The following is a 57671-nucleotide window of genomic DNA, read 5'->3' on the forward strand; positions in this document are numbered from 1 at the left end:
TGTATTGAAGCGTTTCACAGTATCCTAAAGCGAGAATTCATTTACAGCAAACCTAAGTTTAAAACAAAAGAGGAAGCCGGGCAGAAGCTGTACCGGTACCTTGAATTTTTTTACAACCGAAAACGTTCTAACAGTACGATTGGGTATATGTCCCCGGTGCGTTTTGAGCAGTGCTATTACGAGTGTATAGCTTAGCTTAGAGGTGTCTACTTTCTTGACAGAAGAGCATTTGGGGACTTGCTCCAGGCATGGCGCTGCTTTTGGCGCCAGCAAGTCCCTTTTCGGGACTTGCTCTGAGCTTGCAGCAGCTTTTGCCGCTCAAAACTCTTTATCCCGAATGGTTGATCCTGTACAATGGATGACGGTACATAGAAGGTAAGCGGATTCAAACATAAAGGAGATTGCGGCATGCAGTGGTTGACCTCCCGTTTTTCGGTCCATTCCTTATTTTTCAAAATGCTCATTTATTTTCTGATCGTCATCATCCTGCTTTCCTCCTATAACATCTGGTCAATGACGTTTTATACGCGGAATGTCCACAACGAGATCGTAAAATACAATTTGACGCTGATCCGGAATACCGTGGACAGCTTCGAGAAACAGTATACGACTTGGAAGAGCCTGCTCCTTAGCCTTCAGCACAACGAATTCGTGGGGAATATTAACCGGCAAGCCGACAAAGGCGGCAAACAGGCGATCGATTACCTGCAGGTGGACTTGGTGATGGATCAAATCCGCACGATTGTGACGCAGCCGTTTTATCATTTGCAGAACGTGATGATCTACTATCGAAGCCACTCCTTTCTGCTGGAAAGCGACGGTATGGTGGATGATGACCGGATGTTTAGGCACTATTACGTCAGTGAGCAGTATCCGTACGAGTTTTGGATAAAGGATGCAGACAGGTCAGACGCTTTCCTGCAGGCCCTTCCGAGCAGCGGCTTTACCATTGAGCCCAAGAGCAGCGAGGTTGAACTGCTCCCGCTGGTCAGCCATGTCCCTGGAAGCCGATGGGAAATTATCGCATTGGTCAATATGAACAGCTGGTATGAATCCTATAAAGGCATGTCCGGCTCCCGCTTTCTGCTGCTTGATCAGGACGGAACGCCATTGTTTCAATCCGCCCCATCCTCTATGGATGCCCCGCTGCCTGCATGGAATGGAACATCCGAATGGATTAAGGACAAGGGGAATTACTATTTTTTTGAAAAAGGGGACCGCTCGGGTCTTACGTATGTATCCATCATTCCCCATAATGAGCTGAACCGCAGCATCAGCCGCATGAATTGGATCGCGGTGCTGCTGTTTGCCACGACGCTGCTGATCGGAACGCTGGCATCCTGGTTCTTTACCCGCAACATTAACCGGCCTTTAAAGCAGATGATCACGGGCCTTGGCAAAACCGAACAGCACCTTTATAAAGGCACCATTTCCGAATTCAACGCGATCGCAAGCCATCTGCAGGGATTGCATCATGAACGCAAGCAGATCAAGGCATGGATGGACCATATCAAGCCTCTGCTGACAAGCTATCATTATATGGCTCGCTTCAAAAACATCAACATTGACGCAGCCGCCGCAGCTGAGCTGCCGGTAAGCGAGGGTGCCTTTATGATCGTTGTGTTCCAGCTAAGGTACAGGCATACTCCCTCGGAACTGCTCGATGAAATGCTGACCAAGGCCACCGGCAAAATCAAAGACATTATCAGCCTTCAAGTGCAGGAGGCCTTTCCGTTATCCCATACGCTTCAAATGGACAGCAGAGAGATCTTGTCAATCGTATACACGCAGGAAAGGTCGGAGCGTCTGCTCGCCTGCCTGAACGGTTTGAAGCGGATATTCGATCAAGACCAAGGCACTTACCTGGTTACGATTGCCGTGTCGTCCGTGTTCCAGCATACTTCCCATTTCGATCAGGCCTACACGGAAGCGATGTCGCTGCTGCTTCAAGCGATGCCGGTCGAAGAAACCCAGATTATATGGGAAAAGGCGCCGCGGGAGGACGTGACCGGCTTTACAGCTGAGCAGGAGCATGAATTTTACGTAAACCTGCAAGCAGGCAATGAAGTCAGCTGCCAACAGCTCATCGATCGGGCGTTTGATTCGCTTCATTCCCGGGGCGCGACGGCGGATCAGCTGCATCATTTCGCCCTTGCCGTCCTCAGTCGTATCCGAAAAACGATGGCGCTGCTGAACATCGAATCAAGCCCGCTTCCATCCGATCATCGGCCGCTTGCGCATTGCGTCACTCCCGAACACTACAAACAGGCGCTGCTGAACGAGCTTGCCCGTGCAGCGGAAGCGATTCGACGAAAGCGAGAAGAAAATTACGATATCATTCAGTTTATTGCCCAGTTTATGGAAAACCATATTTCCGAGGAAATATCACTGGAGCTATTGGCGGATAAGCTCAACATGTCGCCGACGTATCTGTCCGGCTATATTAAAGAAAAAACCGGCAGCAACTTCAGCGATCATCTACATGCGATCCGCATCCGGAAAGCGAAGGAGCTTCTCGTAACGACAAATATGCCGGTCCAGGAAGTTGGCGCGCAAATCGGCTATCGTAATGTCACATCCTTTATCCGCATGTTCAAAAAATTAACCGGCCAGCCGCCCGGCGATTACCGGAAAACCCATTGGATCCGGAATTAGCAGGCGGCAGTGCCGGCCGTTTAACCTTTAACGGAGCCGATCAATGCTCCTTTTACGAAATATTTCTGAATGAACGGGTATACCAGCAGGATCGGCACAGTGGACACCATGATGGTGGCAAATTTCAGACCATCCTCCACGACGACGATATCGCCGACCACCGGGCCGTCGGTTCCCGTGAATTGCCCGGATAGCACGATGTTTCTCAAGATGACCTGAAGCGGCTGCATATCGGCATCCCGCAGATAAAGCAGCGGGCCCATAAAATTATTCCACATGCCGACGGCGTAATACAATCCGATCGTCGCCAGCACCGGCTTGGAAAGCGGCAGCACGATCCGGAAGAAAATACCGACCTCGGATAAGCCGTCGATTTTGCCCGACTCCTCCAGCTCTTGCGGCATTCCCATGAAGAAGGTTCTCATGATCAGCAGGTTCCAGGTGCCGACGGCCCCTGGCAGAACCATGCCCCACACCGTATTGACAAAGCCGAGCTCTTTGACCACAAGAAACGTCGGGATCATTCCGCCGTTAAAAAACATCGTGAAGACGATCATCATAAGAATCGGCTTGCCCATAACCATTTTGGTCTTGGACAATGAGTATGCGCCGAGCGCGGTTACCATCAGGGAAATCGCGGTTCCCAGCACGACATAGATGAAGGTGTTTTGGTAACCCTTCAGTACCCTTCCATCTTCAAATACATACCGGTACATATCCAAATTAAAGCCTTTTGGCCACAGCCATACGGTGCCTGACGCAATCGCTGCCGAATCGCTGAGCGAGACGGCCAGCATATAAATGAACGGATACAGACATGCGGTTACTACGCCCAGCAATATCAATGCGTTTAAGACATCGAACCAGTTCCACTTCCATTTCACATTCCATTCCTCCCTCTACCAGATGCTGCTGCCGCTGACCCTTCGGCTGAACCCGTTGGCTGCAATGATGAAGATAAAGCTGATGATTCCGGTAAACAGATCAATTGCCGTGGCGTAACTGTAATTGCCTTGGGTCAAACCGACGCGATAGACATAGGTGGAAATGATGTCAGCGGTTTCATACGTGGCCGGGGTTGCAAGCAAATATACTTTTTCAAAGCCGATCTCGAGAATTTTCCCGATATCCAGAATCAGAATGATGACGATCGCCGGTGCGATTCCGGGAAGCGTTATGTTCAGCGTCTGCTTCCAGCGATTCGCCCCGTCCATGCGTGCGGCTTCGTATAATTGCGGATCAATCGCCGTCAAGGCCGCCAAATAAATAATGGTCCCCCAGCCGATATGCTGCCACACGTCCGTCGTTACATAGATGGTTCTGAACCAGGAGGCCTCCACCAGAAAATTAATGCGTTCAAGACCCAAGGCGCTCAGAAGCTGGTTCACCATCCCTCCGGTAGGCGACAGGAACATGACCGCGATACCCGCCACCACCACATTGGATATGAAATGCGGAAGATAGCTGACGGTCTGGACGAACCGCTTCATGAAGGATCTTCGTACCTCATTGATCAGCAGGGCCAAAATAATGGGTGCAGGAAACCCGAATAACAGCTTATAGAACCCAAGCAGGAACGTGTTTCTCAGCACGGGCCAAAAGTCGGGGGTATGAAAGAACATACTGAAATACTTGAAGCCGACCCAATCGCTCTCGGTGATGCCCTTGAACAAATTGTAATCCATGAAGGCGATCGAGACGCCGAAGATGGGAACGTATTTAAAAATGACGTAATACAGAACGCATGGGAGCAGCAATAACAGCAAATATTTATCCCGTTTCACTTTGCGCAGAAAGCCCGGGCGGCGGGATGCTTGCAACATGAAATCCTCCTTCGTAACGCTTGATCAAGCTAAGCTGGGATGGGAAGCGCATGGCTGCCACGGACCTGGCCGGCACCGGCCGCGGCCACAAACACCACAGCCGGAACGCCGGCCTAGTGGAAGCTGCCCAAGTTAATCCCAACCTTGCGTTTTGCTATTTTCCTTCATTCACGAATTTTTGCGTCCGCTCGTAAGCGCTCTTGTGCACATCCAGCACTTGCTGCACGCCCAGCCGGTTCACCTCGGCCACGTAGGCGTCCCATTCGTCCATCTTTTTCTGTCCCAAAATAAATTTTGCTATTTGCTCTTCATGGTACTTCTTGACGGTTTCTCCCACCATGCTAAGCACTTCATTCTCTTCATTGGTATAGGCCAGCCTCGGCTGCGGTTTCGTTTCATGCTCCGGCGCGATTTTCATAGCTGCCTGCATTTTGGGTGAATACATCGATTCAAATGCGCTCATATCCAGCACCGTATGGGCGCCGATGGTGGCAATGCCCGTCTTCGTACGCAAGTCGCCGAATTCTTTGTAGTCGTCTTTAAACTTACGGACGCCGTTCTGGGTCGTGTAGGTTTCCCCTTCTTTCCCCCAGGTAGCCAGCTCGATTCCTTCCGGCGAGTACAGGAAATCCAAATACTGCAGCAGCGTATCCCGCTCCTTCGAATTGGCCGCTACGGCGAACCCGTCGGTCTGGAGTCCTGCAAACACGTTGTGGGATTTACCGTCCGGCGTTCCGACAGGCGGCAACATGTAATCGAGGCTGAACTCGGATGCCTTGTCGCCCAGCATGAGCGGCAGCTCATCCATAATGCCGATATAATCGCTTGCGATAAACGCTTTATTCTGAAGAAGCAGATCGTTAAACTGCTTGCGCTTATGCGCCATGAAATCCGGTGCGATCAAGCCCTTTGTTCATGTACTCGACCATGATCCGATAATTGTCCTCCGTCGGTCCGTAGCGCCATTCTTCCTTCTCGTAATCGTAATAATAGCTGCTGCTCGTATTAAACGCCGGCGCCATGTTGACCAGTGGGCTTAAACCGTTGAACACGGCGATCGGGAAGCTGTCCGGATACAGCTCTTTCAGTTTTTTGGCAACCGTATAGAGCTCGTCATAAGTCGTAGGCGGGGTCAAATTATGCTTTTTGAAAATATCATCCCGGTACAGCCAGGATCGCCTGGACTGCTGTTCGAGCCCATACAGCGGCATAAAATAGTTTTTTCCCTCCGGAGACAGAATCGCTGCCTTGACCTCCGGGTGATCCTCGAGAAACTTCTTGTAATTCGGCATCTTGTCCAAATGCTCGAAGTAATCGACGAACGCTCCGCTGGCACCATGGGTGTTCGCGGCGTTCAGGCTGTTGACCATCATCAAATCGGGAATTTCTCCGGATGAAATCGCCAGATTCATCGTCGTTGTATAATCGCTCATGACAGGCTGAACTTTAAACGAGATGCCGGTTGCTTCCTTCAAATATTGATAAATCGGCCAATTTTCTTTATAGGGCCAGTTCGTATGGGAGAAGGTCATCATGTCCAGCGTAATCTCCTTCGTCCCGAGCGCTCCTGCATTTCCCTCCTTTCCTGCTTCACCTTTCGCGCAGCCGCTCAGCAATGCGCCGGTCAGGACCGCAGCGAGAGCGACCCTCCCCCATTTCCGGTTCCAGAATTTCATGTAACCCTCTCCTTCATTTCATATGATCTGCCACGCTCGCCCCCCGCCACCATTTCAGCTTGAAGCTTGGGGCGTTCGTTTACGAGCTTGATTCTATCCGCTGCTTCTCTATTCTGGCTACTTACATTCTTTCCTCTTGCTGCCCGAACCTGCGATTCTGAAAAAGTGGCAATGATCTGAAATCCGGTCAACTCATCGTCGGCAGCCCGCTTCACGACTGGATTCTTTAGACCAATCCGCCTTCATCGAGGAGCTTCTGAATTGACATGTGCCAGGTAAACTTTTACAATACGGACTATACTCGATTGACGAAAATGAGGAAGCACCCTTTTCGTGTGTGCATGATGACCGCATATTGTCATTTACCTAATACGCGAAAGTGAGGTGCTTCTTATTTATGTATGGAAAGCTGCACAGCGCCTGCCTGCACGGCATCGACGGCGTCGTTATTCAGGTGGAAGTCGATCTGGCCAACGGACTTCCGCAAACCAGCATTATCGGACTTCCGGATTCCTCCATCCGTGAATCGGTGGAACGGGTCCGTGCCGCCATCAAAAACTGCGGGTTCGAATATCCTTTGAAGCGGATCACGATTAATCTCGCTCCGGCTGATCTTCGTAAAGAAGGCTCCTCCTTTGACCTGGCCGTCGCCCTCGGCATATTAATCACTAGTGAACAGCTGGAGTTCAAGGATGCCGCCTCGCTCTTAATCATCGGCGAGCTGGCGCTGGACGGAGCGCTTCGGCCGATAACCGGCGTGCTGCCGATGGTAGAGCAGGCGAAGCGGGACGGCTTCCGCGGCGTTCTCTTGCCGATGGAGAACGTGCAAGAAGCCTCCTTAATCGGCGGCATCGAGGTGTACGGCTTGCCGCATTTGAAGGAGCTCGCCGGGGATGATGGGCCAATGCGGTCAAACCCTTCCGGCGCCTCGAAGCTCCCGAGCGCAGCCGTTTCGCTCTCGCGGCTCCGGTATACCGGGCGTTTAGAACACTCGAACGAGGCGGCTGACCGGAGCCGGGAGGAGCCGCTGGAGGATTACAAGGATGTGCTCGGCCACCAGCATATCAAGCGGGCGCTCACCATCGCGGCGGCAGGCATGCATAATATTATGCTGATCGGGCCGCCCGGCACCGGAAAGACGATGCTCATGAAGCGTCTGCCAACCATCCTTCCTCCGCTAGCGGAGGAGGAAGCCCTGACGACTACGAAAATTTTCAGCGCTGCCGGTAAGCTGAAGAAGACTGAGGGCCTCATGACGAAGCGACCGTTTCGCTCTCCCCATCATACGATATCCGCCGCCGGGCTTATTGGAGGCGGAACGATCCCAAAGCCCGGCGAGGTCAGTCTTGCCCACAAAGGCATTCTGTTCCTCGATGAGCTGCCCGAGTTCTCCCGGCATGTGCTGGAGGTTCTCCGCCAGCCGCTCGAGGATCGGGAGGTGACGATCAGCCGGGCGCGGGCCGTATTTACCTTTCCCGCGCATTTTATGCTCGCTTGCTCGATGAATCCGTGTCCGTGCGGCTATTACGGCAGCGACCATCCGGCACAGCAATGCACCTGCAGCGTGGCGAGGATCGCCCAATACCGCGCGCGGATATCCGGCCCCTTAATGGACCGGATCGATCTGCAGGTTGACGTGCCAAGGCCCAAAGAATGGCCGGGAAGCACGCCGCCGCTGTCCTCGAAGGCGATGCGCGACCAGGTTTATGCCGCCCAGACCATTCAGCTGGAGCGATACCGCCGCCTTCCGATCCGCTGGAACAGCGAATTGTTCGGCAGCTATTTAAGAACCCACGCTGCACTCGATAAAGCTTCAGCGGAGCTTCTCCAAGTAACGCTCGATTCCCTGGGGCTCAGCATGCGGGCATATGACCGGATATTGAAGCTGGCACGGACGATTGCGGATCTGGAGGCTTCCGCCGACATCCAGAGCCGCCATGTTGCCGAAGCCATTCAATACCGCCAGCTGGATCGGCAGTACATCGTTACGGAGGAGCCTCTATAAATCTGATAGGTTCAAAGCATAGTAGCTGTTGGCGATACTTCAACTCATATACATAAAGAACTCTCATGGCTGAATGTGCCTTGGAATCTTGCTTATCTATGGAGGGATTATGAAGAGAAAATGGTCAATCATGTTATTCCTATTCTTATTAGTTCTGGTTGGATGCTCTTCTTCCGCTGGAAGTTTCCCGTCGAATAACATGATTAAAATAAAAAAAGAGGTATACATTGCAAGCAATGACACAATTCCTAAGGATGAAATAGCCGATCACATAGGTGAGATTGAGGTATCCTCTACAGATGTAAGGGATCATGATGATGATCATATAATAAGCTCCAACTCCTATGAAGCAGGAACTAGACTATTCAAAATTAAAGATAAGAACCATATGGATATGATTGCAGTAGAAGAGTCTGAAGAACAATATGTGATCGCTTATAATACCAAGTATAAAAAGAGTAAGTAAAGAAAAAATGCCCCCTTAAGGATAATTTCCTTTTGTGTGGCATTTTTCACTCTCTTTGTGCCAATTGATCCTTGTCGAGTCAAGGAGATCCTATTGACAGTGTATTCTATTATAGCATTATCGGCCTTCCAGACTCCTCCATTGTGAAACGTGGAACGAGTTCGGACTGCGATCAAAAACTGATGGGTCGGATTATCTCCTGAATTAATCACGATTTAATCTCGCACCGGCAGGTCTTCGCAAGGAGATCCCCTCCTCTGAACAGGCCTTCGCCCTCGCAAAGGGCTGCCAAAAATATTCCGAATATCTAGGGTGAGTTGAACTACATATGGAAAGTGAAGCAATATCAATACCATTAACGAAGATTAGTCATATTATGAGAGAATTCTCAATCTCCCTAGTTAGTTGAAGAACATAGTAAGACCCTGCGAATGTTAAAGTGCAGGGTCTTAACTCTTTTAATTATTTTTTCATTGCATATTAATCAGCTTTTTTATCCATTTAATCGTAATTTCGTCTTGTACCTCTGGATTCATATCTGCAGGAAACTGTAAATATTGTTCTTCCTCTGGCAACTTATGCAGTTGACTCTGAATAGTAGCATCAGCCGTGCTGTCATTGTAATATTCCGGGAAGCGAAATTCTTGTCCTTGAAGTGACTGATAAACATGAAAACTGTACTTAATCCCATTCACTTCGCAAAAAGCATGTCCTTGAACTTTCGGATCACACCAGACATGCGTACCCTTCAATTTTTGCAAGGAAAGCATAAACCCATTCTTCTGCGCTTCCGTTAAATGAAAATCTTCCAAATAATACTTCATTGACACTCGATTAAAATTCGTATCGATAATCTGGTAGTTCAGAATTAACTCAGCGCCTCTTTTAAGAACAGGATTGAAATAATCCTCCTGAATCCTCCCCCTATACTTAAACAGTCGGCTCTGGACCAAGTAGTCGATATTGCTATGGTCTAAATTCCGACCAAATGTTAATAAAAATCTTCTCTTTTCCACTTTTATTCCGAACCCCATTTTGGAAGTGAATTATGATACAGGTCAACATTTCCCTTATGATCTTTCCAATCATCTTTAGTATGATAATGCCACCGAGTATGATTTCTAGATTGGGAAGTATAAACATCTAGCCTCAAGTATTCCTTACTATTTTTTCCGTATAAAGAGATTATATGTTCACCTTGTCTAATCCCGTTGGCTTCTGTAGCAGATTCTGGCCCGACGTTTCTAGAATAACCATTAATTTCGTACTCTCTTTTAATTCCTGGTTCTATCTTCGGCCATACTACCTCATCAAATTGTCTACCTATTTGCTGAACGATTTTTTTCCCCATCTTCTTCTTTACTGCTGCTTTTATTATAGCAGAAACAACAGCCCAAACAATGGGCCAAACAGCTGGCGAAATTTCACTCTGAATATTGGAGTCTGACAAATGACTTATTGTAGATGTCTGGCTACTTGCTATATCTGCAAATGCAAGTATCATGGCAAATTCTCTGCTATATTCATTATATTGATCAATTTTCGCTCTTAAGTTATCGTCTGCCTCGATTGCTTCCTCTATACTGGTAGAGTTCTCTTGGATGAATAATAGAAGTTCTTGAATCTCGCTTTCAGTTAGGTTTAATTCATCTTGGATTTGCTGAAGTTCATTATGTGTTGGGAGGGCAGATACTGTAATTGCAGCGAATGCTGTATTTAACAACATTACCAAAACTAAAACCGATGCTATTTTCTTGATACTACGCCAAAAACTCAAATAAACCATCTCCTTATATATATTGTTTGTCACCACCTAGAAAATTACTATATATTCTATTTATTTACAAATGATGAAAGTTCTATTTTATTATATTGTTCTTTAATGAATATTAAATGGTATTTTTGGTATATTAAAATAGTTTCACTTCCAATATTTACATATAGGTTTAGCTAGCTAATTTCAGTCACTTTTCCAGATCAACTTGTTGATCACGATTACCAGTGATCTGCCTGAGGAAGTTATTCCCTATCATGTTAAACACAACCGCTATTACATCTTGAGTATCCGCGCTTCAGGCCGGCTACCGTCAACCTTACCATTCTATGTCTTCTCAACCATCCTCATATCACGAAACAACAGACTTTGAAACTCCCACGTGATACTTTCCAAACAGTGTACCCTGTCACGATCCCAGTGACATCCCGGGTAATATAGACTTCAGCTTGTTCAGGATGACTCGATGACTTCGTCCAACATATCGCTGATCATTTAATTCCTGCTTAGAGATTGACCGGAGTCCGTACCTTTGCCGAGCCCTACTGCATCTTCACAAAAGTGCCCGTACCTTTCCCCGACAACCGCCTCAGCTACCTGAGACCGAGTTGTCCGAATATTCTCCCGCAGTTTCCCGATCACTTGTCTTATTTCTTGAGGATTCTGCACGAAACGATTTACCCCATTGATGGTAAAAATCGTTTGGAGTAGTATGAAGCTATGAGTACACCTAATATAACCAAATTTTATATCCCCACGCCTCGGCCGCATGCGGTTTTCCGGCGGCGATTGACCGAGAGGCTCAGCAAGGGGTGTTACCGCAAGTTAACCTTGATCTCTGCACCCGCGGGCTATGGCAAAACGACGTTAGTCAGCGAATGGCTCAACAGCTGCGGGCGGGCGGCTGCATGGATATCGCTCGAAGAAGGGGACAGCGAACTTACACGCTTTTTGACCTGTTGGATTACTTCATTACAGACACTTAAGGAGAATATAGGGGAAGGCATACTTGCTGTGCTTCAAACTCCCCAACCGCCGCCGACCGAGTGGATCCTGACCGCTCTTCTTCATGAAATCTCTGCGATTTCATCTCCGTTCATCCTTGTTCTAGACGATTATCACGCAGTGAAATCGGAAGCGGTCGATGCTGCTTTGCTCTTCATGCTGAACCATTTTCCCTCACAAATGCATCTTGTCATAACCACCCGCGAAGACCCAAACATCCCGCTGGCTCGATTTCGGGTTCGGGACCAATTGAACGAGCTGCGTGCAGCCGATTTAAGATTTACGTTCTCCGAATCCGAGGATTTTTTGAACAATGGCATGAGCCTTGAATTATCCGGGGATCAAATAGCCTCATTGGAATCGCGTACCGAAGGCTGGATAGCCGGTCTGCATCTGGCAGCGCTTTCCATCCAGGGAGATCGTGACGCCGTTCGGCTCATTCCGTCTTTTAACGGCCGCCATCATTTCGTCCTCGATTATCTGGTAGAAGAAGTCCTGGATCGGCAGCCGATGGCCGTTCAAGCCTTTTTGCTGCGGACATCCATCCTCGAGCGGCTCTGCGGGTCTTTATGTGACGATGTCATGTTCGAGGAGTCGGTTTCCAGTAATGAAACATTATTGGAGCTTGAGCTTAAGAATCTGTTCGTCGTGCCGTTGGATCATGAACGACAATGGTATCGCTATCATCATTTGTTTGCCGATTTACTCCGCAAAAGGCTGCAGGAAAGTCTTTATGATAGCCATATTGCTGAATTGCATAGACGAGCGAGTGCCTGGTACGAACACAATGGCTACGAAATCGAAGCATTCCGCCACGCCGTGGAATCCAACGACATGGATCGCGCCGCATTGCTGCTCGAAGGCAATGGAATGCCGCTGCATCTTCGCGGGGCTGCGAGCATTTCCTTGAACTGGCTGGCGTCATTGCCTGCTGCCGAATTGAACGCCAGACCTGCATTGTGGGTGATGTATGGTTCAGCGTTGCTGATCACGGGCAAGCTGACAGGCGTTGAGCACAAGCTGGCTGCAGCAGAGGCGGCTTTGGCAGGTGCTGAAGAAGACGTCCGTGTCAGGGATCTGATCGGAGTGATTGCCGCCACTCGAGCGACATTGGCATCATTGGTGTTGGCCGGCAGCCCTTCCGATGCGGTCAACAAATTAAGGAAAGCCGAAACGGCGATGCAAATTACACGGCCAGACGATAAGACGAATGATCTTGTCGAGCTGATTGCACCCGCAAGGGATGCCGGGGTAAGTGAACATCAAGAAATCGACCATCCAATCGACCAAGTAATTGTTCAGGCACGCCGTGCACTCTCTTATCTGCGACCGGATAATCTTCCCGTGCGGACGGCAGCCGCTTGGATGCTGGGCGTCGCCAGCCAGCGGCGCGGAGTTTATTCCGACGCTCGTGACGCCTATAACGAAGTCATATCGAACAGCCGAATGATGGGGCATCAGCTGATGGCAGTAATCGCCATCACGGGACTAGGGCAAATCGAGGAAGCTGAACATCGAACCCGCACAGCGGCGGAATATTACGAAGAGGCTCTGCGATTGGGCGGAGATTTGCCACTTCCGGCTCTTCGTGAAGCGCAGCGCGGGCTAGCACGAATGCGCAAAAATGCAGTGACGAGCAGCCTCATTGAGCCGCTCAGTCAGCGGGAGCTCGAAGTGCTTGGGCTCATTGCAAAGGGGCTTTCAAACAAGGAAATCGGCGAGAAACTCTTTTTGGCCTTGGACACGGTCAAAGGGCATAATCGCAGGATTTTTGAAAAACTCCAGGTGCAAAGACGAACGGAAGCGATCGCGCGAGCCGCTGAATTGAATCTGCTCCCGAACCACCGAGAACCACACTAAAGTGTCTACAGGCACCACTCCCCTTGGAGCTATACTGCATATAAAATGAGCCAGGGGGAGATCAACATGAAAAGAATGGCAAAGGTTGCAGGGGCTTTGTTTCTAGTATCAACGTGTGCTTACATGATCGGGAGCGGAATTTTGGATCCTGTGCTGCATCGCCCGGATTTTCTTACACATCTGTATTCCGACCGAATAAATGTGGTGATGGGTTCGTTGTTGGAATTGATCAACGCCATAGCGGTTATGGGGATTGCCATGCTTCTGTACCCCATTTTAAAGAAGCATAACGAACCGTTTGCGCTCGGATACTTCGGATCCCGAATCGTTGAGTCTGTGCTGCTGATCATAAGTACAGTCGCGCCGCTTATACTTATTGCACTGAGTCATCATTCCATTTCGGCAGGTACGGCCATGCATCCTTACTTTGAAACGATAGGCAATGTATTGCTAGAAGCGCATTCTATGCTCTTTCAAATAGCCATGATCGTACTGAGCTTGGGCAGCTTGCTGCTTTGTGATGTCCTCTATCGATCAAAGCTGGTGCCGCGGTTTTTGTCAGTCATCGGTTTCATCGGGTATGCCGCCTTGTTGGTCAGCAGCTGTCTGGCGATCATCGGTCAAGACATCGGACCCGTTCTGTACGTTCCAGGGGCCATATTTGAAATCATTTTTCCCATTTGGATCATGATTAAAGGATTTCGTCTTCATGCGGCGCATTAGTAATGAAGGGGATTGCGAAGAAAAAGAACATGGAGCTCGAATAGGATTTTGACTCAGAGACGAGTGCTTTGAACAAACAAGCAAGGATCGAAATCCCGCTCATCTAGAGTCGTGGACCCCGCCGGTGAAGATTCAACTCCGTAAACATGACAAAGAAGTCATGCTTGGAATAAAGTCCCCTGCACTACCGGGAGGTTTTGCAGGGCCTTACTCTTTTATTATTTACTTCATGCTAATCAGTCTGTTAATCCATCTGATCGTTATTTCATCCTTGACCTCTCGACTCCAATCGGAAAGGAACTGTAAATATTGTTCTTCTTCAGGCATTTTATGCAGTTGACGATGCACAATAGGATCAGCTTTTTCATCATCACTGTAATATTGGGGAAACCGGTATTCTTGTCCTTCCAGTGATCGATAGACATAAAAGCTGTACTCGATTCCCTCCACTACACAAAAGGCATGGCCTTGTACTCTCGGATCGCACCAGACATGGGTCCCCTTTAGCTTTTTCAAAGTAAGCAGGAACCCGTTCTTCTGCGCTTCCGTAACATGATAGTCATCCAAATAATATTTAGATGAGATTCGGTCAAAGTTCGTATCGACGATCTGGTAGTTGAGAATCACGTCGGCCCCCTTATGAAGAATGGGGTTAAAATAATCCTTCTGGATCCCGCCCTTATACTTGGATAATCGGCTCTTTACCAAGTAGTCGATATTACTGTGATCCAAATTCCGGCCAAAGGTTAATAGAAATCGCCTCTTTTCCACTTTTACTCCAATCCCCATTTTTGGAATCAAATTATACAACCTATCATTTTTACCCACTTTGTGATTACGGCTTTAAGTATAACAGGACCAATCATCTAAACAATAGGTCAAATTGCAGGTGAAAGGTCGCTTTGGATTCACATTAACGATAGCGGGAGCATGAAAAAGGTCCATTCCATTTGCAGCTTTCACCCTAAAAAAGGGCAATGGCTGAGCCGCATATCGGATCATTCCTATGCTCTCCATGCTCTCCGAGGCTTCTCCAGGAAAACGCTGATCCATTCCAGAGGTTGAAGGCTGTTGGATACAGTACGTAGATTTGAGCAAGCCAAAAAGGTGATCGGGTTTCCCCACCCACCACCTTCTCTTTCATTATCTCGTTCGGCCACAGTCCCTTAAAACGCATCCGGAATATGCTCCAGCGCATCTACCGTCATATCGTCACGAAGCAGGATCGAAATGACATCAAAACGAACCGGGGAGTCATGCAGCCTTTTGGAATGGACATACTGCTGTGCGGTATTTCGAACCTGCACAATTTTACGGGCATTCACGGACTCGGACGGCATTCCAAAGCCCGGCGCTCCACTTCGGCTGCGCACTTCAATAAAGATAAGCGCACCTTTCCATTCGGCAACGATATCCAGTTCGCCGAATCGGCATCGCCAGTTCCGGTCCAGCACCCGATAGCCCTTTCCCTGCAGCCAGATAGCCGCGGCTTCCTCGGCGGCTGCTCCCTTTTGCCTTCGGTTGTCCTTTCCCGCCTGCGGCATTATGGCATTCCCCCTTCCCCGGCTTGTCGATCCGCCCGATATACATAGGTCAGCACTTCCGCCACCAGCTGATACAGCTCCGGCGGAATCTGTTGATCCAAATCCAGCTTCGACAAAATTTCAACCAACGCCGCGTCTTCCTGTACCGGCACGCCATGCTCTTTTGCCTTCTCAAGGATCGATTCTGCCAGCTTGCCCTGTCCTTTGGCTACGACAACCGGCGCATCGCTCTCTCCGGGCGTATATTTAAGGGCGACGGCTTTCTTTCTAGCCGTGATAAGCCCATTTTGCTGCTCGTTCATATCCGCATGTCCACCCCTTTATAGGTCTGCGGCGTATAATCCGCAGCGGTGCCCTGCACCGCCTGTTCGCCGATCTGCTGCGGTCCTTCCGGCATCGGCTCGGTCTTGACGCTCAGCAGCTGATAGCCGATCGAAGCGATGCCCGAGGCAAGCTCCTGCCTCATGGCCTGGAACAGCTCTGCGGTCCATTCCTGATTATTCCGGAAGCTCAAGCTGACGATCCGGTCAACAACCTGCACATCGATCAAGGTATGACCCAGATGCTTCATATCCAGATCAAACAGCAGCCGGCAGTTGGTTGCATCCAGTTCTCCTTTGCGCCCCCTGCGCGACTGGATATGGACGGATGCGGTCTGCTCGCCACCCGGCCCGTGCAGGGGAATGAACATCGTGACTTGCGCAAACGGAGCCGTCCTGTCCGTATTCAGCAGAAGCTGCTGCCCCGTCAAATGCTGTACGATTTGTTGGGCCGCTTCTTTGAGTGCAGGCGGGGCATCCGGACTAGCGATCACCTGCAGCAGCACCCCTTTCAGCGAATCCTGCAGAGCCGCTGGCGATTCGCCGGCCGCTCCGGCTGGAGCGATCCCGGATGCGGGCGCCTGCAGCTGCGGAGATGCCTGTACCCTATTAGAGGCCGGCCCCTGACCGTTCACGCCTGACGCCGGGGCTTGCGATGCGGCCGGGTGGCTTGCGGGAGCCAAGACGAGGCCGCCGCTGTCCGGCCGGGCTGCCGAGGGCGATGCTGCCGCGCCAGCAGCAGCAGGTGCCTGCCCGCCTGGAGCAGCGGCAGCAAGCCCCCCGGTGCCGGGGGCTTGCCCGGCCGCGGCGCCTGCGGCGGCTTGCCCCGCTGGGCCTGCCGGTGCACCGCCGGCATTGGCGGCGGCAGGGCCGGCCGCCCCGGCGGACCCGCCTGCGGCCGGGCCGCCGCTTCCGGGCAGCGCTACCGCCTGCTGCCCGCCGGGCTGTGCGGCGCTCGCTGCGCGCGCCGCCTCTCCCGCGGGGCTGCTGCCTGCCCCGCGCAGGGCCTGCTGCTCGTGCTCCGCACCGAGCAGCTTCAACAGCCGCCCCACCCATGGCTCCGCGCCAGGGGTGGGCGGCTTTGGCGAAGGGCCTGCGGCCCCTTCGCCCGGCGCCGCCGTTGCCGCAGGCGCGGCGGCATGGCCTGCGGCCGGCGCGGCCGCGGGCTGCGCCGCGTGAGCCGGCAGCTGCGCAAGCTCGCCGCGCAGCTGGTGCAGCAGGCTCTGCAGCTTCGTCAGCAGAGCCTGCGGGCCGGCAGCCTGCGTTTGCCCGGCTGGCACTCCGCTGCCCGCCGCTGCACTGCCCTGGGCGGCCCCGGCTTGCGCGCTCGGCGCTGGTTCCGGCCCTTGGGTATGGCTTGGCATTGCTGCAGGTGAAGCCGCCGGGAAGCCGCTTCCTGCTCCGGCCGCCCCTCCGGCTGCGGTCCCCCCCTGCAGCGCATGCGCAAGCTGCCCTTCGAGGCTTTGCAGCAGCTGATGCAGCTGCGGGCCGAACACCGCCTGATGCAGTCCTCTCACACTCTCCGCGGTAACCGGCAGTCCACGGTGGAACGCAATCGCCGCCGATTCCGCCCATTCCGCGGCGGGCACTTGGGGAGGCTTAGCCATCATGGCTTCTTTAAACGAAGCGATATGCTCCTTGGTCAATGGGACTCCCGCTTGCTGCATGCTGCGGATCATTTCCCGGTTCTCTTTCGTATCCGGGAGTCCGGCGAATTCCAATACCTCCGACATTGACGATGGCGACAACGGCTGGCCGGGCATTTGAGATAACGGTTTAAGAACCGCGGTTCCCCCTTCACCCGGCGGCTGGACCTGAAGCAGCGCCGTTTCGCCGGCACGCAGCGGAGTCTCCAGCTTGGCCTTCACCTGCACCCCTTGAATTTGTACGACGGCTTCCTGCCCGTCATCCGATACATTCATTACAACTCCGCGAACGACCTGACCCGGTTTCAGCTCCAGCGCCTTGACGTCTCCCGGCTTCTGCTCTCCCAGCAGCCCGCGTATCAACGATCCGATGTTCACGATGCTTCCTCCAAACGTTCCTTTTCCTATTTATATCGGCAGCAGCCCGCCTTTTGACAAGGGCGGGCTGCTAGCGGGATAAAGTTAGAACAGCGATAATTGCTCGATCTCCATATTTTTCAGAAAGCTTCTTCGGTGCATCGGCGTAGGTCCGTGCAGCTGCAGCTGCTCCCGGTGCGTCTTCGTGGCATAACCTTTATGTACGGCAATCCCGTATCCGGGGTACTGTGCCTCCCATTCCCCTTCGCATAACCGATCGCGGGTCACCTTGGCGATGATCGAAGCCGCCGCAATCGACTGGCTGTTCGCATCTCCCTTGATGATCGCCTGCTGCGGGATATCGCAATCGACCCGTTCGGCATCGACAAGCAGGAACTCGGGAGTGACAACAAGCTGATCCAAGGCCATTTTCATCGCGAGCCGGGCGGCCTGCTTAATATTAATACGATCGATCGTCTCGGCATCCACTCTCCCGACGCCTACGGCCAGCGCCTGGTCCATGATCTGTTCATAGAGGGCATCCCGCTTCTTCGCGCTCAGCTTCTTAGAATCATTGATCCCCTCAATCACAAGACCCTCCGGCAAAATAACGGCAGCAGCGACAACATCTCCGAACAAACAGCCGCGCCCGACCTCATCAACACCTGCAATATGTAAATAACGGGGCCAATACTCCCGCTCGTACATCAATAAATCTGTCATTTGCGATAGCTCCTTAGTACTCCTATACAAAGCATGATGGCTTCACTCTAGCTTGAGGATTATTTTCTCGCTTTCTAGCAGTTTCGTACGAGATCGATCTCCCCTTTTACTAGAGTATCATATCCCTAGGCCAGCGTCATCCCATCCGATTGGATCGATCACCTTGGTTCGACTGGTTTTACCATCCTTCCATCTTGACATATCTTCTGATCGTGTCATGATTCAGGCAATGAAGGATAGGAACGATGTATTCATATATTTTTTTGCAAGTACGTGGCTTTTTGGTTCTCTTCGGTGTCTAATTCATTGTAAATCAAGAGGAGGTTCTATAAAATGGCAGGAGCTCAGGACACCAAGTCTGTTTATCCGGATAAGCAGGCTAGCATTACAAGCTTTGAAAGCACGTATAAGCTGTATCGTCAAAGAATCCGCACCTACTTTTCGGTGAAATTGAACCCCATGGCCGCGGATGATTTGACGCAGCAGATCTTTTTGAAGGCTGTCGAAAATTTTCACAACTTTAGAGCCGGCTCTAATGTATTCACATGGATCTTCAAGATTGCCCAGAATACGTTAAAAAACGAATATCGGAGACTGTCGCGAAAAAAAGAAGCTCCATTCGATTTTACGGCTTTCGAATCACAATCGATCTCCCTTGAATTTACGAAATATGTTGATTATCGGATTGATATTGGAGCCGCGTTTAAAGCATGTAATGAGCTCGACCAAGAAAGCATTGCATTACGCTTTTTTGTGGACTGCACGCTGCCTGAAGTCGCCAAGATCGTTGGCATGCGTGAAAGCGCGGTGAAGAACAGATTGTACCGCTCTCTGGAAAAACTAAGGACAGAACTGAAAGAATGGGGGGACATCACCATCATGTCGATTCAAGATTTTATTTCCATTGTCAATAAGGGTGACGGCGAGGGGACGCACCAGCGTCTGAATAAGGTGCATCATGACTTGTTCGTTGAACTCGGGAACCATGTTGAACGAGTCTCGTCGAAATACCATCACGATCCATTGCGAAAAGTAATCATTGAAATATACCCCGATCTGCCAACCTTCCATCGGGCAGTAGGAGAAGCCGATGCGCCGAATTGGTTTATGGACACTTATGAGGGGAATATTCTTAAAATCGTATCTCCGTTGAACCCGGGACCCGAGCATACGTATCAATCTATCTTGAAAAGTACCGTCCACTTGTTCAAATGAATTGAATAACGATACCTGGGACTTCGAAACGATGAAAGGATTTCAGTTCTCCTATAGGTTCGTGGAATTTGTGATTGAGCAATATGGAATCGATACGTTAAACGAAGTGATCCGTAATCCTCATGATTTTAACCGGATCTTCCAATGCTCCGAGCTTGAATTGCACCAGAGGATGGTTGATTATTTAAAAAGGTAATCAGTATACGAACACAAAAAGCCCGGCAATGTACCGGGCTTTTTGCTCTTCTTAGATTCTCGAAACGGGGCATCCATTTCCCCTTGACCGTTTGCCGATCGTTGAACTTCTAACTGTTGCTTCTACTCGACCCCAGTCGGTATATAGCCGGTCTGAAATACTTCCCTACTTTTTCAAGCTCGTTCATTACGTATTTGATTTTTTCTTCATCTTGATGCCAGTTGTCTTTAGAAGTCCCCGTCTTGTCGATCACTGGACTTACATAAAAAACCGTCTCGCTTGGAAATACAAATTGATAGGTTAAAAGCGCTCTTCGAGCATGGTAGTTTTTACAGACCAGTACTACCTTCCTGGGATGAATGCCATGTTGCTGCAATACTTCCAGTGACAAGCGCGCATTTTCAAAGGTGTTCGCTGCTTTATCTTCCTTCAGGATGGATTCTGGAGGAACGCCTAGTGAAACTCCAACATTTCTCAGAAACTCCCATTCCGTTGTTTCGACATGCGGCGTGGAGCCGCCAGAAGGCAGGATACATGGAGCGATGCCCTGATGAAATAACATTGCAGCCCTTTCCATAAGTTGAGGATGGCTGGCACCTGGTATTAAAATAACATCGGATTGGTCCACCTCTGATTCAAAAAACATGAAGTCGCTAATACAGTCGAATGGAAATGGCATCATAGCCCCTCCTGTCATTGGCTGCGTATTTTCCCCGTTTAGATTAACTAGTAAACGTTCGAAACGGCCCTGATTTATATTCATTCCTTACAGGATACCGAAGGGAGGAAACGAACATGTTTTTCTTATTCGACATGGCGTCCTCATGTTCCTTGCTATTTGAGTTACGGCGTCTCCAGCCTCCACGCTTGCCTGCGCTGCCCCGCCGGTTCGCCAAGCTGGAGCTTCGTGCCGTCTTCCGTCACTTCCAGCGCTTGCCCGTTATGGGGAGAAACAATAGCCACGGTTCCGTCCTGATTGGGTTCAAGCCTCCAGCGCTGGTTGTTGAATCCGAGGTAGCTGTAAAGTTGAAGCCGATTTTGGCCCGTGTCCAAATCCAGCGCCTTCCCTTCGAGCGTTCGAATCGAATAGGTCCCGCTCCCTGCCGGAACGAGCACCCACTGCTGATGCTCCGATCCGTCAGGGGCTTGCACCGTAACCGGCTCCCCGTTCTGGGAACGATCTGCATGCAGCGCTTTGGGCATGGCGGCATTTTCAATCTTGGTCACTTCAAGCTCGGCATTCGACATATGGCTGGCATAGAGATGCTGGAAAGCCGCTTGGCCGCCGAACACGTGCACGCCGAAGCGGCCTTCAGCAAATGTGCCGTCCTCCAAGTCCGCGAGCTCCTGGCCATCCACCTCTACCCGGATATGCGGTCCGTTCGCCTCGACTTTAATCCGATACGTTCTTCCCGACTGAAGAAACGACGCCTTTCTTGCGAGCACCTGGCGCTCCTCGAACCTCCCCTCCACCTTGTAAAACAGCCGGATCGCCTTGAGATTCGGATCGAGATTCACATAATATCCGCTGCGACCGTCCCTACTGGCACGGAATAGAAGGGATCCGGCACCCCCGCTGTCTCCAAGCCTTATTTCTCCCTCATACGTAAAATTGCCTGCGGATACGTCCGACATATATGCGGCATCGCCGGTATAGCTGCCCCGGATGCCGTCCTTGGTCAGCACCCATCGGGATGCGGATACGTCCGACATCCAACCGGTAAGGTTCGTATGAAAGACGCCGCTGGTCACATTCACGCGCGTGCCGGACGATACTTTTCCGTTCGGCGTCGAGGCGGTAATGAGGGCAGTTCCCTCTCCTTTCGCCACGATGACCGTGCTCGAATGTCCAGATGACGTTACCTCCGCAACCTTTGGATCGCTCGACGACCAAACGATCCCGTCAGCCCCTTTACCCTGTCCGTTATCAATGGAAGCAAAGAGCGGTTTGGTCTGTCCCAAGGATAGCTCAAGCGTCTCGGTATCCATAACGACCCGCGGCTCTTTCGCCTCATCCTCCCTCCAAATATGCTGCAATGCATGGACTTGAAGCGATACCACCTTCACCTTCCCGCCCTCACTGTAAAAGCTCATGCCTCTGCTGGCCGGATCCGGGAAGATGACATCGGAGAATACGACCCTGCCGTCATTGCCGAACACTTCTACCGAGGATTCATCCACCAATATTCGCAGCTTGATCCGGTTGCCTTCAGGCTTGAGCGGGGCTTCGTGCAGCGTAGAGAACAAGTCTGAGAAATCCGTCATGCCGGATGCGGAGCGGTCTACGAACATCTTGCTGCCGGCTGCGCGGTAACCGACAAGCGTCCTCTGCCCGTCACCTTCACGCAGCCGGAACCCAAATTCGGAGGCGGCTCCGGTTGGCGGCAGCTCCAGCTCCGCCTCGATTTCATAAGCGCCTGATGTGATCCCTTTGAGCAGATTTTCGCCGGAAGTCCCCACCTCGCGGTTGGTGATGTGCAGAACGGGGCTTCGGAGCTGAGCGAGCTCTTCAATCGGAGTCTGATGCATCCGGATTCCCTCCTCCGTCTCCTTAAGCGACACTTGTCTCGGAATGCTCAGCTGCCCCTTCCACCCCGTTGTCGGAAAGCTGAAAGGATAATCCCAGTTGGTCATCCAGGCCAGCATGATCCTTCGCCCGTCCGGCATATCGGAGAAAGACATCGATGCATAGTATTCTTTGCCCCAATCCGTCTTCAGGACAGTGCCTGCCGGATTGTCGTTAATGAATTTGCCTTCGGGCGTCAAGTCACCGATGAAATATTCGGCATCGGAGCCCTGCGTGTTCGGATTGGCACCGGTGCTGATCATCAGCACCCATTTGCGCTTTTTGCTCCCTTCGACCGGAAGCTGAAACAGGTCCGGACATTCCCATACGCCTCCGCGGATGTAAGCTCCGTATCCGAATTGATCGGTCAAGGTCCAATTCAGCAGATTGGTAGAGGTGAACAACCGGATATGGTCGCCGCCCGATACAACCATCACCCAGCGATTATTGGCCTCATCCCGGACGACCTTCGGATCGCGGAAATCCCATCCGCCTGGGTCCTCGCCGGTCTTCCCCGGATTTTCAATGACAACGGGATGCTCTTCCGAGTACTTCCATGTCCGTCCGCGGTCGGTGCTGTATGCTAGGCCGATTTTTTGATTGCCGTTATGCCGGTCCGGATTGTAGGAGGTGTAGTAGGCGATCAGTCCTTTGCCTCCGGAGCTTCCGAACAAACCCGAAGCGTTCGTTGTATCGGCAACCGCGGAGCCGGACCAGACATGACCGAGATCATTCCATGGCAGGGCAATCGGCAGCCGTTTCCAATGAATCAGGTCCCGGCTGACGGCATGCGCCCACTGTCCGCCGTCCTGGTGAAAGAGATGATACTCCCCTTCAAAATATACCAGTCCGTTCGGATCGCTTGCCGAGCCCCGAATCGGACTGTAATGATACTGCGGCCGATACTTCTCGGTATAGTAGCTGGCATAGGGCGTTATATAAACGTCTTGAAAATAAGCGATTCCGGAGCTGGCCATAACACCGTGATATCCGCTAGGGAAGGCCGTATCGACCATGTCGATCGCAGCCGGCTCATAACCGTCTACGAATATTTGAATCCGTTCCCCGATCGCTTTTACTTCCAGATGATGCCGGCTTTCCCGTTGACTCGGATAAGTCACACGGGATTCGTGAAGGATCGTCCCGTCGGCCTTTTTTAAATAGACCCTTACCCGCTCCCCCTCTCGCTGAAGAACAGCGGCATACCCTTCCGTTCCCTGCGCATTGCTTCTGAATAATAAGCCGGCCGAGCCTTGCCCGTTCAGGATCAGATCGCCTTCAAGCACAACATCCGCCTCTTGGTTCCGGAATACTTTCTTGGCTTCCAGCCCGTCCGCTCCCGTGCCCTTGAGCCCCTTCAAATCCGGCTGCCATAATCCTTGGGAGGAGATGGGCTCCAACGTATTGCCAGACATATCGCTGACTCGGATGTTTTGAAACAGCGCTGAACCGTTCCAGACGTGCAGCCCGAGGCGGCCCGTCCGATGCGCAGCGGCTTCCGTATCAATGACCGGTTCATATTGCTGCCCCCAGTAAACCTGAAGCCGGGTTCCTTCCGCTTTGACTCTCAGATGGTATATGTCTCCCGGTTTCGCTTCGACCTTCCGTTCGACATTAAGGACACCTTCCCCGCCGCTAGCATCCTTCAGGCGGATAACGCCGGCACCGAGAGCGAGCTGCAGCATGTACGAGCTCCACCCGTCTTCACCGGAGCGGAACAGAAGGGTGGCATCTGCCTGGGGATCCGTTACCATAACATCGGCCTCATAAATAAAATCGTCGGCGACCGTTTCCGATATGGCCATCACATTCTCTTGCGGATCCGATGTTAGCCGAAGTCCCTCCCCTGTTACCTCCATCCGCCCTTTGCCATGCAGCTTCCATCCCGTTACATTCGAGTTGATTGCGCTTTCATTAATCATCGCGCTTTTCCCTTCTGCAGCTTCCGAAGCTGCGCTGTCCAGCTGGGTAACCAAACTGGCATGGGTATCCAAGCTCGAATTGGAAGCGCCGAACGATATTGCTGCGTTCGAAGCAGCCATCACGACAGCCAAGCTTAGAGACAGGATTAATTTTGCGAACCATTTCATCATACTCCCTCCAAATCCAACCTTGTATTTAAAACTTCCCTATTCGCAGCTGATGATCTTGCACTCCTTTTTCGTAATCTTCCCCGTCCCTATGACGAAAGCTGCCCTGCGGCTGCAGAGCAGCCATCGCATAAGAAAACGCTGCTAAACGGCGGAACGGCGGTCTTGAATCGCCTTTAATCCCAGTGCCAGCGCACCGTAAAGTCCGGCTTGAGAGCCCAAACCGGGTGGAATGATATATTCCTCGATCCGGTTCATAATTTCATCCGCCTGCACATAGCCGTTTAATATCCGTTGAACTTCGGAACGGACCAGCGGAAACAGATGGGCCTGCTGCATGACGCCGCCGCCCAGAATGATCTTCTCCGGGGAATGCGTCAAAATGATCCCTGTAACGGCCTGGGCGATATAGTAGGCTTCCATAGGCCAGGCCGGGTGGTCTGCCGGCAGCTGATCGCCTTTCAGGCCCCAGCGCGCTTCGATCGCCGGGCCGGCAGCCATGCCCTCGAAGCAATCTCCGTGATAAGGACAAGCCCCTGCATATTCATCGTCAGGATGGCGTCTTATCAGGACATGGCCTCCTTCCGGATGAACCAGTCCATGGACGAGCCTGCCTTCGGCATATACGCCGACCCCTACGCCGGTACCGATCGTTATATAAACGCAGCTGCCCAAGCCTTTTGCCGCTCCCCACACCATTTCGCCGTAGGCTGCCGCGTTCACGTCCGTATCCCAACCGTATGGCACATCATAATGTTTCTTCAGTTTCCCGAGCACGTCGCAATGTCCCCAGCCCTGCTTCGGCGTCGTTGTCACGAACCCGTATGTAGTGCTGCTGGGCTTCAAATCGATCGGGCCGAATGAACCGATGCCGATCGCATCCACATTTTTTTCGCTGAAATAGGAAATGACGCGGGACAGCGTAACATCCGGATGCTCTGTCGGAAATTGGACGACATCCTCCATGATCCCAAGCTCATTGCCAACGCCGCAGAGAAACTTGGTGCCTCCTGCCTCAATTGCTCCGATACGCATACCTTCATGCTCCTAACCTGGCTATATATTTTTGCGTGTTACAACGATAATTCGTAGAGACGAAGAGATCGGATCACTTCTGCTTGCTCGGCGTTGTCCGCTTCTACGGTCAAGCCCATCGATGCTTTATCCGGATAGATCAGGTCCGTGAAGACGATCTGACCGCCGCCTGCAAACACTTCGACGGAGGAACGGTCGACCAATATCCGAAGCTCCACATGCTCATCCTTGGTTTTCAATGGCGCTGCGTGTCTTCCGGGAAACGCAGGGTGAAAATCCGAGATGCCGGACCTGGATCGATCCACATAAACCTCGGAAGCCGGGCCGCTGTACCCGATGACCGTCTCCTGCTCCGGCCCGGTTCTTATTTTAAACGCAATGGCGCTGTCAGCTTTGATGACCGCATGGATTTCATAGCTGTCCAGCCGGAGCTTCGACAGCTTTGCAGCCACCGTAGCTGCGTCTGCCCGCTCAATGGACACAACCGGTCTCCGGTAACGCTCCAGCTCACGCGCCGGCTGCTGAATCAGTTCGGCCACGCCGTCGCGTTCTTCCAGCTCCAGCTCTCGTACCGTGGTCATGGCCCCCCGATAGCCGGAAGTCGGTGTCTGGTTTGCATACTTCCAGTTGCTCATCCAGCCGATAAATAGACGCCTGCCATCGGCTTCCGGGATATCCGACCAGCTGACGCCGGCATAATTATCCCGTCCGTGATCGAGCCAGCGGATCCGGCTAGCCGACGCTTCATCGGGCTTAAAGCACGCTCCGTCGAACTCACCGGTAAAAAACTGCGTTCGGGAGCCTTCGGCATACGCCGGATTGTCGCCGATGCTAACGAGCATCACCCACTTCGTCATCCCTTCGCCGACCGGCAGCGGGAACAGGTCCGGACACTCCCATACCCCGTCGTGGGATCCGATCCCTTCACCGAACTCGCTTCCAAAAGCCCAATCCTTCAAATCAGGAGACGTAAAGATGCAGACCGTCTGTCCGCATGCCACGATCATGACCCATCTCTTCGTCTCTTCATGCCAGAATACCTTGGGATCGCGAAAGTCAACGTAGCTCTCATGCTTCAGTACCGGATTTCCAGCATATTTCGTCCACGTCCTCCCGCTGTCTTTGCTGTAAGCGAGGCTTTGATACTGCTTGACTTCGGTGCCGCCGGCAGCTTCGACATGATGCGTAAAGATGGCAACCAGTCCCGGCTCGTCATCGAAGAACCCGGTCGTATTGTGCCAATCGACAACGGCGCTTCCGGAAAATATCATGCCATGCTCATCGGGCAAGAGCGCGATCGGAAGCTCTTCCCATGCCACCAAATCCTTGCTGACCGCATGCCCCCAATGCATCGGTCCCCAAGTCGTACCGAACGGATGATGCTGATAAAATAAATGGTACTCTCCCTTGAAAAAGACCATCCCGTTCGGATCGTTCATCCAATTCTGCTTCGGGGAAAAATGATATACGCCCCGGTAGTTATCCTGTGTAATCGTTGACATGATCTGTGCTCCTTTAGTTGTAGTCATATAAAAGAGCAGCCGTGAGCCATATTCGGAAACCGCACGGCTGCTGAGTCCTTATTTCGTGCTGCGATCATATCCCGCCTGTTTGATGGACAGCCATTCCTGCAGTCCAAGACGATCCAGCTCCTTCAGATAGTCATCCCATTCCTGATCGATTTTTCCGTTCTGGTACCATTCGGTGCGCATTCTCTCCAGGTACGGGAATAAATCCGTTTCGATGGTGGACAACCGGTCCAGCTCCTCGATGGAGAAGAACACCTTCGGATACGTATTCTCCGCTTTCATATGCGGTACCATAACATCCTTCATCAGCTTCAGCCTCCATGCCGCGTCATCCGGCATCGTGGTATATTTGCCGTAATATTCGTCGAGGATTGCGAGCGGCCCCGCAATGCTCGTTTTTTGACGCAGTTCGACCGGGGCGGTTCCTTCAAGCGGAAGATGCTTCAGCATTCCCTTCTCCTCGTCCAGCTCGAAGATATTCTGCTGCGTATCGTCTCCGTATGTCCCCCAGTTGTTCTGTACCGACTGCAGCGGCTCATACAGCTGATCGACCCATTTAGCGGTCTCTTCCAGATGCTTGTTGCTGCTTGTAATGACCATTCGGCCGCGGTCAAGACCGATTCCGTTCGTTCGGGTGACATTCTTCTCCCCGCTCGGACCGGCAAGCGGCGGCATCAGATCATAGGCATCGTTCATGCCGGTAATGTTCGCTTTATCCCAAGTGAAGTACAATCCGTATCGATGGTCTTTGCCTTTGGCGAGATAGGTGTTCCAATCCTGCTGGAACGCTTCGATATCGATAAGTCCTTCCTCGTACAGCTCGTTCACAAACTTCACGGCATCTTTATAGCCTTCTTCCGCTGCGGTGAAGACGACCTTTCCATCGTCGGTGACCACGGTATGATCCCAGTTCTCTCCAAGCCCGAATGATGCAAAAAGGAAGGTCAGATCCTCGCCGCCCGGCTTATTGATGAACGACAGCGGAATTTCATCCGCTTGCCCGTTTCCGTTCGGGTCCTGCGTCTTGAACGCGATCAGCACCTCTTTCAACTCCTCGGTCGTCGTTGGCATCTCAAGCCCGAGCTTGTTCAGCCACTCGACATTGATCCACGGGAAGTTATCGACCGATTGAATGCGCTCCTTGCCGGATCCCAGCTCTTCGATCCACGGAAACGAATAAATATGTCCATCCGGTGCCGTAATCAAACTTCGGTATTCCGGGGCTTGCTCCAGCACCTTTTTGAAATTCGGCATATGCTGGTCGATCAAATCCTCGACGGGGATGATGACCCCGTCCTTGGCCAGCTTCAGCAGATCGTAATCGCCGTATCCGGCGTCAAAGATCGCGTCCGGGAGATCGCCGCTGGCTACGGCCAAATTCCGTTTCTCCGCAAAAACGTCGCTGGTGTAATTTTTCCAGTTGATATGAATGCCCGTCTTCTCCTCCAGCCGCTTGTTAATCAATTTGTCGTTCGGGTCGGCCGGCGCAAGCGGCGAGCTTTGCGTCAGGAAGTTGAGCGTTACCTTCCCGTCCGGCGATTCGCTCTCCGCCTTGCCGCCCCCGCCGCAGCCGGAAAGGAGCAGCAGCGCAGCGAGCGCCGATATCGACATGACCTTGCCTGCGGTTCTTTGGGTTCTTGTCTTTTTCATTCGAATGACCTCCATATCATTGCTATTTATGCTCAGGGGGTGCCTATTTCAAGGAACCGACCATGACGCCTTTCTCGAAGTATTTCTGGAAGAACGGGTACATGACAAGCAGCGGAAGGCTTGAGATGACAATCGCGGAGTACTTGATCATCTCGGACAGCCGCTTCAGCTCTGCCATGGCAAGCTGGTCGTTGATCATGCCGGGAGCCGCCTGGTTTTGGATCAGGATCGACCGGAGCACCAGCTGCAGCGGGTGCAGCTTCGGATCCTCCAGGTAGATCATGGCATCGAAGAATGCGTTCCATTGGCCGACAAATGCATATAGGGCAAGGACAAAAATGATCGGCTTCGATAAAGGCAGCACGATTCCGAAGAAAATCCGCTTATCCGATGCTCCATCCACATTGGCCGCCTCTTTCAGCTCCTTCGGGATGCCCTTGAAGAAGGTTCTGGACAAAATAATATTCCACACGTTGACGGCTCCAGGTATGATGACAGCCCATACCGTATTCAGCATGCCCAGCTCCCTTACCAGCAGGTATGTAGGAATCAGTCCGCCGCCGAAGAACATCGTGATGATAAACAAGGTCATGAATACATGCCGGCCGGCGAGCCTATTTTCGGAAAGGGCATATCCGGCACAGACCGATACGGTTACGGTGACAAACGCAAAGGCTGCCGAATAAAACACGGCGTTCCCGAACCCTCGAACCATCGCGGGATTGGACAGAATTTTTTTGTAGCCTTCGAGGCTCCAATCCGACAAGTTAAACGAGAGTCCCTTGCTCAGCAGCACCGTCGGATCCATAAACGAAGCCACGACAATGTAAACCAGCGGCACGACGACGATGAGGACGGCAAGAGTAAGAAAAATTCCGATGATCGTTAACAGAAAACGGTCGAACCGCGAGTGCTTGACGGCCATACAATTTAACTCCTTCCTAGTAGAGGCCTTCTCCCTCATTTAGTTTCTTGACGATGAAGTTTACCGAGATCAGCAGGATGACGTTAATGACCGAGTTAAAGAGTCCCACCGCGGCGGAATAGGCATAGTCACCCGATTGCAAGCCGACCTTGTACACATAGGTTGCGATAATCTCGGAAGCCGGAAGGTTCATCGAGGTTTGCATCAAGTAGGCCTTTTCAAACCCGATCGACATGATGCCGCCGGCCGCGAGAATGAATACGATGGCCATGATCGGCCGGATCGTCGGAAGATCGATGTTGCGGATTCGTTGGAGCAGATTGGCGCCGTCCAGGCTAGCAGCGTTATGCAGCTCCGGATCGACGTTCGCGAGTGCCGCCACATAAATGATCGATGCCCATCCGGCTCCCTGCCAAATATCCGATAATATATAAATCCATCGGAAATACTCCGGCTTCGACATGAACATGAGAGGCTCGCCCGTGATCCAGATCACGAACTGGTTAATCGGACCGGTCGGCGACAAGAAGATGAAGAGCATCCCGACAATGACGACAACCGAAATAAAATTGGGGGCGTACAGGAAGAGCTGAATATTTTTCTTCACGGATGCTCTGCGGATCTGATTCAGCATCAGCGCCAAAATGATAGGCACCGGGAAGCTGAAGATGAGGCCGAAAAAGCTTAGTTTAAGCGTATTCATAAAAATGACATCGAAATTAGGCGAAGATAGAAACTTCTCGAAATGCTTCAGCCCCACCCATTCGCTCCCCAAAATCCCTTTGATCGGGCTGAAGTCCTTGAAGGCAATGATCGCGCCGTACATCGGCACATATTTGAAAATAAGGGTCAGTATAAGCGCCGGAGCAAGCAGGATGTACAGAAAGTAGTTTTTTTTCAGGAATTCGAGCCCCTTCCCCGCGGATCGCCTCTCTCTGCGCACCATAGACTGTTGATCGATTTCTGCCGAGCTTTCCAAACCTTCTACCTCCGTTTCACTCAAAAAAGTTTACAGTAAGGGTTTTCATTTTCCCACTGCGGTTGTTCATTGCTTTTACAATTTAACAAAGGATGCCCAACGAGTCAATAACTTTTGTAAATTTATTTTTGTGCATTTGATAATAAATAAATGTTCAATATGTTTAGCTTATACACTGAAATGTCTGTTAAATCATGAATTAAAGCTTGGTAGGGAACGCCCCCCCAAACCCCTTGTTAAGTGATACATAATAAAAAATCCAGGCTGATTGCCCTGCTTTATATCACTTTATCAGCGTGTGTAAATGTAAATATAATTGTGCATTTGTAAAGTTTAAGTTGCTATTTTGTCTGATCTATTATACATTGGACATAAGGTAATCAAGCCGCAAGTCATAACGGCCGCCCTGCGGACTTTAGGTTTGAATTTGAATTCGAGGTGAACTCCCGTACATGGCAAAAGAGAAAGTCACAATCCAGGACATCGCCGATGCGCTCGGCATTTCTAGGAACACGGCGTCCAAGGCGCTCAACGGCAGCGCCAGCATCCCGGACGAGACCCGCAATAAGGTCATTAAGAAAGCGATCGAGCTAAAATATAAGCAGTTTGCGTACATGGAATCGGACAATCTTATGACAAAACCTCCGGGCAATATCGCATTGCTCACGGCGAATATGCCGAGCAACTCCCACTTTGGCTCACGGCTCATCAGCGGATTGGAGAAGCGGATCAGCGCCGAAGGCTATAATTTATCCATTCATATCGTCAGGGACATCGATCGGGCCTCGCTCATGCTGCCCAACAATTTCGAGGCCTCCAAGGTGGACGGGATGATCTGCATTGAGCTGTTTGATTTGGAGTACAGCAAGAAGATTACAAGCCTCGGCCTGCCGACCATCTTCATCGACTGCGCGGCAGACCTGTTCTACCCTGATCTGGAGGCCGACCTGCTGCTGATGGAGAACGAGCACAGCACGTACCGTTTAACGAAGCAGCTGATCGATAAGGGGTGCAGAACTTTAGGATTTATCGGGGATTATCATCATTGCAAAAGCTTCCATGAGCGCTGGACGGGCTTCACGCGCGCATTGAACGAGAAGGGCATTTCCTTGGACCTTAACCAGTGCGTCTTGAACCCGGACCGGGAATTTTTCTCCGATTCCGATTGGATGGACAAGCGGCTGGGTGAGATGAAGCATCTGCCTTCCGGCTTCGTATGCGCCAATGATTTTATTGCGGTGAATGTCATGAAAGCGCTCAAAAACAAAGACCTTCACATTCCGGAGGACATCGTCGTCACCGGATTTGACAACGCCAACGAATCGCGCATCGTTGAGCCTCATTTGACGACGGTCCACATTTACAGCAACGAAATGGGGATTACGGCAGCAAACATGCTGTTATCCCGGATCAAAGAGCCTTCACAGCCTTACCAAGTCACCCATATCCAGACCAAGCCGATCTTTCGCGAATCGACAGGGGACTAAGGATTGCCAGCTCTTCACTATTCTTCAGGACAAAAAAAACCGACCTGTCGGCTAACACCGAAGGACGGTTTTTTTTGATCTTTACCGGGCTCGCAGCTCTTGCATGCGAACGGTTATGATGAACGGCTTAATATGGGGATTCCATGGAGTAGCGGCCCAGCTTCCCTGCACGCAGCTCGCGCAGGAAGATGCTGGAGGCCTTCTCCAGATCCACCCTTCCTCCGCTCACGATGCATCCCCGCTTCCGGCCGATGGCCTCCATGACGGACACGATCTCATCCGGATTCTCGAAATCGCTCGGACGCTCCTTCAGATCGAAGCGCTCGCTCATCGCGTCCCAATAGTACTTGGAGAAATATTTGATTGCAAAGAACGCAATATCCTCCACGTTCAAAATTTCCTCTTTGATCGCTCCGGTCACGGCCAACCGGTATCCTACATTCTGATCCTCGAATTTCGGCCACAGGATACCCGGGGTATCCAGCAGCTCCATCTCGCCGCCGGTAACCTTGATCCATTGCTGGCCCTTGGTGACTCCCGGCCGATCTCCCGTCTCCGCAATGTTCCGGCCGGCTAGCCGATTGATCAGGGTAGATTTGCCCACATTCGGTATGCCCACGATCAAGACGCGCATCGCGCGCGGGTTCATGCCCTTGGCGATCTGCTTGTCGATCTTCTCCTTGAGCAGCAGCTTGATCTGGCCGGGAATCTCCTTGACTCCCGTTCCGGTGGAAGCGTCAACCGGGAAGGCCGGCTGTCCTTGTTCTTTGAAATAAGCGATCCACTGCCGCGTAACTTCGGGATCCGCCAAATCGGCTTTATTCATGAGCATCAGCCGCGGCTTGCCCTGCAGAATCTCATCAACCATCGGGTTTCGGCTGGAGAGTGGAAGCCTGGCATCGATCAGCTCGATGACCGCATCGATGAGCTTCAGCTTCTCCTGAATTTGGCGGCGCGCTTTGGTCATATGTCCGGGGAACCATTGTATTGTCAAACGTCGTCACCTCACTATACTCTGAAAACAACTTGTACTGTAAACTAGATCGAAACCGTTAATGATTGACGATCCCAATATCTTTCAGCGGCCAAAAAACCAAATCGGCCCGACCAATAATATCCCCCAAAGGGACATATCCAATCATCCGGCTGTCGGTGCTGTTCGACCGGTTGTCTCCCATCACAAATACATGCCCTTCAGGCACGACCCCTTCCGTTACGAAGGAATTCGGGAAATCCGTATTGTTGTATAATCTGCCTTCAGCATGGGCCTGATCAATTGCTTCCTGTATGTAGGTTTCATTGATTTGCTCTCCATTGACAAACACCTTATCGCCTTCCACTTTTACAGTGTCTCCTGCAACGGCGATGACACGCTTAATGAAATCCCTGCCTTCGTCCGGTACATGGAACACAATGACTTCCCCCCGCTCCGGCTTGCGGAAATCGTACAGGATCTCATTTACGATCAGCTTTTGATTGGATACAAAGTTAGGCTCCATAGATGGACCTTGTACGATAAACGGTTTGAAGAGAAGCCAGCGAATCAGAACAACGAGTACCAGCGCGATGAGAAGTGCCTTCAGCCATTCCAATAACTCATTCTTTGCCTTCTTGGCTGGTTTCTCCACACCAGGATCCATTGCTCCCTCATGATTTTTCTGCATAATCCACCGTCCTTCTCTAACGATTACTTCGTTCTATCGCAAATTTTGGATATACAAAAGGGGCTTGTATATACGCACAAGCCCCCTTTACCGCCTTGTAATTAACGACGAATTTCTTTAATTCTCGCTGCTTTACCGCGCAGTTCACGAAGATAATAAAGCTTCGCACGACGCACTTTACCACGGCGAGCCACTTCGATTTTCTCGATTTTTGGCGAGTTGATTGGGAAAGTTCTTTCCACACCAACACCGTAAGAAATTTTACGAACTGTAAAAGTCTCACTGATTCCGCCACCGCGACGTTTAATTACTACACCTTCGAACAGCTGGATACGCTCACGAGATCCCTCGATAACCTTAACGTGCACTTTCAAAGTGTCACCAGGACGAAAGCTCGGAATATCCTTGCGCAGTTGTTCTTGAGTAATCGCTTGTACGATATTCATCTAGGACTCCCTCCTCTCACACAGGCGTTCTTGCATCTTCCGGAAATCATGTATTGTTTCCTTCATTATCCGCAGCGGACCACCGTACTCACAACAAAAGAAATATTAACATATTTTATGGGCTGAATCAAGTGAAATTGTTAATCAGCCTCCTCGGTCATCCATATCCTGGCATCGCCGAATTAAAAAACCACCGCCGGCTAACACCGAAAGTGGCTTTGGGATTCATTAGTTTACGGATTCTTTTGTATCCTGGATGCCTTTATGGCGCTTGCTGTAATATTCGAGGATGTCGTCCACCGTGCGGAATTGGACATCGGCATTTTCGTTTTTTTCGCTGCTGGATTCGTAATGATTGGTACGTTCCGTCATTTCCGTATACCTCCTAGTACTTCTCGTTGATCACAAATACTTATTACCCAACAGATAGAACGATGCACCAACAAACTAATTTCTGATTTTGGATATCGATAGTTGGGAGGCTTTTACCGTTACTGCTGCCTCCGATCGATTATAAAGGGCAAGGGTATTGCCAACACTACAATTCAAGACGGCGGATCCTGACACTAAGGCTTTGCCCGAATTCGAAGAAAGGCCTGCCGTGCCGCTCTTATTACCATCGATTACAATCCCGAACGAGCTAGGCGCTGTTTGGCCGGGCGGGAGTGATATCCTCCATTCCAAGTAGTAAAAGCCCGCTGACCTAATCGTTAACGAATCGGTGCCGTTAAAAGACACCCCTTGCAGTGTACTGGCGGTAAAAGCGACAGGCGAATGGGGCATGACATGCTGGCTTCCGCCATCACCGGTATACAGCACGGTGCCTCCGACCACCGGATCGGATACGCCCGATCCTGCCGGTCCGGTCGCTTCGATACGGGCAGGATTTGCTTGATCCGTTTCGCTTTTCTGGCCATGCGGTCCCCTTGAGCTGGATGCTCTTGTAGACTCGGCATCCTCAATCGATTCAGAGGCCCCTGCAGGCCTGTTTAAGCCTGCTGAACCGGTAACCGCGACTGGACGATTCACTGCTCCTCCGGAGGCGCTGCCAGGTCCCTGCTGAGGCGCAGGCGAGACGGTCTCTGTTGTTCTCGCTTCCTCTTCCCCCGATCCCTCCTCCGGTTCTGTTGGAGCTACCGGTAATGTCTTCCCCTCAGGAACGGTCGGCCCCGACATCCCTATTGCAGCTGTGCGCCCCTGGCCATCAGCGATACCTGGCTCCTTCTCATGCCTTCTCTGCAAGCCTTCTGGGTGCTCCTGGACGGTATCCTTCCGAGCAGCCTCTGAACTTGTCCTTGCGGCAGGCAGTAAAGCGTGCGGTGCCGTTTCCGGAGCATTGGCTTGCTTATCCTGCTCAGCGATTTCCCCCGCATGCGCGTGTGCGCCGCTCATCAGCTGTTGATCTAAACGCTCCGATACCGTTTCCGACTCATTAGGCTGCTGAAGCGTATACATCTCTTCCGTAGACTGCTTGGGCAGTGCAGGCTGCTGAGAGGAGTCGTCGTCGAAGCGGCCCGGCTGTTCGTCCATCTCTTGCACGACGGCGCTAAGACGCATTCTCGTCCCCTGTTCAGCCTCTTTATCAGCTGCTGTACGATCAAGCCGGGACGGGTTCGTCAGATTCACTGGCTCTGCTTGATCGGTGCCGGACATTCCCTCTCCCGGAGCAACATCCTGTAAACCGGTTAAAGCCTGGATAATCACCTCTCCAACACCGATGCGCTCCCCGTAAGACCGAATCAGAGCAAGCACGGCATCGATTCTCGTCCATATATGCGGCAAGTTATTCGTATTGGGAATCGTAGCTACCTGCTGCACACTCTGCCGGAAAACCCGTCGCTCCTTAGACGTAAATCCCATCCCGGAGACAAGCTCATTCAAGCTTTGCAGCGTCGTCTTGATTCTGGTAAAATCCTCGTATTCCGGCTGCTGCGCGAAGGCGTTGAGCAATCCTGCTATCTGCTCCGTCAACGTAATATACTGGGTCAATTGCGCCTTCCTTACTCGAATTGTGCCTGTTCCAACCTCCTGGATTCCTGCTCTCAGCCGCCCGCCGTTTCTTCTCCCCCGCATAAGTCCTTCTCACCCCTACGCTCCGTTGTCGCTCCCCATAAAACTACTTAAAGCACAGTACTCATCCTTATAGAATATGCCGGCAACTGAAGCAGCCGTGCCATGGACACCGTACGATTTCATGACCCTCTCAACAAGTCAGACTATCATTACTGTATGTAAAGCACGGCCTTTGTATTATGAGAAAAACGAAAAAAAGGCCCTTTTACTCCAGGCCTCTTTCTCAATGCTATGATTCGGTTGGTGCTTCCGCTTTGCTGCGCAGCTTGTCCAGAAAGGCTTGATCCTTCTTGGACAGCTCAAGCCGCTCCAGCAATTCGGGACGCCGCTGCCATGTGCGCAGAAGCGCCTGCTCACGCCGCCATTGGTCGATATTGGCATGATGCCCGCTGAGCAGAATATCCGGGACCTTCCAGCCGCGGAATTCAGCCGGTCTGGTATAATGCGGATATTCAAGCAGTCCGGTGCTGAACGAGTCCGTTACGGCCGATGTCTCATTGCCCAGCACACCAGGCAGAAGTCTGACGACGGAATCGATAATCACCATGGCCGGCAGCTCCCCGCCGGTGAGAACATAATCCCCGATGGACAGCTCATCGGTCACGAGATGTTCCCGAATTCGCTCGTCATAGCCCTCATAATGACCGCAGATAAAGATGAGATGCTCCTCCTGCGACAGCTCCTCCGCTTTGCTCTGGGTAAAGGTCTCCCCTTGCGGGCACATCAGAATAATCCGCGGCCGCTTCTGCTCTCCGGGTTCCATGAAAGCATCAGCATTCGCTTGGGGCGAGTCCTGTCCCTCCGGAAGCTCTGTCCTTGACAAGATATCCTCCACCGCTGCGAAGATCGGGTCCGGCTTCAACACCATACCGCCTCCCCCGCCGTACGGAGTATCATCCACTGTACCGTGCTTATTGCCCGCATAAGGACGGAAGTTGATGGCGTTCAGCTTCACAATCTCCTTCTCGGCAGCCTTGCCCAGAATACTCGAATGAAAAACGCCATCGAACATCTCCGGGAACAGTGTCAACACATCGATCTTCATTGTTTATAACAGCCCTTCCATCAGATGAACACGTACCAGCTTGGCTTCTTTATCCACATCTAGCACGACATCAGGGATTGCCGGAAGCAAAATCTGTTTGCCCTTCGGTGTCTTTACGACCCAGACATCATTAGCACCCGGGGTCAAGATCTCGGAGATGACGCCGAGTTCCTCGGGCGGCTCCTCATCCGTGACGACACGGCATCCGATGATTTCATGGAAGTAATACTCGTTCTCCGGAAGCTCCTCTTGAAGATCGGCCGTAATTTTCAAGAGAGCTCCCTTGAATTTCTCGACCTCGTTAATGCCGTGAAGCTCCTTGAATTTCACAATATACATATTCTTATGAAAGCGGGACGTGTCCACCGTCACCTCAATCGGGCTTCCCTGCTCCGGAACGATGTGCAGCTGACTTTTGCTCGCAAATCGCTGGTCTGCAAAATCCGAATACGGCATCACTTTGACTTCTCCGCGAATGCCGTGCGTGTTTACGATTTTACCTACCGTAAGTAACTTCTCTGACATGGTGTTCCTCCTGCACACATAATGAATGATCGCTGACATGAGGGTAACCCCGGTTTCTTCAGCATGTACGAAAAAGGGCTAGGACATGCATCCTAACCCCCTTTCGTATATTTTAAGAAATGATATCAACGGTCACCCGTTTATCCATTTTGACTGCCGCTGATGTTACGACTGTACGCAGTGATTTGGCAATACGCCCCTGCTTGCCTATGACCTTCCCGACATCGTCAGGATGCACGTGCAGCTCATATACAATCAGATGCTCCTTCTCAACTGTCTTTACAGTCACATCTTCTGGATGATCCACTAAAGCCTTAGCAATAACGCGAACTAATTCTTCCATAGATAACCCTCGCGATCAGTCTTATTTCTGATGCTTCAGCTCATGGAACTTCTTCATAACGCCCGCTTTGCTCAGCAAGTTGCGAACGGTATCGGATGCTTGCGCACCGTTTTGAAGCCACTGAAGAGCTTTTTCCTCATCGATCTTAACTTCAACCGGTTGTGCAACCGGATTGTAATAACCGATTTCCTCGATAAAACGACCATCACGCGGGGAACGGGAATCAGAAACCACCACGCGGTAGAAAGGAGCCTTGTGAGCACCCATGCGTTTCAGACGAATACGTACTGCCATTTCAACATTCACCTCCTTCAACAGATGTCCTTGCATCTATCCTTCTTAACGGAAAGGAAACTTCATTCCTTTGCCGGTTAATCCTTTAAGCTGTTTCAGTGCCTTGTTCTTGCCGCCCTTAGGGCCCATCATATCCGAAAACTGCTTCATGACGCGCCGCATCTCGTCGAATTGCTTGATGAGACGGTTCACCTCGGCGAGCGATGTTCCGCTGCCAGCGGCAATCCGCTTCCGGCGGTTATGGTTGATGATGTCAGGCTGCTGCTTCTCTTCGGTCGTCATCGAATGCACGATCGCCTCGATGCGCCCCATCTGCTTCTCATCCACCTTCAGATCCTTTGCCTGCTTCATCTTGCCCATGCCGGGGATCATATCCATCAGCTGATCAAGCGGGCCAAGCTTCTTCACCTGCTCCATCTGCTCCAAGAAATCCTCGAACGTAAACTCCGCGTTGCGCATTTTACGTTCCATTTCCTTCGCTTTCTCGGCGTCGATGTTCGACTGCGCCTTCTCGATCAAGGAAAGCATATCGCCCATGCCGAGAATCCGGGAAGCCATCCGTTCCGGATGGAAAGGCTCAAGCGCATCGATCTTCTCGCCGAGTGCGGCGAATTTGATCGGACATCCTGTGACGGCCTTGACCGACAAGGCCGCGCCGCCGCGGGTATCGCCGTCGAGCTTGGTCAGCACGACGCCGGTCAGAGTAAGCTGCTGATTGAAGCTCTCAGCCACATTCACCGCATCCTGACCCGTCATGGCATCCACCACGAGCAGAACCTCATCCGGGTTCACCGCGCTGTGGATTTGCTTCAGCTCCTCCATCAGCTCTTCATCGACATGAAGGCGTCCGGCAGTATCGATGATGACATAATCATGGCCGTTGTCCTTGGCATGCTGCAAGCCCTGCTTCGCAATCTCCACCGGGCTTGTCTTGTCTCCGAGCGAAAACACCGGCACTTTAATCTGTTCGCCAAGCACCTGGAGCTGCTTGATCGCAGCCGGGCGGTAAATATCGCCTGCGACGAGCAGCGGGCGGCTGTTCTGCTTCTGCAGCAGCTTCGCCAGCTTGCCCGAGGTCGTCGTCTTACCTGCACCTTGCAGACCCGCCATCATGATTACCGTAGGCGGCTTGCTGCTCTTGGCCAGCTTCGACTGGGTTCCGCCCATCAGCTCGGTCAATTCCTTATTAACGATATCGATGATGACCATGCCGGGCGTGAAGCTGTCCATCACTTCTTTCCCGATGGCCTTCTCCTTCACCTTGGCCACAAAATCCTTAACCACTTTGAAGTTAACATCGGCTTCCAATAGCGCGAGCCGAACCTCACGCATGGCGGCTGTTACATCTTCCTCGGATACCTTGCCCTTGCCGCGAAGCTTGCTGAATACGTTCTGCAGTCTGCTGGTCAATCCTTCAAACGCCATATCCGCCACCTCCGTTCGTACTTAATCCCATATCTTCAATCGTTCAACCATATCGGTCATCACGTGTTTCTCTTCATCATTCAATCCGCTGACCGCGAGCCGTTCCTGAAGCTTATCCAGCTCACGGATCCGCGCGTCGTGCTTCTTCAGAAGCCCAAGCTTCTCCTCATAGGACTCCAGCACCTGCTCCGCGCGTTTAATATGCTCGTAAACGGCCTGACGGCTGATTTCAAATTCTCCTGCGATTTCCCCCAGGGAAAAATCATCCAGGAAGTAATATTTCAGAAAGGTCCGCTGCTTCTCTGTCAGCAGCTGCTCATAGAAATCGAACAACAGATTGATCCGATTCGTCTTCTCGAGCCGATTCTCCTGACTCATGCAGGGCACCCCCTCGTCAAGGAAAAACACTTTACAGTTCACTTAACGAAACTTATCATACATAAAACAAAGAAGGATGTCAAGATATTTCCCTTGTCATCCTTCAATTTGGTGATCAACGGTTTATGCGGCCCTTCATCCGATCGGAAGAAGGTATATCAAAATTGCAAAGAAATGAAGCACCGAACCGGCCAGCACGAACAAATGCCAGATGGCATGGTGATACGGGAAGCCGCGCCATACATAGAAAATCGTGCCCAGCGTGTACAGAAGGCCGCCAATAACAAGCAGGTTTATGCCTTGGGGCGCAACCACGGCGGTCAGCGGATTCCAGGCAATAACGATCAGCCAGCCCATTGCAATGTAAAAGATGGTCGACAGAAACAGAAACTTTTTCACAAAGAACGCTTTAAATATGCAGCCTGCGATCGCGATTCCCCATACCACGCCGAACAGGCTCCAGCCAAGCGTGCCGCGGACGGCGACAAGCAGAAACGGCGTATAGGTTCCGGCAATGAACAAGTAGATGGAGGAATGATCCATAAACTCGAAAAAATCCTTTGCCTTCCCCTCCTTGAGGCTGTGCACGAGCGTGGAATTCAAATACAGCAGCAGCATCGTCGTACCGTAAATCGTGAAGCTCACCACATGCCAAGCCGTGCCTTTCAGACTGGAAAACACGATCAGGAGCACCAGCGCGGCCACGCTGAGCGCCGCCCCTATGCCATGGGTAATGGCATTAGCGATTTCCTCCCTGCGCGGATAAACGTGCGTATTTGCCATAGCTAAAAAATCCTTTCGCTTTAGATCTTAGCCTCTATTATAAACCCCTGCGGGAGGCAAAATCCAGCGAGCTGCTTAGAACCTACTCACCGGATGCGTCAAAATAGTTGCGGATTGCGCTTACGATCTGCGCGGAGGCGGTGCCGTCCCCGAACGGATTGGCCGCCTTGGCCATGGCCGCATATGCCCTCGGATCGAATAACAGTTCCTTGATTCCCTTTACAACGGCTCGCGTATCTGTCCCGACACATTTCAAGGTTCCCGCAATTACGCCTTCCGGCCTCTCCGTCTTGTCGCGCAGAACAAGGACCGGTTTGCCTAGAGAAGGGGCTTCCTCCTGAATGCCTCCGGAATCCGTCAACACCATGTACGAGCGCTTCATGATATGATGCAGATCCACGACGTCCAGCGGCGCAGTCAGGTGTACCCGATCCTCTCCCGCCAATCCATCCGATACCGCCTTCTGAATCGCAGGGTTCGGATGAACCGGATAGATCACCTCGATGTCCGGATTTTCCCGGATCAGCTGTTTGATCGCTTGAAACACATGGCTCATCGGCTCGCCCCAATTCTCTCTGCGATGCATGGTCATCAGAATCCAGCGCGTATCCTTTCTGAGCTTGTGCTGCAGCGGATGCGTAAACGGCGCGCTCAACGTCCATTTCATCGCATCGATCCCCGTGTTTCCCGTTACATAGATATGCCGGGTCCGATTCTCCTTCATCAGATGCTCAGCCGCCAGCCTTGTCGGGGCAAAATGCATGTCCGCAACCCGGCCGATCCACTCCCGGTTCATTTCCTCGGGAAAAGGCGCGTACTTGTCATAGGTTCTAAGGCCCGCCTCCACATGGCCGATCGGCACCTTTGCATAATAGGCCGCCAACGCTCCAATAAAAGCCGTTGTCGTATCCCCATGGACGAGGACCATATCATATTTGTTCTTTTGAAAGACCTCTTCCATCCCCCGGAGCAGATCCGCACTTAGGCTGTACAGGCTTTGCCCTTCCTTCATCATATTCAAATCCATGTCAGCATGAATATCGAAAAATTGAAGCACCTGATCGAGCATCTCCCGATGCTGCCCGGTGACACAGACAACCGGCATAAAGCCCGGAGTCTGCTCTAACTCCTTGACCAAGGGAGCCATTTTGATCGCTTCCGGTCGCGTACCGAAAACGACAAGCACCTTTTTATCCACAAATCTCACTCCTCACTCGCAATGGATATCATCATCCCGAGCATTATATGAAAAATTGGTAGAATCGTTCCGATTCTGGTGCCGCCCCTAGCATCATAATCAACCAATTTCGCTTCTCTTGTTCAATCGTCCAATCTTAAAAGCTATCAATGCATATAGTAACCCTAGAACCAAAGAAAGGAGGAAAACCTCTTGGCTGTCATCATTTACCCGAGAACGATGAACTGGTCTTATATGAAGCAAAGACCGCAGCAGCTTATGACTCAATTAGGCGCACTAGGTCATCAGGTTTTCTTCGAAAACCTGGCACCGCTGGATTCAGAGTTTACAGAGATTGAAGAGAATGTCTATCTATTTACGGATACGAAGGCGTTCTTGTACAAGAAGCTTCCTGCTCTTCGCAAGGAGCACCCGGTTGTCGTCTGGACGACCTGGTCCAAGCTCCGCACACGCATCGAGACGCTGTTCAAGCCGGACATTACGATCTATGACTGCTGTGATGAATTTCCGCACTGGGCGAAATACGAGCCGAAGATGATCGAATCGGCAGACCATGTTGTGTGCACGGCCGATGTGATCCACACCCGTCTTTCGCTTGCGTATCCGGAAAAACCACTGACCTTGATTCCAAACGGAGCGGATCCTTCATTCTTCCATATCCCGGCAACGGAGCGTCCCGCCGACCTGCCGGAAGGTCCCGTTGCCGCTTATATCGGCGCCTGGGCTTATTGGGTCGATCATGAGCTGTTTGCTAAGGCGGCTGCCGCATATCCCCATGTCCATTTCGTTTCGATCGGCGCTCCTTACGGCAGCTCGGGAGATTACTCGCACCTTCCCAATGTGCATATTCTCGGTGAAAAGCCCCACTATGAGCTCAAGCGCTATCTTCGCCATATCGATGTTGCCTTAATCCCGTTTCAATATCATCCGATTACGCTTGCCACCAATCCGGTAAAAGCCTACGAGTATATGGCAGCAGGCGTCCGCGTATTATCGACCGCCCTGCCGGAGTGCATCGCCATGGAACCGCATGTGAGAACCGCGACCACCCATGACGATTTCATCTCGAAACTTGGCGATATTCTACAGCACCCGGATTCGGAGGAGAGCAAGCAGGCCAGAATCGCCTATGCACGCAGCAACCGCTGGATCGAGCGCGGTAAGGCGGCGGATCAGGTCATTGCGGAAACGATTCGTCTCAGAGGGCTCGGCGGGAGATGAAGACGCTTGACATTCTTCATTCCCGGCCCTTCGGCTTCACCCGGGACGAGATTGCCGCCTATCGCGACCGGATTCTCGAAGAAGTGCGCCGGTCCGGCAGCGAGTGGGTAGTATCAAGCAGCATGAGCCTTCCTGCCCATAGGCAATGGCTCCGATCCTACGACTGGGCTTCCGATATACCGCAGGAAGCCGTCTGTATATGTGTGGACGGGATCCCCTGCTTATGGCGGAGGGAATGGCTCCGAAACCGCCTGTCGGAATGGAACAGCCGCCTTCCGGCAGCACGCTTTCTTCAGGATGATCTGATGCCGGATGACGAGAGCCAAATTTTCCGGACGGAAACGTCTTTTTCGGGAGGCTTAAGCATCGAAGGCTCCGGAAGCCGAAATCTCACCAGCCGAATCCCGATTTCTCAGCTTCATGATCGCGAATATATTGCCCCTCTCCTTGCCGCTGCACAGCAGCATCCGCCCCATTTGCATGTTCCTTCACAACAAGCAGCGTGTTCTGTTACCCGAGTGAAGCCTGCTGTTTCCATTCTCATGAGCGTTCACAATATGCGAGACACCATGGGCTGGAGCATCCGCTCGGTGCTGGCGCAGTCCAGCGAGGATTGGGAGCTGATCATCGGCGATGACGCCTCGGATGACGACACCCTTGAAGAAGCATGCTTTTATTCCGACCCCCGCATTAAGATCCTTCTGCATTCGCGCAATCGCGGCAAGGCGGTCATGATGAACCGGCTGCTTGAGGAAGCCAGGGGCCGCTATATACTGGAGCTGGACGGCGATGACTGGCTTGCTCCAGATACGGTGCGGCTGCTGTCCGAAGCTCTTGACCAGGCGCCGGAAGCCGGCATGGCGACAGCCTCCTATGCGTGGTGGATCCGTACGAGACAATTGGGACCGGTCTGGAAAGGCACCATGAGCAGCGTGAACCCGCCGGAGCAGGCCCTTTCCTCGCAACATTCCGCGCTGGCCCATCCCCTCGTTCCTCGGATGTACCGAGCAGCATCGCTGAAGGCGATCGGAGGGTGGTGGGACCGGGAGGATCGCTTCGGACGAATATTTGAAGATATCGAACTAACCTCCCGCTTGCTTGACCATCACCTTCTCGTTCAGGTTCCGGCTGTGTTGTATCACCGCGTAATTTACGGGAGCAGCATCAGCCAGCGCAGCCGGGACCTGTTCCCGGCCTGGCGTAAATCCCGTTAACGTCGATGCGGTTCGGCTTGACTATAAAGGAGGTGAAACGTTATGCAAATTGCCGCTTCCGGATATTACGGAATGGGAAATTTCGGGGACGATCTGTTCCTTCATACCCTCCGCCAGGTTTTTGACAATCACCACGTCTACCCTTGGAATTCCCGGCTGGACCCGAATCAGACCGATGCGTTCATCATCGGTGGAGGCGATCTGATCACGCCTTACTCCTTCAACAACTATTATTTCCCTGAACAGCTCAAGGGAAGGCCTGTCTGGGTCTATGGCGTTGGCATTGTGGACGCTTACCCCGAGCACACCTGGCCGGAGGATCAGGTCTCCGCTTACCGGGATATGATCTCGGCGGCCCAGCGTGCGGTGTTCCGGGATGAGAGGTCCCAAGCGATCGCGCAGCGGGCTAGGTTTCACCGAAATGCCGAGGTCGCTCCGGATATCGTGTTCGGATACCGGCAGCCGGCCATTCCCGTAAAGCGTTTCTCGAGACGTCCGACGATCGGCGTGGTCGTATTCTCGTATTCTTCCTTCCCGATGGACAATATGACGAAGCTGCTTGCGCATTTGAACCAAAAGGGGTACCACTTGGCTCTCATACCGGTCATCCATCATCCGGGCAATGCCTATTCCGACTACAGCACATGCTTGCAGCTGCAGCAGAAGGTGAAGGAGCTGTCGCCGCACGCGTCGATCGAAACGCTTCCTTTTCTGATGGATATCGAGCTGACGTACAGCTTCATTCAATCCGTCGATTATTTGATCTCCTTCAAGCTTCACCCGTCCCTTGCGGCCCTTCGGGGAGGTAAGCCTGTCCTGGCCTTCAGCACGATGGGCAAAGTGCACAGTCTTCTGTGCTCTTTCGGGCTTGGGCAGTACGTGGTCGATTACCGGCAGCCGCTGGATGAATTGGTTGAACGCGCCGAGCGTTTTTTGAAATACGGGCCCGGCCACCTGGACTGCGCACTGCCGCTCATCCGGGACACCGAGCAACGAAGCCTGGCTTCCCTGCTCGAGCTAAAGTCTGACATTGAACAATTCAAACGATAACAGAAAGGAGAATGACCCATGTGCTGTTTCCTGTTCGGCAGACGACTTGCTGCCAAAGTAAAGGCGTTATCGCGCCAGGTTGAGCTTCTCAGCCGGCAAACCGAACACTTAACCGAACGGGTAGAATCGCTGGAGGACCAGGTTCGAACCGGGTTGATCATCATTCCGGAGCTGATTGAATATTTCGGAGCCCGGATCGGCCAGAGGGTACGTGTAGGCACGACCTTCGTTACCCTGGAAGGCGTCGTTCTGGCGACGGCCGACGACGGAGTCCAGCTCCGGGAGGCTTCTGGCGATCTCGTTCTGATTCCTTTTACCAATATTACGTCCGTGCAGTAACGTTTGCTCGAGAGAGACTGATTGGATTCACTGTTCATGATTTTGAAAAAGGAGGCGAACCCCTTATGCGTTTTGTAGATTGGCTCCAAGGCTTTATCGGATCCGAAACCGAGGTGGCGGTGTCCGGCGATATCATCGTCGGGACGTTAACCGCGGTCGAAGACAGCACCGTGACGTTAAAGGTGCCGCCGATCATTTATGGTCCTCCGACCGATACGGCGATCATTCCGCTCCGGTCGATCGAATTCGTACGCATCGTTTCGTCCTGATCGGGTTCCTGTAACTTAGACAGTAAAAGGAGGGGAGGCATGGCGCGCCCGCATGCCTTGCCAAATAATAAAGAGGCGGCCCTTAGGTCACAGACCTTGAGGCTCGCCTCTTTGTTATGCTTCACGATGTATTCCATAACGGATTAGCGAATACAGATCAATTCGAGTCCGCAGGGCCTTCTTCTTCTTTGATCAGCCCGGCGAACAGCGCATGCACGAACTGCTCGGAATCGAAGGTCTGCAGATCCTCCATCTTCTCCCCGAGGCCTACGAGCTTCACCGGCAGGTTCAGCTCCTGGCGGATGGCGATAACGATGCCGCCCTTTGCCGTTCCATCGAGCTTTGTGAGGACAAGTCCGGTTACGCCGCTCTTCTCGCCGAACAGCTTCGCCTGACTCAGCGCATTCTGGCCTGTCGTAGCATCCAGCACCATCAGCACTTCATGCGGCGCACTCGGAATTTCCCGCTGGATCACGCGGAAGATCTTGTTAAGCTCTTCCATCAGATTCGTTTTGTTCTGGAGGCGTCCAGCCGTATCGCAGAGCAGGACATCCGCTTGCCGCTGCTTGGCCGCTTGTACGGCGTCAAACATGACGGCCGCCGGGTCCGATCCCGCCTGCTGCTTGATGACTTCAACGCCAACCCGCTCGCCCCAAACCTCGAGCTGCTCGATCGCCCCTGCGCGGAAGGTATCTCCTGCCGCCAGCAGCACTTTTTTCCCTTGCTGCTTGTAGCGGTGTGCCAGCTTGCCGATCGTTGTGGTCTTGCCAACGCCGTTGACGCCGACAAACAGGATCACCGTAATGCCGTCCGGATTTTCGCGGAGCTCGTTGCTGCTGTCATCGCGAAGCAGCTCCATCAGCTTCTCGGACAATACCGGCTGCAAATCCGCCGCATCCTCGATCCGGCGCTTCTTGACCTCCGCCCGGAGGTCGTCCATCAGATCCATCACCGTATTGACGCCGACATCGGCACCGATCAGGATCTCCTCCAGCTCCTCATAGAACTCCTCGTCTATTTTTTTGCGCCGGGTTACAAGATCCGATACCTTCTCGATGAATCCCTTCCGCGTTTTTTCGAGTCCGTCGCGGAACTGCTTCGTTACATTCTCGGTCTTGCTCGAAATGCTCTCTTTCAATCTCTTAAAAAAGCTCATAGTTCCCTCCACACATGTTAAATGTTCTATCAGGCAATTTCCGCTTCTTCATTCTCCAGCTTGACGGACACGAGCTTCGATACGCCGCCTTCCTCCATCGTGACCCCGTACAGCACGTCCGCTTCTTCCATCGTTCCTTTACGGTGAGTGACCACGATAAACTGCGTCTGCTCGGAAAACTCGCGCAAATACTGGGCAAAGCGCACAACGTTCGCTTCATCCAGTGCCGCCTCGACCTCATCCAGCACGCAGAACGGCACCGGCTTCACATGCAGAATGGCGAATAGAAGCGCCATGGCGGTCAGCGCACGTTCTCCGCCTGACAGCAGCTGCAGATTTTGCAGCTTCTTGCCCGGCGGCTGCGCGACGATATCGATACCCGTCTCCAAGAGACGATCCGGATCGATCAGAACAAGGTCTGCGCGCCCGCCTCCGAACAGCTTCGTAAATACGGTTCCGAACTCGCGGCGAATCGCATCAAAGGTCTGCTTAAAGCGCCTTGACATCTCATCATCCATTTCTTTGATGACTTGATACAGCGTCGTTTTCGCCTCGACCAGGTCGGCCTTCTGTTCGCTGAGGAACTGATAGCGTTCATTGACGCGCTGGTATTCCTCAATCGCGCCGAGGTTCACGTCCCCGAGGCCAGCAATGGAGCGCTTCAAATCCCGCACTTCATGCTGCGCGGACGTCACGTCCTCCGGCACCGGGTAGCGCTGCTTGGCCAGCTCATAGCTGAGCTCGTAATCCTCGCTTAATTTCTTAAGTATATTCTCCAGCTCCACATCGAGCCGGTTAACTCCGATTTCGGTCTCGCGGAGCTTATCTTCCACCGCTTTCAGCTGGATGCGCTGCTCCTTTGTCTCGCTCTCCGCTAGCTCCAGCTTTCGGCCAAGAGCCGTGCGCGCCGCCCGCTTGAACTCGAGCTGCTGCGCCGCCTCTTCCTTCTTCAGCTTGTACTCGTTCAAATTCTCGATCTGCTTGACGCTTTCGCGCTCATTCTGCTCGAGGTCGGCTTGAACCGAGGCCAGCATCGTACGGTTCTGCTTTTGTTGTTTCTCATGATTATCGACATCGGATTGCAGCCGCTTCAGCTGCTCCTCCAATGAGAAGGTCTCCTGATCCAGCTTGCCCTCACGGACTTTGAGCAGCGTAAGCTGGCTCTGCAGCTCTTCCTTGGCCGACTCATTGGCCTTGCGGGCAAATTCCGCCGCTTGAATGGCCTGATGCGTCGCCTTCTCCTCTTCCTCCAGCTGCTGCAGGAGCTTCTCCGCGCGGGCTCTCGCCTCCTGAATCTGCTTCGCTTCCTGCTCCTGGCTGCTCTTCTCCTCGCCGGCAAGCTCTGCCTGCTCCAGCACGTGACGCAGCTCATGCTCCAGCTGCTTCCGGTCTCCAGCCGCCTGCTGCTCTTCAATGCGCTTGTCGTCCCCTGCTTTACGCAGCGAATCCAGCTTATCCTGAGATTCCAGCATTTGCGTTCGTACGCCTTCGATGCCTTGGCGAAGCTTGTCCAGCTGGCGCTCGGTTTCCGTAATCTCTTGATCCAGCTGCTCCAGCTGGCGTTTGCGGCCAAGCAGGCTGTTCGTTTTCTTATGATGGCTTCCGCCGGTCATCGAACCGCCCGCATTGACGACATCTCCTTCCAGCGTCACGACACGGAAGCGGTAGGAGAACCGCGCTGCAATCTTGTTGGCCTGCTCCAGCGTCTCGGCAATCACGACATTGCCGAGCAAGCTGCCGACGATGTTGCTGTAACGCGGATCGTACTGCACGAGCTCGGAGCCGAAGCCGACAAACCCTGGCTCCCCTTCGGCCAGCGACCGGTCCGATCCGGAGACATTCCGCGGCCGGATGACGTCCAGCGGCAGAAATGTCGCCCGTCCTAGCTGCCGCTGCTTCAGGAAGGAGATCGCCTGCCGCGATACCGCTTCGTTATCCATAACGATATGCTGTACCGATGCTCCGAGCGCCGTTTCCATGGCCAGCTCCAGCCTTTCCGGCACGCGGATCAGCTCCGCCACCGCCCCATGGACACCCTGGAGCACCGATTTGCGCGATGCCTTCAGCACTTCCTTAACGCCCAGCATGAAGCCGTCAAAGTCATCCTGCAGCTCTTTCATGGTATCCCTGCGGGCAATTTGAGCTTCCCGCTTCTGCTCCCATTTCCGTAGCGCGCCCTGCGTCTCATCGAGCAGCTTCTGCAGCGACTGGTAACGCTCGCTCTCGCTGATGTACCCGCTGCGCAGATCGGCGATTTCCTTACCGAAGCGTTCGATGCTGCGGTCGATGCTCTCCTTGCGGCGAAGCAGATCCTCTTTCAAGGCCTCCCATTTGCCGGATTCCTCCTGTGCGCGATTCATCCGGCGCTCCAGCGCTTCCTGCTGTTGATCCGCATAACGGATTTCATTGCGCGCTTGGGCCATCCGGTTCATCAGCTCGAGCAAATTGCCTTTCAGGCTCTCCTCCTGCTCCTGGCTGATCCCGCCGGTGACGCCGACCAGCTTGGCTTCTTCCGCCGAGAGCTGATCCCGAACCTGAATCAGTTCCTGCTTCAGCTCCGACAGCTTGCTCTTCATGCGTTCAAGCTCTCCTACCCGCTCGGCAAGATGGGTATCGCCCGAATGGAGGCTGTCCTCCAGCTGCTCCCGCGTGCGCTCCAGATTCCGGCGGCGCTCCTTGAGCACTTCCCCGTACCCCTCGCTCTTCTCGAACAGCTCGCTGTATTGCAGAAGCTGGCTCTGGATGTCCTCCACTTCCTGCTCCAGCTGCCGCAGCGCCGATCGGTCGCTCTCCAGCTTGGCATCATGCGCGGAAACGACCGTTGACAGGGCAAGCTGCTCTTCCTTCAGCTGCTCGAGCTTTGCATTCGCTTCGCTCCATGCGTTATGAATCTGCTCAATTTGGTATACGTACAGCGATATTTCCTTATGCTTCAGCTCCTCGCGGAGCTCCTTGTAACGGACCGCTTTCTCGGACTGCTCCTTCAGCGGTCCGATCTGATCCTCAAGCTCTGTGACAAGATCGTGGATGCGGAGCAGGTTCTGCTCCGTCTCATCCAGCTTGCGCACGGATTCTTTTTTGCGCGATTTATATTTAACAATACCGGAAGCTTCCTCAAATATGCCCCTGCGGTCTTCCGATCTTGTGCTTAAGATCTCTTCGATACGCCCCTGTCCAATGATGGAATAGGCTTCCTTGCCGATCCCCGTGTCCATGAACAGCTCCGTAATATCCTTGAGCCTGCAGGACTGCCTGTTGATGAAATATTCGCTGTCGCCGCTTCGGTGCACCCGTCTGGTCACCGTTACCTCGTGAAAATCAAGCGGAAGCACATGATCCTCATTGTCGAGCGTAAGCGATACTTCGCCATAGTTGACCGCCTTACGCGCATCGCTGCCGGCAAAAATAATGTCCTCCATCTTCCCGCCGCGAAGCGATTTGGCGCTCTGCTCCCCAAGGACCCAGCGGATCCCGTCGGAGATGTTGCTCTTGCCGCTGCCATTCGGACCTACGACAGCCGTAATGCCGCGCACGAATTCCATCTCCGTTTTATCGGCAAACGACTTAAATCCTGCTAGCTCAATCCGTTTCAAAAACATATACGACCCATCACCTCTTTACGCTATTGTACCACAAGCAGAATCGGCTTTTCCGCTGTCTATGGACGGAGTTTTTCTTCCGAAAAAAGTCGACTCTCCTATCAGGATAGCTGGACAACGAAAAGAGCAAAAAACAGTCATTTCATCCGGATCCGGTTATCTGCCTGACTGCTCTTTGCTCTTTGTTTGTCCTATTCCTAAAGCGAAGCATCAGCCGTCCGAGCGCTTCAGCTGCTTGAGCGCTACCGCCGCCGCTTGCTGCTCGGCTTCCTTCTTGGATCTTCCGCTTCCGCGTCCAAGACATTTGCTTCCCATGTATACCTCTGAGACAAACTCCCGCTCATGTGCCGGTCCACGCTCCTCGACGATGCGATATTCCAGCGCACCCATGCTGTGATGCTGCGTCAGTTCTTGAAGCTCGGTCTTATAATCGCTCATCTGCGGACGGCCATTGACGGTGATTGAAGGAAATACATGATCGTGCAAAAATTGACGCACCGCCTCCAGTCCTTGATCCAGATAAAGCGCCCCCACAAACGATTCGAATACATCAGCCAGAAGAGCCGGGCGGGTACGTCCGCCCGTCATTTCCTCTCCCTTGCCGAGCAATACGTACCGTCCGAAATCCAGACGCAGGGCGAACTGCACAAGCGAAGGCTCGCATACGATGGAAGCCCGAAGCTTGGTCAGCTCTCCTTCCGGCCGGTCCGGAAACAGATTGTATAGAAACTCGCTGACGGTCAGCTCCAGAACCGCATCGCCCAAAAATTCGAGGCGTTCATTGTCCTGGTTCTGACTGAAGCGGTGTTCGTTTACATAAGATGCGTGGGTAAAGGCCTGCTTCAGCAGCATTGCATTTCGAAATTGAATATGGAGTTTATGCTGTAACTGCTTCAGATCTCCACTCAACACACTATCTCCTTACTCGGCGTATTTTTTCAGGATAATCGTTGCATTATGACCGCCGAACCCGAAGGAGTTGGACATGACGACGTCCAGATCGGCTTCGCGCGGATGATTTGGTACATAGTCGAGATCGCATTCTGGATCCTGATTCTCCAGATTGATCGTCGGCGCGATGCGCTGATGCTTCAGGCTCAGACCGCAAATAACCGCCTCAACCCCGCCGGCGGCTCCCAGCAGATGACCTGTCATCGATTTAGTGGAGCTTACCGCCACTTTATACGCATGATCGCCGAGCGCAAGCTTGACGGCTTGGGTCTCGGACCGGTCACCGACCGGCGTCGACGTGCCGTGGGCATTAATGTAATCCACTTCCTCCGGCGAGATGCCCGCGTCGCGGATCGCCATCTTCATGCAGCGTGCCGCTCCGTCAGGATCAGGCTCGGTAATGTGGTGAGCGTCTGCGCTAAGGCCGTAGCCAATGACCTCGGCATAGATTTTCGCTCCGCGCGCCTGAGCATGCTCCAGCGATTCGAGCACAAGCACTCCGGCGCCTTCACCCATGACAAATCCGTCGCGGCCCGTATCAAACGGCCGGCTTGCCTTCTCCGGCTCATCGTTGCGGGTCGACATCGCGCGCATCGCGCAGAAGCCCGCCATGCCGGTCGGACGGATCGTAGCCTCAGCTCCGCCGCAAATCATGACATCCGCATCGCCGCGCTGGATCAAACGGAACGAATCCCCGATCGAGTGCGTCCCGGTTGCGCAAGCCGTAACCTGTGTCGTATTCGGGCCTTTGGCTCCAAGGTTAATGGACATTTGACCGGAAGCCATGTTCGCGATCATCATCGGAATGAAGAACGGGCTGACGCGCTTCGGTCCCTTTTCAAGCAAAATGTTATGCTGGTCTTCCCAAGTACCGAGACCGCCGATGCCCGATCCGATCGACACGCCGACACGCTCTGCATCAACATTGCTTCCGATCTCGAGCCCGCTGTCCTCCAGCGCCTTCGAGCCTGCAGCAACGGCGAACTGTACGAAACGGTCCATTTTGCGGGCTTCCTTCCGGTCCATGTAATCCTCCGGATTGAAGTCCTTCATCGACGCTGCAATCTGCGTGGTGTATTCACTGACATCAAAGGATTCAATGCGGGATACACCCGATTTTCCTTCCATCAGGCTGTTCCAAAATGTGTCCAAGTCCTGACCGAGAGCTGTCATGACTCCCATTCCTGTTACAACGACTCTACGTTTCATCAAGCTCACCTCTATATGGACTGCTTGTCCCTCCCCTTCATCCGGTCAAGGATTCAACGAGAAGGGACATCGCAGCAATAATCTATCATTGGTTGCATGAATACGGCGATTGAATGAGGAGAAGTCCCGCCTGGCTAAAGAACGGGACTTAACTTTATGACTTAGGTATGAGATTGTATGTAGTTTACAACTTCACCTACGGTCGTAATTTTCTCCGCATCTTCATCAGAGATCTCCATATCAAACTCATCTTCCAATTCCATCACCAATTCCACTACATCGAGAGAATCAGCTCCAAGGTCATCTTTGAAAGATGCTTCTAGTGTCACGTCGGCTTCGTCAACACCCAGGCGGTCGACAACGATGCGTTTCACGCGTTCCAATACATCGGACATCCGGCTCACCTCCTCTTGGTAATTATACGAGATATGACTTCAAATTGCCATAGAAGGCATTTGAAAACGTTATAGTTTCGACGCCCTAGGCGTCTAGGCTGCGAAAGCGGCTTCTACATGTACATGCCGCCATCCACATGAAGCACCTGGCCGGTCATATAAGAGGCGCTTTCGGATGCCAGAAAAGCAACAACTCCGGCAACCTCCTCCGGCTGACCCAGCCGGGCAAGCGGAATGCCGCCAAGCAGCCCCTCTCTCATATCCTCAGACAGCTCCCGCGTCATGTCGGTATCGATAAAGCCCGGTGCCACTGCATTCACGGTAATGCCCCGTGATGCCAATTCGCGGGCGGCCGACTTCGTCAAACCGATGACGCCGGCCTTCGCGGCCACATAGTTGGCCTGGCCCGGATTGCCGAGCGCTCCGACGACGGAGGAAATATTGATGATCCGACCGTAGCGCTGCTTCATCATCGGACGGGTTACCGCCTTCAGGCAGTTGAACACCCCTTTAAGATTCGTCTCAATCACCTGATCGAATTCCTCTTCCTTCATGCGCATGATTAAATTATCTCTAGTAATCCCTGCATTATTCACAAGGATATCTATTCGACCAAATGCATCCAATACCTGCTTCACCATGGCATCCGCTTCATCAGCCCGTCCAACGTTGGATTGAATCGCGATGGCTGATACGCCTTTCGCGCGGACCGCTTCCACGACTTCCGCAGCGGCAGCTTCACTCCCTGCATAATTGACAGCGACGTTAGCGCCAAGATCGGCGAGCGCAAGCGCGATGCTGCGGCCGATGCCGCGGGAAGCACCCGTAACAAGCGCAGTCTGCCCCTTCAGTCCCTCATTCATACCTGTACCTCCTTTCAAAAAGGATCTCTCTTCATTCGAATTCACATCAAGGATTCGAGTTTTTCAGCGTTCTCCAGGCTGTTCACATTAACCACCTTGACGGATTTGTCAATCTTTCGGATGAGTCCGCTAAGCACGCTGCCCGGACCAATCTCGACAAAAGTATCGACGCCTTGCGCGATCATCCATTCAACGCTGTCCTGCCACAATACCGGAGAGTATACCTGCTCGACCAGCAGACCGCGGATCTCCGAAGCATCCTCCACCGGACGGGCCGTCACGTTCGCCACAACCGGCACGGCTGGAGAATGGAAGGTCGCTGTCTCCAGCTTGTCTCCAAGCCGGCTGGCTGCATCCTTCATCAGCGAGGAATGGAAGGGCCCGCTTACTTCAAGCGGAATGGCGCGTTTGCCGCCTGCTTCCTTCACTCGTTCCGCCGCGGCAGCGACGCCCTCGGCGGAGCCGGAAATAACGATCTGCCCCGGGCAGTTCATATTCGCAAGCTCAACCACATGCCCGTCGGCCGTAATGCTGCTGCACAGCTCGGCCAGCGCCTGACGTTCGGCGCCTAGCACAGCCGCCATGGAGCCTTGCCCGCCCGGAACGGCCGCCTCCATATATTCACCGCGCGCCCTTACGATCGAAACCGCTTCTTCGAATGTCAGGACGCCGGCGCATACAAGCGCGCTGTATTCGCCCAGGGAATGGCCTGCGACAAAGTCGGGCTTAATCCCTTTGCCGCGAATCGCTTCCAGATAGGCCATGCTCGTCGTCAGAAGAGCCGGCTGCGTATTCGCCGTTTGCTTAAGCTCTTCATCAGGCCCGTTGAAAATAATGGAGCTGAGCGAAAAACCCAGCTTGTCATCCGCAGTTTGAAAAATGTCCCGTGCAGAGGGGACCGCGTTGAATGCATCCTGTCCCATCCCCACGGACTGGGCGCCCTGCCCCGGAAATATAAATGCTGTTTTCCCCACAATCGTCGGCTCCCTTCATGCGCGAAGATCCATTCGCGCTAAATGTGCGATGTCACCAGATGAGTACGGACGAGCCCCAGGTTAATCCGCCGCCAAAGCCTACCATGAGCACTTTATCGCCTGGCTTCAACCGGCCGGACTCCTGTGCTTCGACTAGAGCCAGGGGCACGGATGCGGCTGACGTATTCGCATACTTGTCGACATTGATGACAACCTTTTCTTCAGGAAGCTCAAGCCGTTCCATCGCCGATTTGATAATCCGGATATTCGCCTGATGCGGAATGAATAAGTCGATGTCCTTCTTATCGATCCCCGCCTTGGCCAATACGGCCTCCGTTGCGCTTCCCATGACCCGTACCGCAAATTTAAACACTTCGCGTCCGTTCATATAAATGTAATGTTTATTCGTATTTACCGTCTCCGCCGATGCCGGCAGTCTTGAACCTCCAGCCTCGATGTACAGATGCGCGCCGCCTGCGCCTTCGGCGCCAAGATCAAAGGCTTGGAACCCTCGGCCTTCCGGCACTTCTCCGACAATCGCTGCGCCGGCTCCGTCGCCGAACAGCACGCAGGTGTTCCGATCGCTGTAATCCGTGATTCGCGACAGGCAGTCTACACCGATCACCAAGGCATTGTTGTACATGCCCGTTTTCACGAAATTCGTGGCAGTAGCCAGTCCGTATACAAATCCGGAGCAGGCTGCCGAAAGGTCAAATGCCGCCGCCTTCTTGGCGCCTAAACGATCCTGCAGCAGGCAGGCCGTTGACGGGAAGAACATGTCGGGAGTAATGGTAGCCACGATAATCAGCTCCAGATCCTCCGCATGCATGCCCGCCGATTTCAGGGCGTTCACGGCAGCATGATAGGCCAGATCCGATGTTGCCTCATGCTCGGCTGCAACATGACGCTCCTTGATGCCGGTACGGGAGACGATCCACTCATCGCTCGTATCCACCATCTTCTCCAGATCCTGGTTAGTTAAAATCTTCTCCGGCACATATTTGCCGGTGCCAATAATTCCGACCGGACGCAACTTGTTCATATCCTCACTCACTTCCCGCTGATTTCCTTCGAAATGCTCTCTACCAACTGATTCTGCAAAGCTGTGCGCGCCTGGCGGATCCCGTTCTTCACCGCGTTCGCATCCGATGAGCCATGGCTCTTCACAACGAGGCCGCCAAGACCGAGAAGCGGAGCCCCGCCGTGCTCCTTGTAATCCAGCATCGACTTCAAGCTGCGCAGCTCCGGCATCATGAGCGCGGCGGCGAGCTTGGTTTTGAGCGATTTGCCGAACTGCTCCTTGAGCAGCGAGAACAGCGCGCCGGCCGTTCCTTCAATGGATTTAAGCAATATGTTGCCGGCAAAACCGTCGCACACCAGCACATCGCATACGCCGTTCATCACATCACGCGATTCCACGTTGCCGACAAAATGGATCGGCAGCTCCTCAAGCAAAGGGTACGCGTGCTTCGTCAGCTCGTTTCCTTTGCCGGCCTCCGTCCCGACGTTGAGCAATCCGACGCGGGGCTTGGCGATTCCATGCACCTTCTCGCGGTATAGGCTGCCCATTAGCGCGTACTGCTGCAAATGCTCGGGCTTCGAATCCATGTTCGCGCCAAGATCCAGCGCAAGCATTCCCTTGCCGTCAAGCGTCGGAATCATGGGTGCCAGCGCCGGGCGCTCGATTCCGTTCATCCGGCCGACGACGAGCAGCCCCGTTGTCATCAAGGCGCCCGTGTTGCCCGCGGAGATCATGGCGTCTGCCTCCCCTTCGCGGATCATTCGTCCCGCAACGACCATCGAGGCATCCTTCTTCCGGCGCACAGCCTTCACGGGCTCATCCTCCGCCTCGATGACCTCACTGGCATGGACGATCTTCAGATTGGAGGGACGCTCCTGCAGCAGACCTTCGATCCGCGCCTGATCGCCAACGAGGATAACCTCCGTATCCGTCCATTCCTTCGCCGCGAGCAGCGCGCCTTCCACATTGCTGTTCGGCGCATGGTCA

53 protein-coding genes (1 of these 53 running past the window's edge) are annotated in these 57671 nt (G+C 52.8%); 13 read left to right on the plus strand and 40 right to left on the minus strand.

Annotated features, from left to right (window positions below):
• Positions 1–3: 3 nt before the first annotated feature.
• On the plus strand, positions 4–195 hold the full coding sequence (locus J2Z18_RS31015) for an IS3 family transposase (protein ID WP_376773067.1): 192 nt from the start codon (positions 4–6) through the stop codon (positions 193–195).
• 213 nt (positions 196–408) lie between these two features.
• The gene (locus tag J2Z18_RS10890) at positions 409–2655 is read left to right on the plus strand and encodes a helix-turn-helix domain-containing protein (RefSeq protein ID WP_210094699.1); all 2247 of its coding nucleotides are present in this window, start codon (positions 409–411) and stop codon (positions 2653–2655) included.
• A 20-nt stretch (positions 2656–2675) separates the two neighbouring features.
• Here the strand turns inward: J2Z18_RS10890 and J2Z18_RS10895 are convergent, their stop codons facing one another.
• The 4 genes from J2Z18_RS10895 to J2Z18_RS30385 all read right to left on the minus strand — a co-directional run bounded on the left by J2Z18_RS10895 (position 2676) and on the right by J2Z18_RS30385 (position 6154).
• Entirely contained in the window at positions 2676–3539 is an 864-nt protein-coding gene (locus J2Z18_RS10895; RefSeq protein ID WP_099479209.1) for a carbohydrate ABC transporter permease, read from the minus strand.
• 15 nt (positions 3540–3554) lie between these two features.
• Positions 3555–4478 (minus strand): ABC transporter permease, encoded by a 924-nt coding sequence (locus J2Z18_RS10900; protein ID WP_099479208.1) that lies wholly within the window; start codon positions 4476–4478, stop codon positions 3555–3557.
• 154 nt (positions 4479–4632) lie between these two features.
• Positions 4633–5382 (minus strand): type 2 periplasmic-binding domain-containing protein, encoded by a 750-nt coding sequence (locus J2Z18_RS30380; RefSeq protein WP_245255953.1) that lies wholly within the window; start codon positions 5380–5382, stop codon positions 4633–4635.
• On the minus strand, positions 5354–6154 hold the full coding sequence (locus tag J2Z18_RS30385; protein WP_245255954.1) for an extracellular solute-binding protein: 801 nt from the start codon (positions 6152–6154) through the stop codon (positions 5354–5356). The genes J2Z18_RS30380 and J2Z18_RS30385 overlap by 29 nt, the downstream gene beginning before the upstream one ends.
• A gap of 397 nt (positions 6155–6551) precedes the next feature.
• Between J2Z18_RS30385 and J2Z18_RS10910 the strand changes: the two genes are divergently transcribed.
• Positions 6552–8159, plus strand: a complete 1608-nt coding sequence (locus J2Z18_RS10910) for a YifB family Mg chelatase-like AAA ATPase (RefSeq protein WP_210094700.1) — start codon at positions 6552–6554, stop codon at positions 8157–8159.
• A 109-nt stretch (positions 8160–8268) separates the two neighbouring features.
• The gene (locus tag J2Z18_RS10915) at positions 8269–8625 is read left to right on the plus strand and encodes a hypothetical protein (protein WP_007132768.1); all 357 of its coding nucleotides are present in this window, start codon (positions 8269–8271) and stop codon (positions 8623–8625) included.
• Positions 8626–9095: 470 nt separating this feature from the next.
• Here the strand turns inward: J2Z18_RS10915 and J2Z18_RS10920 are convergent, their stop codons facing one another.
• Positions 9096–9641, minus strand: coding sequence for a hypothetical protein (locus J2Z18_RS10920; RefSeq protein WP_007132767.1), 546 nt, complete (start codon positions 9639–9641; stop codon positions 9096–9098).
• A gap of 2 nt (positions 9642–9643) precedes the next feature.
• Positions 9644–10402 carry a YpjP family protein gene (locus tag J2Z18_RS10925; RefSeq protein ID WP_210094701.1) on the minus strand — a complete coding sequence of 253 codons (759 nt, stop codon included), beginning with the start codon at positions 10400–10402 and terminating at the stop codon, positions 9644–9646.
• Between the two features lie 717 nt (positions 10403–11119).
• Here J2Z18_RS10925 and J2Z18_RS30390 point away from each other — a divergent pair.
• Entirely contained in the window at positions 11120–13264 is a 2145-nt protein-coding gene (locus tag J2Z18_RS30390; protein WP_244869301.1) for a winged helix-turn-helix domain-containing protein, read from the plus strand.
• A gap of 66 nt (positions 13265–13330) precedes the next feature.
• The gene (locus J2Z18_RS10935; RefSeq protein WP_007132763.1) at positions 13331–13987 is read left to right on the plus strand and encodes a DUF4386 domain-containing protein; all 657 of its coding nucleotides are present in this window, start codon (positions 13331–13333) and stop codon (positions 13985–13987) included.
• Between the two features lie 222 nt (positions 13988–14209).
• Here the strand turns inward: J2Z18_RS10935 and J2Z18_RS10940 are convergent, their stop codons facing one another.
• From J2Z18_RS10940 to rnhB, 5 genes are all read right to left on the minus strand, one after another.
• On the minus strand, positions 14210–14758 hold the full coding sequence (locus J2Z18_RS10940) for a hypothetical protein (RefSeq protein ID WP_007132762.1): 549 nt from the start codon (positions 14756–14758) through the stop codon (positions 14210–14212).
• 395 nt (positions 14759–15153) lie between these two features.
• Positions 15154–15531, minus strand: a complete 378-nt coding sequence (locus J2Z18_RS10945) for a YraN family protein (protein WP_007132761.1) — start codon at positions 15529–15531, stop codon at positions 15154–15156.
• Positions 15531–15833, minus strand: coding sequence for an EscU/YscU/HrcU family type III secretion system export apparatus switch protein (locus J2Z18_RS10950; protein WP_007132760.1), 303 nt, complete (start codon positions 15831–15833; stop codon positions 15531–15533). Before J2Z18_RS10950 ends, J2Z18_RS10945 begins: the two co-directional genes overlap by 1 nt.
• Positions 15830–17875 (minus strand): TP0910 N-terminal domain-containing protein, encoded by a 2046-nt coding sequence (locus J2Z18_RS10955; protein ID WP_210094702.1) that lies wholly within the window; start codon positions 17873–17875, stop codon positions 15830–15832. Before J2Z18_RS10955 ends, J2Z18_RS10950 begins: the two co-directional genes overlap by 4 nt.
• Positions 17876–17959: 84 nt before the next feature.
• A complete protein-coding gene (rnhB, locus tag J2Z18_RS10960) occupies positions 17960–18607 on the minus strand; it encodes a ribonuclease HII (RefSeq protein ID WP_083832665.1) in 648 nt (215 codons plus the stop codon).
• A gap of 303 nt (positions 18608–18910) precedes the next feature.
• Between rnhB and J2Z18_RS10965 the strand changes: the two genes are divergently transcribed.
• Entirely contained in the window at positions 18911–19792 is an 882-nt protein-coding gene (locus J2Z18_RS10965) for an RNA polymerase sigma factor (RefSeq protein ID WP_244869302.1), read from the plus strand.
• Positions 19793–20097: 305 nt separating this feature from the next.
• Here the strand turns inward: J2Z18_RS10965 and J2Z18_RS10970 are convergent, their stop codons facing one another.
• From J2Z18_RS10970 to J2Z18_RS11000, 7 genes are all read right to left on the minus strand, one after another.
• Positions 20098–20667, minus strand: a complete 570-nt coding sequence (locus J2Z18_RS10970) for a YdcF family protein (protein WP_144879740.1) — start codon at positions 20665–20667, stop codon at positions 20098–20100.
• 164 nt (positions 20668–20831) lie between these two features.
• Positions 20832–24644, minus strand: coding sequence for a GH32 C-terminal domain-containing protein (locus tag J2Z18_RS10975; protein WP_210094805.1), 3813 nt, complete (start codon positions 24642–24644; stop codon positions 20832–20834).
• A gap of 144 nt (positions 24645–24788) precedes the next feature.
• Complete coding sequence (locus J2Z18_RS10980) at positions 24789–25679, minus strand: ROK family protein (RefSeq protein WP_210094703.1); 891 nt, start codon at positions 25677–25679, stop codon at positions 24789–24791.
• Positions 25680–25717: 38 nt separating this feature from the next.
• Positions 25718–27181: a glycoside hydrolase family 32 protein gene (locus tag J2Z18_RS10985; RefSeq protein WP_210094704.1), complete on the minus strand. Its 1464-nt coding sequence runs from the start codon at positions 27179–27181 to the stop codon at positions 25718–25720.
• Between the two features lie 78 nt (positions 27182–27259).
• Positions 27260–28858: an ABC transporter substrate-binding protein gene (locus J2Z18_RS10990; protein WP_007132089.1), complete on the minus strand. Its 1599-nt coding sequence runs from the start codon at positions 28856–28858 to the stop codon at positions 27260–27262.
• 43 nt (positions 28859–28901) lie between these two features.
• Positions 28902–29783: a carbohydrate ABC transporter permease gene (locus J2Z18_RS10995; RefSeq protein WP_007132090.1), complete on the minus strand. Its 882-nt coding sequence runs from the start codon at positions 29781–29783 to the stop codon at positions 28902–28904.
• Positions 29784–29799: 16 nt separating this feature from the next.
• The gene (locus J2Z18_RS11000) at positions 29800–30729 is read right to left on the minus strand and encodes an ABC transporter permease (RefSeq protein WP_050954082.1); all 930 of its coding nucleotides are present in this window, start codon (positions 30727–30729) and stop codon (positions 29800–29802) included.
• 485 nt (positions 30730–31214) lie between these two features.
• Between J2Z18_RS11000 and J2Z18_RS11005 the strand changes: the two genes are divergently transcribed.
• Positions 31215–32249, plus strand: a complete 1035-nt coding sequence (locus J2Z18_RS11005) for a LacI family DNA-binding transcriptional regulator (protein ID WP_007132092.1) — start codon at positions 31215–31217, stop codon at positions 32247–32249.
• A 127-nt stretch (positions 32250–32376) separates the two neighbouring features.
• Here the strand turns inward: J2Z18_RS11005 and ylqF are convergent, their stop codons facing one another.
• The 13 genes from ylqF to wecB all read right to left on the minus strand — a co-directional run bounded on the left by ylqF (position 32377) and on the right by wecB (position 42423).
• On the minus strand, positions 32377–33243 hold the full coding sequence (gene ylqF, locus J2Z18_RS11010; protein ID WP_007132093.1) for a ribosome biogenesis GTPase YlqF: 867 nt from the start codon (positions 33241–33243) through the stop codon (positions 32377–32379).
• Between the two features lie 58 nt (positions 33244–33301).
• Positions 33302–33913 carry a signal peptidase I gene (lepB, locus tag J2Z18_RS11015; RefSeq protein WP_007132094.1) on the minus strand — a complete coding sequence of 204 codons (612 nt, stop codon included), beginning with the start codon at positions 33911–33913 and terminating at the stop codon, positions 33302–33304.
• Positions 33914–34014: 101 nt separating this feature from the next.
• The gene (rplS, locus tag J2Z18_RS11020; protein ID WP_007132095.1) at positions 34015–34359 is read right to left on the minus strand and encodes a 50S ribosomal protein L19; all 345 of its coding nucleotides are present in this window, start codon (positions 34357–34359) and stop codon (positions 34015–34017) included.
• 228 nt (positions 34360–34587) lie between these two features.
• Positions 34588–34731, minus strand: a complete 144-nt coding sequence (locus J2Z18_RS11025; RefSeq protein ID WP_007132096.1) for a hypothetical protein — start codon at positions 34729–34731, stop codon at positions 34588–34590.
• Positions 34732–34806: 75 nt separating this feature from the next.
• Positions 34807–36432: a collagen-like repeat preface domain-containing protein gene (locus tag J2Z18_RS11030; protein ID WP_007132097.1), complete on the minus strand. Its 1626-nt coding sequence runs from the start codon at positions 36430–36432 to the stop codon at positions 34807–34809.
• 229 nt (positions 36433–36661) lie between these two features.
• Entirely contained in the window at positions 36662–37477 is an 816-nt protein-coding gene (gene trmD / locus J2Z18_RS11035) for a tRNA (guanosine(37)-N1)-methyltransferase TrmD (RefSeq protein ID WP_007132098.1), read from the minus strand.
• Between the two features lie 3 nt (positions 37478–37480).
• Positions 37481–38002: a ribosome maturation factor RimM gene (gene rimM, locus J2Z18_RS11040; RefSeq protein ID WP_007132099.1), complete on the minus strand. Its 522-nt coding sequence runs from the start codon at positions 38000–38002 to the stop codon at positions 37481–37483.
• Positions 38003–38114: 112 nt separating this feature from the next.
• Positions 38115–38345, minus strand: a complete 231-nt coding sequence (locus J2Z18_RS11045) for a KH domain-containing protein (RefSeq protein WP_007132100.1) — start codon at positions 38343–38345, stop codon at positions 38115–38117.
• A gap of 21 nt (positions 38346–38366) precedes the next feature.
• Positions 38367–38639 (minus strand): 30S ribosomal protein S16, encoded by a 273-nt coding sequence (gene rpsP / locus J2Z18_RS11050; RefSeq protein WP_007132101.1) that lies wholly within the window; start codon positions 38637–38639, stop codon positions 38367–38369.
• A gap of 45 nt (positions 38640–38684) precedes the next feature.
• Complete coding sequence (ffh, locus tag J2Z18_RS11055; protein WP_007132102.1) at positions 38685–40064, minus strand: signal recognition particle protein; 1380 nt, start codon at positions 40062–40064, stop codon at positions 38685–38687.
• 21 nt (positions 40065–40085) lie between these two features.
• Positions 40086–40442 carry a putative DNA-binding protein gene (locus tag J2Z18_RS11060; RefSeq protein WP_007132103.1) on the minus strand — a complete coding sequence of 119 codons (357 nt, stop codon included), beginning with the start codon at positions 40440–40442 and terminating at the stop codon, positions 40086–40088.
• 135 nt (positions 40443–40577) lie between these two features.
• Positions 40578–41225: a PAQR family membrane homeostasis protein TrhA gene (gene trhA / locus J2Z18_RS11065; RefSeq protein WP_007132104.1), complete on the minus strand. Its 648-nt coding sequence runs from the start codon at positions 41223–41225 to the stop codon at positions 40578–40580.
• Between the two features lie 82 nt (positions 41226–41307).
• Positions 41308–42423, minus strand: coding sequence for a non-hydrolyzing UDP-N-acetylglucosamine 2-epimerase (gene wecB, locus J2Z18_RS11070; protein ID WP_007132105.1), 1116 nt, complete (start codon positions 42421–42423; stop codon positions 41308–41310).
• Between the two features lie 192 nt (positions 42424–42615).
• On the opposite strand from wecB, the gene J2Z18_RS11075 reads away from it, so the two are divergent.
• From J2Z18_RS11075 to J2Z18_RS11095, 5 genes are all read left to right on the plus strand, one after another.
• On the plus strand, positions 42616–43644 hold the full coding sequence (locus J2Z18_RS11075; protein WP_007132106.1) for a glycosyltransferase: 1029 nt from the start codon (positions 42616–42618) through the stop codon (positions 43642–43644).
• Complete coding sequence (locus tag J2Z18_RS11080; RefSeq protein WP_007132107.1) at positions 43641–44858, plus strand: glycosyltransferase family 2 protein; 1218 nt, start codon at positions 43641–43643, stop codon at positions 44856–44858. The genes J2Z18_RS11075 and J2Z18_RS11080 overlap by 4 nt, the downstream gene beginning before the upstream one ends.
• A gap of 42 nt (positions 44859–44900) precedes the next feature.
• Complete coding sequence (locus J2Z18_RS11085; protein WP_007132108.1) at positions 44901–45908, plus strand: polysaccharide pyruvyl transferase family protein; 1008 nt, start codon at positions 44901–44903, stop codon at positions 45906–45908.
• Positions 45909–45926: 18 nt separating this feature from the next.
• Positions 45927–46247: a hypothetical protein gene (locus J2Z18_RS11090; RefSeq protein ID WP_007132109.1), complete on the plus strand. Its 321-nt coding sequence runs from the start codon at positions 45927–45929 to the stop codon at positions 46245–46247.
• A 65-nt stretch (positions 46248–46312) separates the two neighbouring features.
• Positions 46313–46516, plus strand: coding sequence for a hypothetical protein (locus J2Z18_RS11095; protein WP_007132110.1), 204 nt, complete (start codon positions 46313–46315; stop codon positions 46514–46516).
• Between the two features lie 157 nt (positions 46517–46673).
• Here J2Z18_RS11095 and ftsY read toward each other — a convergent pair whose 3' ends face one another.
• From ftsY to plsX, 9 genes are all read right to left on the minus strand, one after another.
• Positions 46674–47672, minus strand: coding sequence for a signal recognition particle-docking protein FtsY (gene ftsY, locus J2Z18_RS11100; RefSeq protein WP_007132112.1), 999 nt, complete (start codon positions 47670–47672; stop codon positions 46674–46676).
• Between the two features lie 29 nt (positions 47673–47701).
• A complete protein-coding gene (smc, locus tag J2Z18_RS11105; protein WP_007132113.1) occupies positions 47702–51271 on the minus strand; it encodes a chromosome segregation protein SMC in 3570 nt (1189 codons plus the stop codon).
• A gap of 210 nt (positions 51272–51481) precedes the next feature.
• Positions 51482–52180, minus strand: a complete 699-nt coding sequence (gene rnc, locus J2Z18_RS11110; protein WP_028406687.1) for a ribonuclease III — start codon at positions 52178–52180, stop codon at positions 51482–51484.
• Between the two features lie 12 nt (positions 52181–52192).
• Positions 52193–53431 carry a beta-ketoacyl-ACP synthase II gene (gene fabF, locus J2Z18_RS11115; protein WP_007132115.1) on the minus strand — a complete coding sequence of 413 codons (1239 nt, stop codon included), beginning with the start codon at positions 53429–53431 and terminating at the stop codon, positions 52193–52195.
• Positions 53432–53592: 161 nt separating this feature from the next.
• Positions 53593–53826, minus strand: coding sequence for an acyl carrier protein (acpP, locus tag J2Z18_RS11120; protein WP_007132116.1), 234 nt, complete (start codon positions 53824–53826; stop codon positions 53593–53595).
• 113 nt (positions 53827–53939) lie between these two features.
• On the minus strand, positions 53940–54689 hold the full coding sequence (fabG, locus tag J2Z18_RS11125; protein WP_007132117.1) for a 3-oxoacyl-[acyl-carrier-protein] reductase: 750 nt from the start codon (positions 54687–54689) through the stop codon (positions 53940–53942).
• 41 nt (positions 54690–54730) lie between these two features.
• Complete coding sequence (fabD, locus tag J2Z18_RS11130) at positions 54731–55663, minus strand: ACP S-malonyltransferase (RefSeq protein WP_007132118.1); 933 nt, start codon at positions 55661–55663, stop codon at positions 54731–54733.
• 52 nt (positions 55664–55715) lie between these two features.
• Entirely contained in the window at positions 55716–56705 is a 990-nt protein-coding gene (locus tag J2Z18_RS11135) for a beta-ketoacyl-ACP synthase III (protein ID WP_007132119.1), read from the minus strand.
• 8 nt (positions 56706–56713) lie between these two features.
• A protein-coding gene (plsX, locus tag J2Z18_RS11140; RefSeq protein WP_007132120.1) for a phosphate acyltransferase PlsX crosses the window boundary here: on the minus strand, positions 56714–57671 show its 3' portion. Its footprint extends 29 nt past the window's final position; only the last 958 of its 987 coding nucleotides appear in the window; its start codon lies beyond the right edge, outside the window — the gene reads right to left on this strand; the stop codon is at positions 56714–56716.

This window comes from Paenibacillus lactis (assembly GCF_017873605.1).
Classification (GTDB): Bacteria; Bacillota; Bacilli; order Paenibacillales; family Paenibacillaceae; genus Paenibacillus_AQ; species Paenibacillus_AQ lactis.

Bases quoted from the DNA above. Each gene is read 5' to 3' on its own strand.
- smc (WP_007132113.1), bottom strand. From the start codon at position 51,271: ATGTTTTTGAAACGGATTGAGCTAGCAGGATTTAAGTCGTTTGCCGAT.
- J2Z18_RS10950 (WP_007132760.1), bottom strand. From the start codon at position 15,833: ATGAACGAGCAGCAAAATGGGCTTATCACGGCTAGAAAGAAAGCCGTC.
- J2Z18_RS11030 (WP_007132097.1), bottom strand. From the start codon at position 36,432: ATGCGGGGGAGAAGAAACGGCGGGCGGCTGAGAGCAGGAATCCAGGAG.
- J2Z18_RS30385 (WP_245255954.1), bottom strand. From the start codon at position 6,154: ATGAAATTCTGGAACCGGAAATGGGGGAGGGTCGCTCTCGCTGCGGTC.
- J2Z18_RS10980 (WP_210094703.1), bottom strand. From the start codon at position 25,679: ATGCGTATCGGAGCAATTGAGGCAGGAGGCACCAAGTTTCTCTGCGGC.
- trhA (WP_007132104.1), bottom strand. From the start codon at position 41,225: ATGGCAAATACGCACGTTTATCCGCGCAGGGAGGAAATCGCTAATGCC.
- J2Z18_RS11080 (WP_007132107.1), top strand. From the start codon at position 43,641: ATGAAGACGCTTGACATTCTTCATTCCCGGCCCTTCGGCTTCACCCGG.
- J2Z18_RS10890 (WP_210094699.1), top strand. From the start codon at position 409: ATGCAGTGGTTGACCTCCCGTTTTTCGGTCCATTCCTTATTTTTCAAA.
- ftsY (WP_007132112.1), bottom strand. From the start codon at position 47,672: ATGAGCTTTTTTAAGAGATTGAAAGAGAGCATTTCGAGCAAGACCGAG.
- J2Z18_RS10975 (WP_210094805.1), bottom strand. From the start codon at position 24,644: ATGAAATGGTTCGCAAAATTAATCCTGTCTCTAAGCTTGGCTGTCGTG.
- J2Z18_RS11045 (WP_007132100.1), bottom strand. From the start codon at position 38,345: ATGGAAGAATTAGTTCGCGTTATTGCTAAGGCTTTAGTGGATCATCCA.
- J2Z18_RS10935 (WP_007132763.1), top strand. From the start codon at position 13,331: ATGAAAAGAATGGCAAAGGTTGCAGGGGCTTTGTTTCTAGTATCAACG.
- J2Z18_RS10900 (WP_099479208.1), bottom strand. From the start codon at position 4,478: ATGTTGCAAGCATCCCGCCGCCCGGGCTTTCTGCGCAAAGTGAAACGG.
- rimM (WP_007132099.1), bottom strand. From the start codon at position 38,002: ATGTCAGAGAAGTTACTTACGGTAGGTAAAATCGTAAACACGCACGGC.
- fabF (WP_007132115.1), bottom strand. From the start codon at position 53,431: ATGAAACGTAGAGTCGTTGTAACAGGAATGGGAGTCATGACAGCTCTC.
- acpP (WP_007132116.1), bottom strand. From the start codon at position 53,826: ATGTCCGATGTATTGGAACGCGTGAAACGCATCGTTGTCGACCGCCTG.
- fabG (WP_007132117.1), bottom strand. From the start codon at position 54,689: ATGAATGAGGGACTGAAGGGGCAGACTGCGCTTGTTACGGGTGCTTCC.
- J2Z18_RS10910 (WP_210094700.1), top strand. From the start codon at position 6,552: ATGTATGGAAAGCTGCACAGCGCCTGCCTGCACGGCATCGACGGCGTC.
- J2Z18_RS11095 (WP_007132110.1), top strand. From the start codon at position 46,313: ATGCGTTTTGTAGATTGGCTCCAAGGCTTTATCGGATCCGAAACCGAG.
- J2Z18_RS11135 (WP_007132119.1), bottom strand. From the start codon at position 56,705: ATGAACAAGTTGCGTCCGGTCGGAATTATTGGCACCGGCAAATATGTG.
- J2Z18_RS10945 (WP_007132761.1), bottom strand. From the start codon at position 15,531: ATGCCGCAGGCGGGAAAGGACAACCGAAGGCAAAAGGGAGCAGCCGCC.
- J2Z18_RS11005 (WP_007132092.1), top strand. From the start codon at position 31,215: ATGGCAAAAGAGAAAGTCACAATCCAGGACATCGCCGATGCGCTCGGC.
- J2Z18_RS11090 (WP_007132109.1), top strand. From the start codon at position 45,927: ATGTGCTGTTTCCTGTTCGGCAGACGACTTGCTGCCAAAGTAAAGGCG.
- J2Z18_RS30390 (WP_244869301.1), top strand. From the start codon at position 11,120: ATGAGTACACCTAATATAACCAAATTTTATATCCCCACGCCTCGGCCG.
- J2Z18_RS10985 (WP_210094704.1), bottom strand. From the start codon at position 27,181: ATGTCAACGATTACACAGGATAACTACCGGGGCGTATATCATTTTTCC.
- J2Z18_RS10915 (WP_007132768.1), top strand. From the start codon at position 8,269: ATGAAGAGAAAATGGTCAATCATGTTATTCCTATTCTTATTAGTTCTG.
- J2Z18_RS11085 (WP_007132108.1), top strand. From the start codon at position 44,901: ATGCAAATTGCCGCTTCCGGATATTACGGAATGGGAAATTTCGGGGAC.
- J2Z18_RS10995 (WP_007132090.1), bottom strand. From the start codon at position 29,783: ATGGCCGTCAAGCACTCGCGGTTCGACCGTTTTCTGTTAACGATCATC.
- J2Z18_RS10970 (WP_144879740.1), bottom strand. From the start codon at position 20,667: ATGCCATTTCCATTCGACTGTATTAGCGACTTCATGTTTTTTGAATCA.
- rplS (WP_007132095.1), bottom strand. From the start codon at position 34,359: ATGAATATCGTACAAGCGATTACTCAAGAACAACTGCGCAAGGATATT.
- lepB (WP_007132094.1), bottom strand. From the start codon at position 33,913: ATGCAGAAAAATCATGAGGGAGCAATGGATCCTGGTGTGGAGAAACCA.
- rpsP (WP_007132101.1), bottom strand. From the start codon at position 38,639: ATGGCAGTACGTATTCGTCTGAAACGCATGGGTGCTCACAAGGCTCCT.
- ffh (WP_007132102.1), bottom strand. From the start codon at position 40,064: ATGGCGTTTGAAGGATTGACCAGCAGACTGCAGAACGTATTCAGCAAG.
- trmD (WP_007132098.1), bottom strand. From the start codon at position 37,477: ATGAAGATCGATGTGTTGACACTGTTCCCGGAGATGTTCGATGGCGTT.
- J2Z18_RS11000 (WP_050954082.1), bottom strand. From the start codon at position 30,729: ATGGTGCGCAGAGAGAGGCGATCCGCGGGGAAGGGGCTCGAATTCCTG.
- J2Z18_RS10965 (WP_244869302.1), top strand. From the start codon at position 18,911: ATGGCAGGAGCTCAGGACACCAAGTCTGTTTATCCGGATAAGCAGGCT.
- J2Z18_RS11060 (WP_007132103.1), bottom strand. From the start codon at position 40,442: ATGAGTCAGGAGAATCGGCTCGAGAAGACGAATCGGATCAATCTGTTG.
- J2Z18_RS10990 (WP_007132089.1), bottom strand. From the start codon at position 28,858: ATGAAAAAGACAAGAACCCAAAGAACCGCAGGCAAGGTCATGTCGATA.
- J2Z18_RS11025 (WP_007132096.1), bottom strand. From the start codon at position 34,731: ATGACGGAACGTACCAATCATTACGAATCCAGCAGCGAAAAAAACGAA.